Annotated in this window: 62 protein-coding genes, 1 tRNA gene and 3 pseudogenes (1 of these 66 cut by a window edge); 42 read left to right on the top strand and 24 right to left on the bottom strand. The window is 39.1% G+C overall.

The features are described from left to right. Positions 1–352, top strand: a pseudogene (locus DYY67_RS10150) (hypothetical protein); the annotation flags it as partial. 641 nt (positions 353–993) lie between these two features. Beyond that, complete coding sequence (locus DYY67_RS07980; RefSeq protein WP_218584709.1) at positions 994–1332, top strand: hypothetical protein; 339 nt, start codon at positions 994–996, stop codon at positions 1330–1332. Here DYY67_RS07980 and DYY67_RS07975 read toward each other — a convergent pair. Then, positions 1329–1907, bottom strand: coding sequence for a transcriptional regulator (locus tag DYY67_RS07975; protein WP_166392284.1), 579 nt, complete (start codon positions 1905–1907; stop codon positions 1329–1331). The two genes, DYY67_RS07980 and DYY67_RS07975, sit on opposite strands and share 4 nt — an antisense overlap. Positions 1908–2139: 232 nt before the next feature. On the opposite strand from DYY67_RS07975, the gene DYY67_RS07970 reads away from it, so the two are divergent. Next, positions 2140–2457 (top strand): DUF6659 family protein, encoded by a 318-nt coding sequence (locus tag DYY67_RS07970; RefSeq protein ID WP_166392313.1) that lies wholly within the window; start codon positions 2140–2142, stop codon positions 2455–2457. A 30-nt stretch (positions 2458–2487) separates the two neighbouring features. On the opposite strand, the gene DYY67_RS11660 is transcribed toward DYY67_RS07970, so the two are convergent. Next, entirely contained in the window at positions 2488–2631 is a 144-nt protein-coding gene (locus DYY67_RS11660) for a TRAM domain-containing protein (RefSeq protein WP_320416016.1), read from the bottom strand. Positions 2632–2687: 56 nt separating this feature from the next. After that, the gene (locus tag DYY67_RS07960; protein WP_166392282.1) at positions 2688–2888 is read right to left on the bottom strand and encodes a hypothetical protein; all 201 of its coding nucleotides are present in this window, start codon (positions 2886–2888) and stop codon (positions 2688–2690) included. A gap of 153 nt (positions 2889–3041) precedes the next feature. Between DYY67_RS07960 and DYY67_RS07955 the strand changes: the two genes are divergently transcribed. The 4 genes from DYY67_RS07955 (at position 3042) to DYY67_RS07940 (ending at position 6103) form a co-directional block, all read left to right on the top strand. Then, complete coding sequence (locus DYY67_RS07955; protein ID WP_178084801.1) at positions 3042–3329, top strand: winged helix-turn-helix domain-containing protein; 288 nt, start codon at positions 3042–3044, stop codon at positions 3327–3329. Between the two features lie 52 nt (positions 3330–3381). Continuing rightward, positions 3382–4554: a helix-turn-helix transcriptional regulator gene (locus DYY67_RS07950; protein ID WP_218584708.1), complete on the top strand. Its 1173-nt coding sequence runs from the start codon at positions 3382–3384 to the stop codon at positions 4552–4554. Continuing rightward, a complete protein-coding gene (locus DYY67_RS07945; protein ID WP_166392278.1) occupies positions 4551–5744 on the top strand; it encodes a hypothetical protein in 1194 nt (397 codons plus the stop codon). The genes DYY67_RS07950 and DYY67_RS07945 overlap by 4 nt, the downstream gene beginning before the upstream one ends. A 161-nt stretch (positions 5745–5905) precedes the next feature. Then, a complete protein-coding gene (locus DYY67_RS07940) occupies positions 5906–6103 on the top strand; it encodes a hypothetical protein (protein WP_166392276.1) in 198 nt (65 codons plus the stop codon). On the opposite strand, the gene DYY67_RS07935 is transcribed toward DYY67_RS07940, so the two are convergent. Next, positions 6100–8460, bottom strand: a complete 2361-nt coding sequence (locus DYY67_RS07935) for an SMP-30/gluconolactonase/LRE family protein (RefSeq protein WP_166392274.1) — start codon at positions 8458–8460, stop codon at positions 6100–6102. The two genes, DYY67_RS07940 and DYY67_RS07935, sit on opposite strands and share 4 nt — an antisense overlap. A 98-nt stretch (positions 8461–8558) precedes the next feature. On the opposite strand from DYY67_RS07935, the gene DYY67_RS07930 reads away from it, so the two are divergent. From DYY67_RS07930 to DYY67_RS07920, 3 genes are read left to right on the top strand one after another with little or no spacing between them, the layout of a single operon-like run. Then, positions 8559–9272: a 7-carboxy-7-deazaguanine synthase QueE gene (locus DYY67_RS07930; RefSeq protein WP_166392272.1), complete on the top strand. Its 714-nt coding sequence runs from the start codon at positions 8559–8561 to the stop codon at positions 9270–9272. Next, positions 9272–9832: a GTP cyclohydrolase I FolE gene (gene folE / locus DYY67_RS07925; protein ID WP_166392270.1), complete on the top strand. Its 561-nt coding sequence runs from the start codon at positions 9272–9274 to the stop codon at positions 9830–9832. Before DYY67_RS07930 ends, folE begins: the two co-directional genes overlap by 1 nt. A gap of 41 nt (positions 9833–9873) precedes the next feature. Continuing rightward, positions 9874–10125, top strand: coding sequence for a hypothetical protein (locus tag DYY67_RS07920; protein ID WP_166392268.1), 252 nt, complete (start codon positions 9874–9876; stop codon positions 10123–10125). A gap of 1 nt (position 10126) precedes the next feature. Here the strand turns inward: DYY67_RS07920 and DYY67_RS07915 are convergent, their stop codons facing one another. Both DYY67_RS07915 and DYY67_RS07910 read right to left on the bottom strand, forming a co-directional pair. After that, positions 10127–10801 carry a 7-cyano-7-deazaguanine synthase gene (locus DYY67_RS07915; protein WP_166392266.1) on the bottom strand — a complete coding sequence of 225 codons (675 nt, stop codon included), beginning with the start codon at positions 10799–10801 and terminating at the stop codon, positions 10127–10129. Positions 10802–10839: 38 nt separating this feature from the next. Beyond that, positions 10840–11667 carry a GRP family sugar transporter gene (locus DYY67_RS07910; protein ID WP_166392264.1) on the bottom strand — a complete coding sequence of 276 codons (828 nt, stop codon included), beginning with the start codon at positions 11665–11667 and terminating at the stop codon, positions 10840–10842. 183 nt (positions 11668–11850) lie between these two features. On the opposite strand from DYY67_RS07910, the gene DYY67_RS07905 reads away from it, so the two are divergent. After that, positions 11851–12525 (top strand): enoyl-CoA hydratase/isomerase family protein, encoded by a 675-nt coding sequence (locus DYY67_RS07905; protein ID WP_255493019.1) that lies wholly within the window; start codon positions 11851–11853, stop codon positions 12523–12525. On the opposite strand, the gene DYY67_RS07900 is transcribed toward DYY67_RS07905, so the two are convergent. Both DYY67_RS07900 and DYY67_RS07895 read right to left on the bottom strand, forming a co-directional pair. Next, positions 12512–13429 (bottom strand): homoserine kinase, encoded by a 918-nt coding sequence (locus DYY67_RS07900; protein WP_166392262.1) that lies wholly within the window; start codon positions 13427–13429, stop codon positions 12512–12514. The genes DYY67_RS07905 and DYY67_RS07900 overlap by 14 nt on opposite strands. Continuing rightward, positions 13422–14186 carry an ATP/GTP-binding protein gene (locus tag DYY67_RS07895; protein WP_166392260.1) on the bottom strand — a complete coding sequence of 255 codons (765 nt, stop codon included), beginning with the start codon at positions 14184–14186 and terminating at the stop codon, positions 13422–13424. The genes DYY67_RS07900 and DYY67_RS07895 overlap by 8 nt, the downstream gene beginning before the upstream one ends. 56 nt (positions 14187–14242) lie before the next feature. Between DYY67_RS07895 and DYY67_RS07890 the strand changes: the two genes are divergently transcribed. Together DYY67_RS07890 and DYY67_RS07885 are read left to right on the top strand one after the other, a co-directional pair. Next, positions 14243–15259: a lysylphosphatidylglycerol synthase transmembrane domain-containing protein gene (locus DYY67_RS07890; protein WP_166392258.1), complete on the top strand. Its 1017-nt coding sequence runs from the start codon at positions 14243–14245 to the stop codon at positions 15257–15259. A gap of 36 nt (positions 15260–15295) precedes the next feature. Next, a complete protein-coding gene (locus tag DYY67_RS07885) occupies positions 15296–16081 on the top strand; it encodes an SDR family oxidoreductase (RefSeq protein WP_166392256.1) in 786 nt (261 codons plus the stop codon). A gap of 13 nt (positions 16082–16094) precedes the next feature. Here the strand turns inward: DYY67_RS07885 and DYY67_RS07880 are convergent, their stop codons facing one another. From DYY67_RS07880 to DYY67_RS07865, 5 genes are all read right to left on the bottom strand, one after another. Further along, positions 16095–16490, bottom strand: a complete 396-nt coding sequence (locus DYY67_RS07880) for a hypothetical protein (protein ID WP_166392254.1) — start codon at positions 16488–16490, stop codon at positions 16095–16097. 18 nt (positions 16491–16508) lie between these two features. Beyond that, the gene (locus tag DYY67_RS07875) at positions 16509–16730 is read right to left on the bottom strand and encodes a hypothetical protein (protein ID WP_168711855.1); all 222 of its coding nucleotides are present in this window, start codon (positions 16728–16730) and stop codon (positions 16509–16511) included. 148 nt (positions 16731–16878) lie between these two features. Beyond that, on the bottom strand, positions 16879–17163 hold the full coding sequence (locus DYY67_RS11655; RefSeq protein ID WP_320416014.1) for a hypothetical protein: 285 nt from the start codon (positions 17161–17163) through the stop codon (positions 16879–16881). A 17-nt stretch (positions 17164–17180) separates the two neighbouring features. Further along, complete coding sequence (locus tag DYY67_RS07870; RefSeq protein WP_320416013.1) at positions 17181–18110, bottom strand: glycosyltransferase; 930 nt, start codon at positions 18108–18110, stop codon at positions 17181–17183. 31 nt (positions 18111–18141) lie between these two features. Continuing rightward, positions 18142–19212: a thiamine biosynthesis protein gene (locus DYY67_RS07865; RefSeq protein ID WP_166392252.1), complete on the bottom strand. Its 1071-nt coding sequence runs from the start codon at positions 19210–19212 to the stop codon at positions 18142–18144. A gap of 141 nt (positions 19213–19353) precedes the next feature. Between DYY67_RS07865 and DYY67_RS07860 the strand changes: the two genes are divergently transcribed. The 3 genes from DYY67_RS07860 (at position 19354) to DYY67_RS07850 (ending at position 22082) form a co-directional block, all read left to right on the top strand. Then, the gene (locus tag DYY67_RS07860; protein WP_166392250.1) at positions 19354–20073 is read left to right on the top strand and encodes a phosphoadenylyl-sulfate reductase; all 720 of its coding nucleotides are present in this window, start codon (positions 19354–19356) and stop codon (positions 20071–20073) included. Between the two features lie 18 nt (positions 20074–20091). Then, positions 20092–21222: a sulfate adenylyltransferase gene (gene sat / locus DYY67_RS07855; RefSeq protein ID WP_166392248.1), complete on the top strand. Its 1131-nt coding sequence runs from the start codon at positions 20092–20094 to the stop codon at positions 21220–21222. Positions 21223–21413: 191 nt separating this feature from the next. Further along, on the top strand, positions 21414–22082 hold the full coding sequence (locus DYY67_RS07850) for a hypothetical protein (protein WP_166392246.1): 669 nt from the start codon (positions 21414–21416) through the stop codon (positions 22080–22082). Here the strand turns inward: DYY67_RS07850 and DYY67_RS07845 are convergent. Beyond that, a complete protein-coding gene (locus DYY67_RS07845) occupies positions 22069–22686 on the bottom strand; it encodes an endonuclease III domain-containing protein (RefSeq protein WP_166392305.1) in 618 nt (205 codons plus the stop codon). The genes DYY67_RS07850 and DYY67_RS07845 overlap by 14 nt on opposite strands. A 95-nt stretch (positions 22687–22781) precedes the next feature. Here DYY67_RS07845 and DYY67_RS07840 point away from each other — a divergent pair, with 95 nt between their 5' ends. Both DYY67_RS07840 and DYY67_RS07835 read left to right on the top strand, forming a co-directional pair. Then, complete coding sequence (locus DYY67_RS07840; protein WP_166392244.1) at positions 22782–23939, top strand: aconitase X catalytic domain-containing protein; 1158 nt, start codon at positions 22782–22784, stop codon at positions 23937–23939. Beyond that, positions 23936–24319 carry an aconitase X swivel domain-containing protein gene (locus DYY67_RS07835; RefSeq protein WP_166392242.1) on the top strand — a complete coding sequence of 128 codons (384 nt, stop codon included), beginning with the start codon at positions 23936–23938 and terminating at the stop codon, positions 24317–24319. Before DYY67_RS07840 ends, DYY67_RS07835 begins: the two co-directional genes overlap by 4 nt. Here DYY67_RS07835 and DYY67_RS07830 read toward each other — a convergent pair. The 4 genes from DYY67_RS07830 to rqcH are packed head-to-tail and all read right to left on the bottom strand — an operon-like array spanning position 24314 to position 27330. After that, positions 24314–24916 carry a TIGR00296 family protein gene (locus DYY67_RS07830; protein WP_166392240.1) on the bottom strand — a complete coding sequence of 201 codons (603 nt, stop codon included), beginning with the start codon at positions 24914–24916 and terminating at the stop codon, positions 24314–24316. The two genes, DYY67_RS07835 and DYY67_RS07830, sit on opposite strands and share 6 nt — an antisense overlap. Next, positions 24913–25227 carry a Mut7-C RNAse domain-containing protein gene (locus DYY67_RS07825; protein WP_218584707.1) on the bottom strand — a complete coding sequence of 105 codons (315 nt, stop codon included), beginning with the start codon at positions 25225–25227 and terminating at the stop codon, positions 24913–24915. Before DYY67_RS07825 ends, DYY67_RS07830 begins: the two co-directional genes overlap by 4 nt. Further along, on the bottom strand, positions 25187–25405 hold the full coding sequence (locus DYY67_RS07820) for a Mut7-C RNAse domain-containing protein (RefSeq protein ID WP_166392236.1): 219 nt from the start codon (positions 25403–25405) through the stop codon (positions 25187–25189). The genes DYY67_RS07825 and DYY67_RS07820 overlap by 41 nt, the downstream gene beginning before the upstream one ends. Further along, a complete protein-coding gene (gene rqcH, locus DYY67_RS07815) occupies positions 25402–27330 on the bottom strand; it encodes a ribosome rescue protein RqcH (protein ID WP_166392234.1) in 1929 nt (642 codons plus the stop codon). The genes DYY67_RS07820 and rqcH overlap by 4 nt, the downstream gene beginning before the upstream one ends. 191 nt (positions 27331–27521) lie before the next feature. On the opposite strand from rqcH, the gene DYY67_RS07810 reads away from it, so the two are divergent. From DYY67_RS07810 to cobM, 4 genes and pseudogenes are all read left to right on the top strand, one after another. After that, entirely contained in the window at positions 27522–27854 is a 333-nt protein-coding gene (locus tag DYY67_RS07810) for a hypothetical protein (RefSeq protein WP_166392232.1), read from the top strand. A gap of 41 nt (positions 27855–27895) precedes the next feature. After that, positions 27896–28487: pseudogene (gene cbiT / locus DYY67_RS07805) on the top strand (precorrin-6Y C5,15-methyltransferase (decarboxylating) subunit CbiT). Positions 28488–28523: 36 nt separating this feature from the next. Then, positions 28524–29246 (top strand): precorrin-2 C(20)-methyltransferase, encoded by a 723-nt coding sequence (gene cobI / locus DYY67_RS07800; RefSeq protein WP_166392231.1) that lies wholly within the window; start codon positions 28524–28526, stop codon positions 29244–29246. Next, positions 29239–30007: pseudogene (cobM, locus tag DYY67_RS07795) on the top strand (precorrin-4 C(11)-methyltransferase). Before cobI ends, cobM begins: the two are co-directional and overlap by 8 nt. Here cobM and DYY67_RS07790 read toward each other — a convergent pair. Continuing rightward, positions 30002–30757: a glutamate racemase gene (locus tag DYY67_RS07790; RefSeq protein ID WP_166392230.1), complete on the bottom strand. Its 756-nt coding sequence runs from the start codon at positions 30755–30757 to the stop codon at positions 30002–30004. The pseudogene cobM and the gene DYY67_RS07790 overlap by 6 nt on opposite strands. Positions 30758–30861: 104 nt before the next feature. Between DYY67_RS07790 and DYY67_RS07785 the strand changes: the two genes are divergently transcribed. Further along, complete coding sequence (locus tag DYY67_RS07785; RefSeq protein WP_166392229.1) at positions 30862–31503, top strand: Snf7 family protein; 642 nt, start codon at positions 30862–30864, stop codon at positions 31501–31503. Positions 31504–31585: 82 nt separating this feature from the next. On the opposite strand, the gene DYY67_RS07780 is transcribed toward DYY67_RS07785, so the two are convergent. Further along, positions 31586–32206, bottom strand: a complete 621-nt coding sequence (locus DYY67_RS07780) for a uracil-DNA glycosylase (protein ID WP_320416012.1) — start codon at positions 32204–32206, stop codon at positions 31586–31588. Between the two features lie 61 nt (positions 32207–32267). On the opposite strand from DYY67_RS07780, the gene DYY67_RS07775 reads away from it, so the two are divergent. Continuing rightward, the gene (locus DYY67_RS07775) at positions 32268–32450 is read left to right on the top strand and encodes a hypothetical protein (protein WP_166392227.1); all 183 of its coding nucleotides are present in this window, start codon (positions 32268–32270) and stop codon (positions 32448–32450) included. Here the strand turns inward: DYY67_RS07775 and DYY67_RS07770 are convergent. Further along, positions 32401–33075: a hypothetical protein gene (locus DYY67_RS07770; RefSeq protein WP_218584706.1), complete on the bottom strand. Its 675-nt coding sequence runs from the start codon at positions 33073–33075 to the stop codon at positions 32401–32403. The genes DYY67_RS07775 and DYY67_RS07770 overlap by 50 nt on opposite strands. Before the next feature lie 104 nt (positions 33076–33179). Here DYY67_RS07770 and DYY67_RS07765 point away from each other — a divergent pair, with 104 nt between their 5' ends. The 3 genes from DYY67_RS07765 (at position 33180) to DYY67_RS07755 (ending at position 34366) form a co-directional block, all read left to right on the top strand. Next, complete coding sequence (locus tag DYY67_RS07765; RefSeq protein ID WP_166392222.1) at positions 33180–33410, top strand: hypothetical protein; 231 nt, start codon at positions 33180–33182, stop codon at positions 33408–33410. A 72-nt stretch (positions 33411–33482) separates the two neighbouring features. Beyond that, positions 33483–34112: a hypothetical protein gene (locus tag DYY67_RS07760; protein WP_166392220.1), complete on the top strand. Its 630-nt coding sequence runs from the start codon at positions 33483–33485 to the stop codon at positions 34110–34112. Then, a complete protein-coding gene (locus tag DYY67_RS07755; protein WP_166392218.1) occupies positions 34088–34366 on the top strand; it encodes a hypothetical protein in 279 nt (92 codons plus the stop codon). Before DYY67_RS07760 ends, DYY67_RS07755 begins: the two co-directional genes overlap by 25 nt. A gap of 27 nt (positions 34367–34393) precedes the next feature. On the opposite strand, the gene glyS is transcribed toward DYY67_RS07755, so the two are convergent. Next, positions 34394–35854, bottom strand: a complete 1461-nt coding sequence (glyS, locus tag DYY67_RS07750; RefSeq protein WP_166392216.1) for a glycine--tRNA ligase — start codon at positions 35852–35854, stop codon at positions 34394–34396. 24 nt (positions 35855–35878) lie between these two features. After that, entirely contained in the window at positions 35879–36721 is an 843-nt protein-coding gene (locus DYY67_RS07745; RefSeq protein ID WP_166392214.1) for a deoxyribonuclease IV, read from the bottom strand. 116 nt (positions 36722–36837) lie between these two features. On the opposite strand from DYY67_RS07745, the gene DYY67_RS07740 reads away from it, so the two are divergent. From DYY67_RS07740 to DYY67_RS07715, 8 genes are all read left to right on the top strand, one after another. Then, positions 36838–37848 (top strand): DNA primase, encoded by a 1011-nt coding sequence (locus DYY67_RS07740; protein WP_320416011.1) that lies wholly within the window; start codon positions 36838–36840, stop codon positions 37846–37848. After that, positions 37848–38963: a DNA primase small subunit domain-containing protein gene (locus DYY67_RS07735; protein ID WP_320416010.1), complete on the top strand. Its 1116-nt coding sequence runs from the start codon at positions 37848–37850 to the stop codon at positions 38961–38963. Before DYY67_RS07740 ends, DYY67_RS07735 begins: the two co-directional genes overlap by 1 nt. 96 nt (positions 38964–39059) lie before the next feature. Continuing rightward, on the top strand, positions 39060–39686 hold the full coding sequence (locus tag DYY67_RS11650) for a hypothetical protein (protein WP_320416009.1): 627 nt from the start codon (positions 39060–39062) through the stop codon (positions 39684–39686). Further along, positions 39661–40989: a UPF0182 family protein gene (locus DYY67_RS11645; RefSeq protein ID WP_320416008.1), complete on the top strand. Its 1329-nt coding sequence runs from the start codon at positions 39661–39663 to the stop codon at positions 40987–40989. The genes DYY67_RS11650 and DYY67_RS11645 overlap by 26 nt, the downstream gene beginning before the upstream one ends. Then, positions 40961–41899: a UPF0182 family protein gene (locus tag DYY67_RS11640; RefSeq protein ID WP_320416007.1), complete on the top strand. Its 939-nt coding sequence runs from the start codon at positions 40961–40963 to the stop codon at positions 41897–41899. Before DYY67_RS11645 ends, DYY67_RS11640 begins: the two co-directional genes overlap by 29 nt. Then, positions 41900–42445 carry a type 1 glutamine amidotransferase gene (locus tag DYY67_RS07725; RefSeq protein WP_166392210.1) on the top strand — a complete coding sequence of 182 codons (546 nt, stop codon included), beginning with the start codon at positions 41900–41902 and terminating at the stop codon, positions 42443–42445. It abuts the gene before it with no gap. A 31-nt stretch (positions 42446–42476) separates the two neighbouring features. Then, positions 42477–43424: a tetratricopeptide repeat protein gene (locus DYY67_RS07720; RefSeq protein ID WP_166392208.1), complete on the top strand. Its 948-nt coding sequence runs from the start codon at positions 42477–42479 to the stop codon at positions 43422–43424. 46 nt (positions 43425–43470) lie between these two features. After that, entirely contained in the window at positions 43471–43878 is a 408-nt protein-coding gene (locus tag DYY67_RS07715; RefSeq protein ID WP_166392206.1) for an HIT family protein, read from the top strand. Positions 43879–43893: 15 nt separating this feature from the next. Here DYY67_RS07715 and DYY67_RS07710 read toward each other — a convergent pair. Continuing rightward, a tRNA-Gly gene (locus DYY67_RS07710) sits at positions 43894–43967 on the bottom strand. A 55-nt stretch (positions 43968–44022) separates the two neighbouring features. On the opposite strand from DYY67_RS07710, the gene DYY67_RS07705 reads away from it, so the two are divergent. The 7 genes from DYY67_RS07705 to DYY67_RS07675 form a co-directional block, all read left to right on the top strand. Continuing rightward, the gene (locus DYY67_RS07705; protein ID WP_166392204.1) at positions 44023–44199 is read left to right on the top strand and encodes a zinc-domain-containing protein; all 177 of its coding nucleotides are present in this window, start codon (positions 44023–44025) and stop codon (positions 44197–44199) included. A 248-nt stretch (positions 44200–44447) separates the two neighbouring features. Further along, positions 44448–44858: a S6e family ribosomal protein gene (locus DYY67_RS07700; RefSeq protein WP_166392202.1), complete on the top strand. Its 411-nt coding sequence runs from the start codon at positions 44448–44450 to the stop codon at positions 44856–44858. Between the two features lie 31 nt (positions 44859–44889). Then, positions 44890–46155: a translation initiation factor IF-2 subunit gamma gene (locus DYY67_RS07695; RefSeq protein WP_166392200.1), complete on the top strand. Its 1266-nt coding sequence runs from the start codon at positions 44890–44892 to the stop codon at positions 46153–46155. Further along, positions 46148–46333, top strand: a complete 186-nt coding sequence (locus tag DYY67_RS07690) for a hypothetical protein (RefSeq protein WP_166392198.1) — start codon at positions 46148–46150, stop codon at positions 46331–46333. Before DYY67_RS07695 ends, DYY67_RS07690 begins: the two co-directional genes overlap by 8 nt. Beyond that, positions 46330–46527 (top strand): hypothetical protein, encoded by a 198-nt coding sequence (locus DYY67_RS07685; protein ID WP_166392196.1) that lies wholly within the window; start codon positions 46330–46332, stop codon positions 46525–46527. Before DYY67_RS07690 ends, DYY67_RS07685 begins: the two co-directional genes overlap by 4 nt. Before the next feature lie 25 nt (positions 46528–46552). Next, a complete protein-coding gene (locus tag DYY67_RS07680) occupies positions 46553–47212 on the top strand; it encodes an MBL fold metallo-hydrolase (protein ID WP_166392194.1) in 660 nt (219 codons plus the stop codon). Positions 47213–47261: 49 nt separating this feature from the next. Continuing rightward, a protein-coding gene (locus DYY67_RS07675; protein ID WP_255493014.1) for a peptidylprolyl isomerase crosses the window boundary here: on the top strand, positions 47262–49707 show its 5' portion. 344 nt of this gene lie beyond the right edge of the window; only the first 2446 of its 2790 coding nucleotides appear in the window; the start codon lies at positions 47262–47264; its stop codon lies off the right edge, out of view.

The following is a 49707-nucleotide window of genomic DNA, read 5'->3' as shown; positions in this document are numbered from 1 at the left end:
AAACGCTAGAATTGCACTTGAACAAATCGAGCTTAGACTAAGTACCTTCCACGATCTAGGTGATACGGTCAGTACAATCATGCCAACAATTGGCTTGATGAAGAGCTTAAGATCATCCCTGGTACAGTTCATGCCAGAAGCAGATCGCGAGCTATCTGGAATGACTGAGATGCTCGGAGGATTAATGACGGATACATTCCATGGTGGAGACTTTGGAATTGATTCCGGAGTTTCAGACGAGGAATCAGAGAAGATTATTCAAGAAGCTGCAGCAGTTGCAGAAGCAGCTGTCAACGACAAGTTGCCTTCAATGCCTGCTGGCAGTGAATCATCTTCCGCACGATATATCTAGGCAGTCTGTAGTGGATAGTCTTCAATAATTGAAATAATCCCTACTGCAGTAGAATAGTATCGAATAATCCAGAGTTTGTCAGCTACAAGAGAATTGACAAAAATCATCCAATTACGATACTCAGTATTTTCCTTCAAAACCTTGTAGTATATTTTTTGAAAAAGACAAAATGATCCTGAATGCTAAAAATAGAAAATACAATGATTTGTGAGATGACAAAATAATTACTAGTTTACTTACCTGTAGATATTCAATCCTTATAGGAAATTGCATTTAGTCTATTTTGTTGTAATTGGAAAAAATTCTATCATGCAGACGTGTGTGATTCACACGTCATGTGAGAATGCATAGCATTCAAAGACATGACGACCATTGTCGTCACTTCCTTGGGATTTCTCCTTTGGTACTTCTACGGAGGGATTTGACCCTGGCCGTATCACATGTCTGCTGCATGATGCCTGTCTTGGGAGGATTTCCTTTGGCAGGGATAATTAATACGTGTGCAAATTATTTAAGTATTGTGACTAATTCATAATTGAAATCTTGGTTTTTTTGAGATAAATCAAGTTGTTACATACAAATAGCAGATTTTTTGAAAATTATTGATGAAAGCTTTTATGATACAGTCACGTAAACCGGTTGTGGCAAAAGACGGAGACATTTATCAACTAATTTACGAATCTAATCTGGACAGTAAGCTGGAACAAATTTTAATTGGATTGATGAAAGATAATCCCTCTTCTAAAATTGAGATGACCATCAGAAAGTTCTTACTTTATGTAGAACATTCCACGGAAAACTTTTGGACTATCTATTATAATGCAAAAACCTACCAAGAAAAACTTGATTGTTATTATCAGTTCTCAAAAAATCAATGTCTTGCAACAGAGGTACTAATCCGAGACCTTGATTCGTTGTCATCTGAAGAAGAAATAAAAGAAAACCTGAACAGCATCATGAAAGAAGGTTTTACTTTCTAGCTAAAAGAAGATTCTGACTTGGGTCTGGCACCTTTAAATTTCTCTATCTTACTGCCTTCCTCGTTTACTACTCTATCTATACTCAATAATTTTTCGCGCAGGTTGTTGATGATTGTGGCAACATCATCTGCCTCTCTTTCTACATTGCTCCTCTTTTGTTGTAGGGTCTTTATTCCCTGTTTCTCTTCTTCTATATACTGACCTACCTTGACCAATTTCTCCTTGAGATTCTTAATATCTACAGATTCATCTTCTATACTCTTTTCCAAATTTGTCCTCTTGTCTTTCAAATTCTTGATCATTAGACCGACATAATCGATTGTCTCTTCAAGCTTGTTCCGCTTGTCCATGAGAGCTCCAATTCCTATGTCTTCTCCAGTACTCATTGTTCTTTGCTGCGCAGGTTCTGGCATTTTTGTCTGTTCAGAAGGTTTGGGGCTGGGCTGTTCTATAACATTAGAGGTTTTTTCTGGTTCTGTTTCTTGGGGTTGATATTGTGCAGTTTCAGCAGTACCTCCTTCTTCCTCTTTAGCGGAACCTAATTCATCTTTATTCTTTCGAAACTTTTCAAACATATTGCTTATAACTACTGTAATGTGTAATATATAAAAAGTTAATAGATGACCAAATTGTTCAGATTATTTACTAAAGTGGAAAGAGAACCTCTTTTAGGCATGATTTAGCGATCAGATGGTTTAAACTAAGATATATTTAGAATCAAGTTCTCTTGCTTTTCGTTAATTGAAAAAGAATAATCACAAAATAAGCCTACTTCCCATCGTAGAGTATATCTTAGAACTAGACCCAATGATGCGATTTGCTGCAATTATAGATCTTAAAGGGAACATATCAGAAGCCATAATGAAAGAAGGTAAAACATCCCTCAAATCACAAAAAGAGGAAGAACACTTTTGTAAACAAGTAGCAATAAGAAGAAAGATCCGAAAACAGTTTGACAAAAGTTTGGGTTCTGTCAACTATGTGCATATAGAACGCCAAAAGGTTACACAGATTGTTGTCTATCCAAAACACAAAACAGTCTATGTTACTATGGAACCAAACATGGACATCACAAGAAAATTGGAAATTATAGAAAATATAAAAAAGAAAACTAGTAATTTGTAAGAAATCCGAAATACCGTACAGGCAACCGGTTTATTCCGTTTCTGTCTGTGCGGTTCCTTCTCCTACTAAATCAGCAGTAGCAAAGCGTTCGCCAACCTGCGTAATCTTTACTTTTGCGTTCTGGCCTACTTGCCCACCTTTGACGAATATGACAAAACCTTCTACTCTTGCAATACCGTCTCCTTTTCTACTGATTTCTGTTATGGATACGTCATATTCTTTGCCAGTTTCTACTGGTTTAGGTCTGTTGTCATCAAAACGTCGTCCGCCGCCAAAGCGTTGGCCACCGCCTCCGAATCTTCGACCTCCACCGTATCCTCTATTACCGCCATGTCTTGTCTTGGGCTCTCGCCAAAACCAGAGTCGTTAAAGCTCACTGTTGCACCTCCTTTTGTTATCAAGTCTACAAATACCATATAAAATCTGTTCAAATAATTGCCAAAACGTATTGTTGATGTATCCTCCCCCGCTTCGTAAATGTCCAATTTTAGCCCATTTCAGAGTGTGAAACACCTGTTCCGCTAGGTGTTCCGCTATGACATTTCATGCTGTCCCTGATAAAACATCCATACTATAAGATGTCCATGTCAAAACAACAATACAGGTCAGAAATGGGTATCATTGCTGATATCTTGGGCGTAACCATGGATGGTGGGATACAAGGAGTAATTGTCTCTGCTATTTCCAGAAGAGCAAACCTTTCTCACTATGCAGTCTTGGAGAAATGCCAGAAGCTGATAGATGCAGGCTTGGTAGAATCAATAAAAGATGACAGAAATAGGCTATTTAAGATCACAGAGAAAGGCATCAGATTCTTTCAGGAATTTCAGAGATTTCAGGGCGTAGTTCAGGGACTAAACCTAAGGTACTAGTAGAATGTACCAGAAAACTTTGGTGATCCCAATAAAAGTACAAGCGGAAGCAATGCTTTTTGTAAGGATCACCTATATCTTGACAGCAATGGTAAAGGCTCCGATAATTGCTATCTGCCTTTTTTTACTTGCTTTTTCTTCTTGTATTCAGTATGCACTAAGCTCTACCAAGGCGCTTGAATTTACTATTTACACGGATGGCACCACTCATGTCTTTTATCAAACTGATGTTGATCCGCAATCACCTGATTTCATACTTGGCTTGTATGGTAACACAACCGATAACTTTGTTGTCCAAGACCAGAATGGAACATTACTTTCAAGCAAAATGAACACAAATAATGTAGATGTTGAAACTCTGGGAGCCTCAACAATTAAAGTGGATTATGACACTCCCGATCTTGTATCCAAGAATGGAAAGACCTGGACATTTCATGTAAATTCTCCTACTGATTATTCCATACTCTTACCTGCAAATACTGTAATCGTAGGCATGAGCACAACTCCATCAGACTTGCAGGTTGTGAATGGTCAGTCACTTATTTCATTTCCAAGTGGTTCTGTAAATATCAGCTACATATTTGGTGTATTAGGGACAAGCCAAACTGCAACTCTAGCAATTCAGAAAGCTAAAGATTTTGTAAGTACAATAAATTCTAATGGAATAGAGACTCCTCTTGCCTCAGAAAAACTTGCTGAAGCAAATACTGCTTTTAATGAAGGAAGATATTCTGACGCAGAAGCATTGGCCAATGATGCCAAAAACTCAGCCATTCAGGAACAACAAACAGCCCTTTCTACAAAACAAGCTGGAAACAACACAGGCTCAATTTCAACTGGAAATGATAATGATATTATTCCAATTTTAGCTGTGGGGGGAGCAGCTGTAGCAGTAGTTGTCATGTTAATCATATTGAAAAGATCTAGGACGACAAAGGAAGTACCTGTACCTACTATTCCACAGAGTAACTATGTGCCTCCAGATAAAGAAACAATATTTAGACTCAAACCTGAACTACGTCAGGAAGATAAAGACATTGTAGTGTTTATCTCTGAAAAGGGAGGAAGAGTTTTTGAAAGTGAACTTCGCAAGAAATTTCTTCTACCGCGTACTACTACATGGAGAGCAGTAAAACGATTAGAACGAGAAGGAATTGTTGAAATAGAAAAAGTAGACCAACAGAACCTCATAAAACTGCGAAAAGTTGAGGAGGATAAAGAATGAAAAAACTATTATCATTTCTTTTGATACTGGTTGGAGCCATGATATTTGCCATTCCAGGTCAATCCTATGCCGATCCACAATTAGATACTTTGCTCAATATTGCTACTCAAGCAAGAGATAACCTCGGCACAACAATATCACAAATTAATGATGTGCCAGATGAGATTAATCAGCTCTACAGTCAAGGATCCAATGAAACTGATGCACTAGCAGAAGCAATAAATCAACAAGACGCTAATTCAGCAAAACAACATTTTCTTGCTGCCATGAAATTCTTCAAAGAAACAAATGATCAAATAAACTCGCTTAATGCAACATCATCAAATAATCAGCAAAAAGCGGAGATAGTACAGCTGAGAGGGGAGGTAGCTAGACTAACAAACATGGGAATTCTTCTAAAGTCCATTGCATCAGAAAATAACATATCTATTAATTTCACAAATTTTGATAAAATGATTCAGAGTGCAAACCAAGATCTTGATTCAGGAAACTCTGATGATGCATCAAAACAATTAGAAAATGCTAACAACTTTGTTGTTGCCACGCATGATTCTCTAACTAACATTGCACAAGAGAGAATTTCTGAAAGGGAGAAAAGTTTTGCTGAAAATCAAATTGTGCGACTCAATCATACTAATCAACTCAATGTCACACAAAACATCATGCCTGTGAACTCCTCTCATGCTGTATCTATTACAAACAATTCTAGCGTCACAATACCTGCCACAAACAGCTATAGCATAACTGTAGGAAGCAACCCCAAAGATATGGTTGCAGAACTCAAACAACTAGTATCGGAGGGTAAAGTAGACCAGGCAATAAATCTGATAAAAATAATTCAAGCTTATCAAAAAGCCCAATCAGCTGAGAAACCTATGGAGGCATCTTCACCTACAAATTCAACTACACCAATTCCAATTCCACCACCAGTACCATCTTCACCTACAAATTCAACTGCACCAATTCCAATTCCACCACCAGTACCATCTTCACCTACAAATTCAACTACACCAATTCCAATTCCACCACCAGTACCATCTTCACCTACAAATTCAACTGCACCAATTCCAATTCCACCACCAGTACCATCTTCACACTACAGTACCATCTTCACCTACAAATTCAAATGCACCAAATACTACATCTCCGCCTACGAACGTGACAACGTCAGAAGATATGGGACACTATGATCATAAAAAAACACCAAATGAGCATAAAAGACACGAAATCCAAAACCACCATCAAAATTAGTAGGAAATCACCCATGTGTGGTCTCTATTTGAATTGAAACTATTGTTTTCTACATCCACTTTCATAAAATTCATATAGATTTTTGATTAGAGCATAACGAATGGTTTCAAAACAAATCTCGATAGGTATTGGGATCCCCATGATCATAGTGGGGGCGGTACTTGCTGTATTTCTTGCTCCAATGCAATTAGATCTTAGTGATACCATACAGTTTATCGGAAGTCTTATCGGAATTCTTGGTGTTCTAATATTCATTGCAGGGTTGTTTGCCAGAAAGATTCAGAAAATTGCATCTTAAACTTTCAAAATTCCAATAGAAATGAGATACTGAAGACTGTTGGCAAAAGTTCCATCATCGATCTGACCTGATCCCCACCAATTGGCTGTTTGTTTCATCCAATTTGGAATTTTTACTAAAGTTTCATTGATTTCATTTGTACTTGGTAAACCATGATTTGTCATATATCTCACAGCTAGGGCAAAATCTCTTTTACTCAAAGCACCTTCGGACCACCATAATGCTCTATCTCTTACCCAACTAGGTATTGTTTGTGAAACCATTCCATGTAACGAAAACTTCTGTATGTTGTTATTTTTCTCGTCTACAACATAGATATTATCTGATTGATCTATTGCAAGTCCAACCGGTTCCTCAAATTGACCTACTGAAGTTCCCACTGATCCCCAACTCAAAATAAAATTTCCATAAGGATCAAATTTCTGAATGCGATGGTTCAAAGTGTCTGCAACGTAAAAGTCACCGTTCGAGTCTAATGCTATTGCCGTAGGGTTACTAAATCTCCCTTCTTCTGAACCTTGAGAACCAAAGAAGTTTATGAAATTACCAATACTTGAAAATTCTAGAATTTTATCATCTGGTGATGATACATAGATGTCGCCTTTTGAGTCAAGTGCTATTCCATTAGTTGCTGTAAAATTATTATTGCCTGTAAGTAAAGATTTGAACTCATTCATGAAAGTAAAATGTGTATCAAATTCTTGAATTGTGTTTCTTCCAGAATCTGCAACAAGAATGTCTTCTTGATTGTCTGCAACAAGTCCTACTGGAGTATGAAACATTCCTTTACTGTCGCCATAACCTCCCAAAGAATAAATGAATTGTCCATTATCTTTGTCAAATATATCTATTCTTGCATTTCCTGTATCAGCAACAAAGACATATTTTTTTCCAACAAAAATTCCATTTGGATGTAATAGTTGACCATTCCCTGATCCCAGATTTCCCCACGATGACAGCAATTTTCCATTGGAATCAAACTTTTTTATTTGCGAGTTTCCAGAATCTACGACATAAAAGTCACCACTAGAATCAATAGCTATTCCAGTTGGAGCAGTAAAGTTTGTTGCAAAATTTGATACAAAGGTAGGCATACTAAACTGATTTGCATTGAGCATTTCCATGTCATCCACTGGAGGGCCGCCAACAAAATAAGGAACAGATCTAACTATTCCATCATAATCTATGTAAAGTTCCCATTGACCGGAAGTGTCATTCTTACCTATCTTATGCGGTAATATTGTATCAACTGCAGTTATTGGCAAAGACAATCTTGGGTATTCTACGGCATTTGGATCTACAACCCAGATGCTTGTCGAATTTGCTATAATTTGAGAGGTGTGAATCTTTACGTGAATAATTTCTCCTGGTCTGTAGTTTAGCTTGTTAGGAAACACATTCAATTCTATATTTGGCAGTGGTGCTGGATTTGTAATCACACTAAACGAACCTGATTGACTGACGCCCCCGTACTGGATTACATAATTGTAAGTACCGACCTCCTTTGTTACATCATTTAAAACTAGAGGAGTGTGCACAGAATATACGCGAAACTGATGAGTAGTGACATTTCCAGAAGGACCCGTTATTGTCAATGTGCCTCCTGACTGTGTAACCCTAGTGAATAATAGTTCCATATTGACGGCATTACCTATTTGGTAAGTACTCTTGTCTGTCTGTGCAGATACTGTCATGAGATCAGAATATTTACCTAAAAGAAATGGTACTTGGACCACTGTGTTATAGTATTGAATACCTAGTTTGTACAACCCGGGTGGGTCATAATCTGCGAGTCCCGTCATGTGAAAATTATAAACTATGCTAGGCTGATATGCCCTTATGTCAATCTGAGGTATGTCTTTTACAGGATTTCCTTTTTGGTCATAAAAATTTAGATGGAAAAATTCTGCTTGTGCTGCAATCGGTATGTAATATGAAGTAGTGATGTTGATGTTCATCATATCTGGTTCGTAATAGAGATCTTTCCCAGTGAAAACAGTTAACACGATTGGATTTACCTTGAAACTAGCTGTTTGGTTTACGCCATCATATGTATAATAGATAGACCAATTTCCAAAATAATTATCAAAAGCATTTCTTACTATCTCATGTACAGCAGATCCATCTCCTTTCACTTGGGTAAGATTACCTGATATTGTAGAATTATTTGGCCTATGTGCTATCCAAGATATTGGTCCGCCATTATATCCTTGAATTTTAAGATTCACAAGTATATCGTCATTTGGACCAAAAGTAGAAGTCTGAGGAGTTGCAGTGATAATTATGGCATTTGCCTGCTGATAGGTGATAAAAATTACTGAAATTGTAAAGACGAGCAAAAGAATTATTTTTTTCATTAGGTGATTCCTCTCTTTAATCAGATAAATCGTTTTGGTAAAAATTGTTCATCATGAAATCCAATTAAATAAATACTGACTAAACAGAGATCGAACACTTGAAGGTAAGACTGTACGAAATATTCACATCGGTAGAAGGAGAAGGAATCCTCTATGGAACCAAGACACTTTTTGTTAGGCTAGCAGGATGTCCTTTCAAATGTTTCTATTGTGATACAAAAGAGGCATTACCTATGACATCAGGAAAAGAATATTCGTTGGATGAAGCAACGAAGCTAATTGAAAACAATCTGGCAAAAAATACATACAAAGTAAATTTTACTGGAGGAGATCCACTTGTCCAATCTGAAGCGGTATCTGAATTAGCAAAATTTGTGCAACAAAAGAAAATTCCAACCTACTTGGAATCTTCTTGTTATGATTCTGCGAGATTTGCCCAAGTTTTGCCTTACTTTGATTACATCAAAATTGAATTCAAAACTGTTGACTCTGAATTTGTAGACGAAAATCATTATTCCAAACTTTTAGAAAATGAGTTACAATGTTTGAAACTTGCTGTGAATTCTGGTAAAGTGACTTACATCAAAATAGTTGTGAGTTCAAGGACCAAGATCGAACACTTTCAACATCTTCTCAAGAACATTTTTGATGTAATATCAAAGTCCAAAGTTGCAGGATTTATAATACAGCCCACTTATGGTATGGAAGAGCCAGATTTGAAGCAACTTCTAGACTTCTATGATGCAGTTCATGCTTATTATGAAGAAGTACGTATCATACCTCAGTTGCACAAATTCATAGGAGCGCCATAATGAACAAAGAAAGAGTAAAAAAATTAATTCGAGAATTGATTGCCGAGATAGGAGAAGATCCGACAAGAGAGGGTCTAGTGGATACTCCAAGCAGAATCGCAGACATGTATGAAGAGATCTTCAAAGGATATGATGCAGAGTCAGAACTCTCAGTTAAATTCTCTGAAGATTCTGATGTGGTTATAGCAAAAGATATCCAATTTTACTCCATGTGCGAACATCACATGTTACCATTCTTTGGCAAGATTACAGTGGCATATGCTCCAAATGGTAAGGTATTTGGCATATCAAAGCTAGTTCGCCTCGTAGAAAAATACTCAGCTAGACTACAAATCCAAGAGAGAATTACAAAAAATATCGCAGATGAATTGCATTCTGAAGGAGTAAAAGGAGTATTGGTGATAGCAGAAGGAGAACATCTCTGTATGAAGATGCGTGGCGTAAGAAATGACTCTACAGTGACAACTATTGCCTCAAGAGGCGCTTATGATACAAAAGAAGCACGAACTGATGTTCTAAGTTTAATTTATAGCGGCAGATCCAGACCAAATGTCGTATAAAATCTGAAAAACTAAATAATAACGTCCAATTCACGACAAACATGGGTGTACATAATAACGTCCACGTTCCAAAGGATTCTTGGCCGGCCTTTGCATGGTATGCAATAGAATTCTTCATTATAATGGCAGTTGGAATGCTACTTGCAGCAAGCTCAATGGATTACTTTAAAAAATTAGGCTTTGACGAATCTATGACTAACTGGATCTTCTGGGGCCTTGTTGGCGTACCATATCCGTTATACTATTTTATTGTGCGTCCGCTTCTTTTAAAAAGACCGGCACTGAAAATCTAGACTAGCTAAATTTGTATCTAGTTCTATCTATTATGCCTGCTTGACGAAAAGCTAATTTTCTATTATTACAGGATTCGCATTTTCCACAGTGTATTTTTGATTGAGAGTAACAACTCCAGGTCTTGAATATATCATCTCCTAGCAAACCATGGCCAATCTTGAGAAGATTACTCTTAGAAAGGCCTCCAACAAACGGACTCCATATTCCAATCTTCTTTCTCAAACCTTTTCTTATACCATCAATCTCTCCCTCGTTAAGCGCGTCTGCCAGTAGTTTAGAAAATTTGGGTCTACAATCAGGATATGACTGATCATCTTTATGAGCTCCATATGCTACTAGATTGGCATTTTTTGAAAATGCCCAAGCAGATGCTATAGAAAGAAAAACGGCATTTCTTATTGGAACAACTATGGAATAGTCAAACTTGGATGGTATGTTCATTTTTGAATATGTCAAGGCATTTGTCTTTTCATACAATTCTTTCATGAATTCCATATCGATTATCTTGTGTTCACGAAATTTTAGTATTTTAGAAAAATGCTTTGCTGCATTTAGCTCTTGATCAGCCTTTTGACCATAAGAAAAAGTGATTCCGTAAATATCATAACGTTTACGCAAATAGATGGCAGTACATACAGAGTCTATTCCGCCGCTAAATACTACAATTGCTTTCAATCCAAATACGGTAATTTTCAACCAAATAAAATGCTTGACTAGGCAATTGTGATCAGTGCTGCTCCGCACAATATCAGACCAGCACCCGTAATGATTTTGAATATGCTCTCTCTGTGCACAATTTCTCTGAAATACAAAACTCCCCAAGATATTGCAAATAGTGTAGCTGTCTGTGATATGGGATAAGCAACAGTAATCCCAATCAATCCAACGGCTACTAGAACTGATAAACTTCCCATGTTAAACAAGCCTCCGGAAAGAATTCCTGCCATCATTTCTCTTTTTGCAAATTTTCTTGAAAGTAATAACAATGGTATGCCAATTACAAAGATAGAAAGGCTAGATGAAAAGAATCCGGCTTGAAGCGAATGAGTAGCTTGGAGTGGAATAACGTAAGAGCCTCCTACTAATCCTGAAGCCACTGCAATGAGGTATCCCTTCTTCTGTACTGGTTGATTCTTTGAGGTATTTGAGATAAAAGTTAATCCGCCAAGCAACAATCCTACTGCGATAATGGCAAGAACCATGTAATTGAATTTCTCATCAAAATACAGAATCCCCCACAAAAATGATACAAGAATACTAAAACCTGCAAGAAATGGAGATGTCCTAGAAAGACCAATCAATCTAACAGAATAAAGAGCAAGTAAATTTCCAGCTGTCCATATTGCTCCGCCTAGTAGTCCTGCTGGCAAAATCTGGAATCCCCAAAAAAAGCCAATTGGAATAGCAAATAAGATGACACCTATTCCAGTAGCGCCTTGTAATTGCCAGATGTCTGTAACTCTAACCTTTCTAATTGGAACAAAAAAACTTCCCCAACATATGGCTGCACCAACAGCAGAAAGTAAACCCAACGAATTCAAAGCAGCTCAATTGTACGAAGTGTGGTATAACTCAGTTTCTATTTCCTTTTGATTCTAAAGTTTAATTTGGAGATTCATGATGTTTTGATATGCAATACCTCAAGGTAGAAAAAGAAAACGACATTGCCCAAATTACAATAGATAGAGCAGATAAGCTAAATGCAATGAGCCTTGAAGTCATGAATGAGTTTATCTCGGATTTTAGACGAATTGGAGAAAGACTCATCAAAAGTGATCATAATTACAGGAGCTGGACAAAAAGCATTCTCTGCAGGTGCAGACATTGAATACATGAGCAAGATTGGGCCTACAGAAGCAGAAAAATATGCACTAAGGGGACACGAGGTTCTAAACAAGATAGAAAAATTGGAAAAACCAGTAATAGCTGCAATAAACGGCTATGCACTTGGCGGCGGCTGTGAACTTGCGCTCTCTTGTGATCTTAGGTTTGCATCACCAAATGCACAACTTGGTCAACCAGAAGTAACATTAGGTATTTGCCCAGGATGGGGTGGTACGCAAAGGTTGCTGCGAATTGTGGGTCCTGCAAGAGCAAAAGATCTGATTTTCTCAGGTAGACGAATTAACGCAGAGGAAGCTATGTCAATGGGTCTGGTCAACAAAGTTTTTTCATCTGAAACGCTGCTTTCCGAAACCAAATCTTACGCTGAAAGCGTTGCAAAGAACAGTAATTTTGCAGTTGGCATATCTAAAATGCTTGTCAATAAGGGAATGGATGCAAGTTTAGATACTGGACTCAAGCTCGAAATTTATTCATGGTCTCTTTGTTTTTCAACCAAGGAAAGAGAAGATAGGATGAATTCTTTTCTACATAAAAAAATAACTAGACAACAGTAGCGCCTCTGCTTGGTTTGCATATAACTGCTGTACATTCTATCTTGGCTGAAGCAAAGCCTTTCTTCATGGAATTCAATATTTTTCTAGGATTATCAGATATTGATGTGAAAGCAATTATTGACGGTCCAGCCCCACTAATTGTTACTCCCATGGCACCTGCGTCTAGTGCATTTTTCTTTACTTTATCAAAACCTGGAATCAGGTGTTTTCTTGCCGGCTCTACTATTATGTCATTTATGGAATTGCCTATCAACCTAACATCTTTTCTCATAAATCCTGCAGTTAATGTAGATGCGTTTGAAAGATTCTTGACATGATCTGAGAGTTTTACTTGTTTTGGAAGAACTTTCCTTGATACTTCTGTCTTTTTCTGGGGCACGTTAATTTTTGGAATGGCCACACAAAGAATCAAGTCTTTGGGAGGATCGATCTTTATTACATTAAACGGATCTGTTCTTACTATGACAAATCCTCCTAGAACTGACGCGGCAACATTATCATAATGAACTGATCCTGCACTGGCCATCTCACCCAGTCCTGCATATTTAACCAAGTTATTTCCATCAAGTTTCAATTTGAACAAGGCATCAAAGGCAACCGCTGCTGCAGCTGCTGAGGCTGCACTGCTGCCCATGCCAAAGCCTGTTGGTACTCCTTTCTTAATTTTCAGAACTAGGCCAGTTTTTATTTTAAATTTCCTAGCCATCTCTTTTATCACAATTCCTGCAGAATTTTTTTCCAGCTCAATGGGGACAGCGTCAAGACTTTGAATTCTGATTCCTTTGCCTTCTTTTTTTAACTGGATTTGATCATAATATGCATCCAATGCCAATCCAAAAACATCAAATCCTGGACCTAGATTGGCAGTAGAACATGGAGCTTTTACAGTCACACTCTCAACCATAATCTTCCATCTCTTCTCCCATGTTAAGAATTCTACTCAGTGCAGCATGAAGGTTAATCATACCATCTCCTGTAGAATTTGAAATTGGAATCAATCCTTGAGCAAATCCTCCCAAATTCATACTTCTCAAAAGATTTGAGGCAAGAGTGTAGCTCTCACCGTCTGATTCTTTTGCAATGGCTTCTTCAAGACTTGCCATGTTTGAAGACCATTTTAGTATGTCTTTAATTTTATCTTCTATAAGATCTACTTTTGTTATTACATTTACTTGAGGTAAACCCAATCTTAGTTTAACAGATGTTGCAAGTAATGCTATTGATACAAAATTAACTGCTGTTGTAATGAGGGAGCCGTCATGAAGAAATACTGACGTCTTTTGTTCCGCATTTAGATTTTGCACAAAAAAAAGTCCACTAGCTCTGTACGCAAATAACTCAATTTGACCCGGCGTGTCCACTATCAAATAATCTGGATTCACATTATCAAGCTCGCGCTGTAATTCATCAATCTTTGAAGCAATGAGATCATTTGCCATGATCATGGCTCCGTTTGGACCTAGGTCATACTGTTTCATTATTGATACCATATCCACATAATCTCTCACATCAACATCGCATGTATATGGAAGATTTTCTACCCCAGGGTCCAAATTTAACATTCCAACAAAATGACTATTTCTAGTATAATAATCAAGAATTTTTGAAGCTAGTAGAGATTTCCCAGATCCTGCAGTTCCTACAAGAAAAATTACTTTCATTTTTGATCAACTATTTTATGTTGAGCTTATATTTCCATCCATGAGTAGAGCATGCAATGAATTGGAAGCTACTGGCACTGCCTGTGAGTGTAATACCATTTCTGATTATTGCTGCTACGTTTAATGTTAGTCTTGCAAATTTGCTTGCGGTAGGCATGGTGCCATTTATCGGTGCAGCGGTTGCCATGGCCTGCAAGCTATTTACTCAAGGTTTAAAATTCAATTATCTAGTTAGAAAATTTTTAGGACCTATCGATGTAAACTGGAGAACAATTTCGGTAAGGATAGGAAGTGAGTTTGTTACGTCAACAACCCCGTCTTTTGTAGGGGGTGAATTAGTAAGAATTATGTGGTTAAGTAAGAAAGGCGTGCCGGTTGGAAAAGCATCCTATGTTACCATCGTGGAGATCGTAACAGAGGTTTTGGTATCAGGAATATTTGCTATTGCCGCTGCAGTCTTTTCCTTTGCCTATGGAGCATATGTGGTGGGTATAGCTATACTTGCAGTTAGTTTGCCCATAACTGGGGTTTGGGCCTCGCTATTTTTCCTATCTTCTAAAAGAACGTTTCAGGTACCAGGATGGATTTCAAAAATTGCTGCAAGGGTGGGAAAAGGCCGTTCTGTGCAATATATTGAAAAAACAAATCTTTGGATGAAAGAAATCTGTGATATGAGCAGGGAAACACGACACAATCAACAAATGAAAAAAGCCTTTGTAGTATCAATAATAATTTCTATATTCACTTGGTCATTTTATGGACTTTCATTTATGATTATTGCAAATGGTGCAGGGTTTGTCATAGACTTTTTCCATTCTTTAATGGCTACAATGGCTGCAAATGCAATAGGTAATCTTCCAGTAACTATTGGTGGTTCTGGTCTGACCGAGTTTGCCATTTGGGCCTACCTTGGACACTTGAATACGTTAACGTATGAAGCTGCAAGGAATAGCCTTCAATGGAATATCATCATAGCTTGGAGGATAGCAACTTATCATGTAGGTCTAGTCATAAGTTGGCTATTTCTCATGAAGGTAGTTTATCCCAGCATCAAAAATCAAAAGACATCATAGAAAGCACTTTATCTTCTGCATCTTTACTTTTTCATTGTGAATTATTCGGGAAAAACAGTCGTAATCACTGGAGCATCAAGTGGTATTGGAAAAGAATCTGCATTGAAATTTGCTAAATTACATGCTTCTATTGTGCTTGTTTCAAGGGACAAGGACAAGCTTGAGGAGGTTGCAAAAGAACTATCCAAGTATCAAGCTCAAATTCTTGTGTGCGCTTGTGATATATCTCAAAAAGACCAAGTAAATCAAATGGGTAAGAAAGTCTTAGAAAAGTTTGGCACTGTTGATATACTTGTAAACAATGCAGGTTTTGGAATTTATGGTACGTTCGACGACCTAAAAGTAGAAGAAATAGAGTCGCAGATGGGAACAAATTATCTCGGTATGATATATTGCACCAAGACCTTTTTGCCAAAAATGCTAGAACAGAAATCTGGTCATATAGTAAACGTGGCCTCGGTCGCTGCAAGTTTTGGTATTCCAGGGATGACAGGTTATTGTGCATCCAAGTTTGCAATGTTGGGTTTTTCAGAATCACTATATCATGAGCTAAAAGGAACTGGTGTAGGAATAACTGTTGTAAGCCCAATAATGGTAAAAACTAGCTTTTTCGATCATAATTCATTTAACAAAATGCCAAGATATACAATTGCTCTTAGTGCAAGTACTGTAGCAAAAGCCGTTGTCCAAGCTGCCTCTTCACCTAGGCTTGAAATTGTGGTTCCTCAATTTGTAAGGATAGCAATATGGTTCAAACAGACGTTTCCATATCTAGTAAATCTAATTGTTGGTGCAATTTTTAGAAAATCAAAATCTAACTAGAAATTCTAATGTCTTATTCATCTTCAGATTCATCAGAACCTGCAGAATCAGAATCAACATCCATCATTTCAAGGCCTACAAGATCGAATTGATATATCGCATCCATGTCTATTTCCATCTCTTTTTTGAGGAATTCTATGAGTTTTTTGCCTAAAGGAGCCTTGTGAGCATTGATTGTGAACTCGTAGACAACACCTTTCATAAGATCTGATGGCTTGGTCTTTTTTGGCAAACTCATACCTTCTATGATTTTTCTGCCATCTTCTACAGCTTCGTAAACCTGAGCGTCTATTTTCATATCCTTGTCGTATATCTCAAGTATGTAACCTGTTCTTGTAATGGATTCTGGCTTTCCAAATTTGGCATTTTTTATCTCGTCTTGTGCCCACTTTGGAATTTCTTTAGTCATCTCTGCTCACCTTTGTAATTAGCCCTGTTTTTCTTTCTTACTTGATTGCCACCAGTCACGATATTCATCATGTTTGTCTTCTCGTGTCTTCTCGCGTCTATTTAATTTGTATTTGATATCGCTTATCTGTTCTCTGGTTGCAAACAATCCGCATTTTTTACAAATGAAATGCTTCGTGTTAGGATCAAATTTCATTTCTATCTGAACCTGCTTGGATGCACACTCAGGACACTCGGTCAATGACGCGATCACTAGAGTTATCCATAAAAGCTTTTGCTAGTTTCTGGTACGCGGTCTATGTCTTCATCCCTATCGGTCAGTTCGCCCATCGAAAAATGCCGCGTACCAGAATTTGAAATTATATTTTAAAAATTATAATCCTTTCTAGCTAGTCTTCGAGCATCTCTGAAATGATCTTTGCAGTTTTCCTAGTTCCACTTCTGTCATAATTTTTGGCAAATTCTATCACATTCTCCTGATACTTGTTGTAGTTGTTACGTATTTCAGAAACTGCGCTAACTGTTTGTTTGGTGCTAATAGCAAGAATGCCAAGTTTTCTCTCTTCTGCCCATTTTATCTGGTTTGTATGTTCGTCATAGACCGGAATTCCTATGATTGGCTTTGCCTTTGCACCTAGTATCTCCCCCATGGCAGTATGTGAACCATTTATCACAGCATATTTACACAAATTCAGACAGTGTCTTTTTCTTGTTCAGAGAGAAATCCTACATCCATTTGAATCCAATCAATATTCTTCTCAAAAGCTTCAGAAATTGAGTATGTCTTACCGTTCTTACCAAGCACTTTATCTAAAGAAGGGTCATTTTTTGCATGTGAAACAATTCTTCTCTCATTATTCATTTCAGTGTCATGAAAGACCTTTTCATATTTAGTGAAAGTTGCCTTGTTCGTTGACTTGTTACCAGTTATCATCCAGTATCCGAAATTATCCGCATTTTTAATCAGTTTCTCCAAATCTGACTTTGGACCATGATTAACTGTAATGTTGTTTGAAAAATGACCTGCATATACTATTTTTTTCTTTAATCTTTCAGGAAAGTTCAGGTTATATTCGCATATGGTATAAGGTGGAGGCGAATCTGCAACAACTATCTTTGTTGCCTTTGCAATTTTCTTTGATATGTACATTACTGCTGGATAAAAAAATGATCGTGATACCCAAAGCTTAGGCCTGAATTGATTTGTAATAAAAATGGATTTTACATTTCTCTTTTCTGCTATGATGTTTGAACCTACATCCCCATCATTAACAACAAGATCAAATTTCTGCTTGTCATACAATTTTCCTTCAGCGATTAGGTATTTCGCCATCACTGAAACAAGAGGTTTCCTGCCTGCAACAGGGAGAAGAATATTGAATAGAGACAAAGTAATACTTGGGCCACATTTACCATCGATAGGTGTAGGAATTGTTATGTTGTGAAGATTTTCCTTTTTGGTAGGAAATTTCTTGAGAAGCTTTTGGTAAATCTCTCCACTACTTGAATAATGAATATCTAGATCATCCCCTGCATTTTGACGAATTACCTCATCAAGGGCCATCATTCTGGTGAAATGCCCATTTCCCCATGGATTAATGAACCCGCCTATCTTTTTCATGCATGCAACTAAATTAGTCCTACTTAAATTCTCAATGATTCATTCTCAGAGAATCAATTATATCATGCACATTTTTTGGTCCCACTGTAAGCGATATTGATTTAAGACTTTTCAATGCGTCGCTAACGTTTTTTTGAATTTTCCTTTTTGGAATGTTTCTCTTGGTAAATTTTGATTTACACAAATTCTCTAGATTCACAATATATTTCTCTAGTCCTATTTGTCTGGAATTTTCAAGAATACTAGAGTCCATGCCAGCAAGTGGAATCCATGGCATCAAATTCTTCTGAAAAACAGCTCTAGTACTGTCTTCCATGAGCCATACCGGTAATGTAAAGGGTAAGATTGGTAATGCAATATGTTTGATTTTTCTGGAAGAGGCAATGGATATCATAAGATAAATCATTACTAGAATTTTCATCAATGGATCTTGAGTCTTGGGCATTTTACAGAATTGGAGTGTAATTTTTTCTTGAACAATTGACGGTAGTATCCTGTTTATCATTTTAGATATCTTGAGAAGATCTGAGTCACTTGAATAACTTATGAGCATCTTTGCATCAAAACCCATTTTGATGCTTTGTAGACATGTTATTGCAGATAATTCATCATATATGCAACAAAGCATGGTTTCCTTTTGAGAATTATATGGAATTCCTCCAAGTCCCTTATCCACAAAAATACAAACATAAGCGTACGATTCTGTAAGATATGTGTAAAGCAATCTGCTATGATCTGATTCCAAACCAGGTTTTACTTGCAAATCAATGGACTTTTCAATTAAAGAAGAAGTTGCGGCAATTTCCAAATCTTTTGCCAAATAATCTGAAGATCTTCCTTCAACCTTGATGTAAAATTTCTCACCTTTCAATAACAAATTCATGCTTGTACTAGTAATTGTCGAAAGTACTGTATCAAACTGATTCTTAACTTCTTTTGCAATAGCTATTCGATCAACACCAAAAAGTGATCCAATTGTAGAAGAAGCAAAAACAGGATCATTTGTTTCTACCACTATGACCGAACCGTTCTTTCGTACACAGGAGAAACTCTGTTTTTTGATCTTGAGAATACTTGAGATGCTTGTTTCTAAATCCTCCATCTTATTTAATGAGAAAACGGATGGAAAAACAACTAGTACTGTCTTCTCATTCATTCTGTTTCCAGTGTTTTGACTCACTTATAATTCTAGGATAGAAAATCAACCTAAATAATTATATGACCAAAATGAACGCATTTTCTTATGCATAATTTTACTGCTGAACAGATACAGCAGTTAAATGAAAAACTAAAGACACCACAAGATGTTCTCAAATGGGCATTAGACAATCTTCATCCAAAAATAGCTATGGCATCAAGTTTTGGAGCAGAAGATGTTGTGGTAATTGATATGATGATGAAATTAAATCCAAAATCTAGAATCTTTACGCTTGATACTGGCAGATTAAATCAAGAGACATACGATGTTATGGATGAGATAAGAAACAAGTACAACATGAACATAGAAGTAATGTTTCCAGATTCTAATGAAGTTGAAGAAATGGTTCGTGTTAATGGCATGAACTTATTTTATCAAAGTATGGGAAATCGTAAACTATGTTGTGGCATCAGAAAAGTTCATCCACTCAAGAAAATGCTTTCAACTGTAGATGGATGGATCACTGGGCTAAGAGCTGACCAAACTGAAGTCAGGTCTAACGTACAAAGAATAGAGATTGATCCACAACACAATGGTATCATAAAAGTAAATCCAATAATTGAATGGACATGGGAGCAAACTTGGGACTACATTAAGAATAATAAAGTACCTTACAACAAACTTCACGACAAGGGTTATCCTAGTATAGGATGTGAACCTTGCACACGTGCAATCAAATCAGGAGAACCATTACGAGCAGGACGCTGGTGGTGGGAAACAGATCCTCAGAAAGAATGTGGATTGCATGCGGAACACGGAAAATAACATTTTAGGTGATATGATATGGGTATTGCACAACCACATGGCGGTAAACTAGTAAACAGATCTACAAACAAAAACTACGATAATCTGTTTTCTGTACAGGTAACTGCTGATCTGGCAAGCGATATTGAAAACATATCTGATGGCATTTTTAGTCCACTTGAGGGATTTCTTCTACGCGAAGATTTTGAGAAGGTGATCACAAAGGGAAGATTGGCAAATGATCTTCCCTGGACAATTCCAATAGTACTTGATGTTGATAAAGAAACTGCAACAAAGATGAAAGATGCAAAAGATGTTGCTCTAAGTGTTAACGGTACAAATTTTGCAGTCTTGCATGTGGAAGAGATCTATGCCTTTGATAAAAATGCGACAGCAAAGGGAGTTTATGGCACAACTGATGAAAAACATCCAGGAGTAGCAAAAACCATGTCCATGAAAGAATTTCTGGTTGGAGGCAAAATTGATTATATTGAAAGACAGGCAGAAACTCCAATTCGCAGATACAGAAAGACTCCACGAGAAACAAGAGAACTATTCGAGAAGGCAGGGTGGAAGACAATAGTTGGATTTCAAACTAGGAATGTACCTCATGTTGCGCATGAGATGCTCCAAAAGGCATCACTGAATACGCATGATGGACTTTTTGTTAATCCTCTGATAGGGAAGAAAAAGTCAGGCGATTACAAAGATGAGGTAATAGTTGCAGCCTATGAGACACTAATCAAGTACTATTATCCACAGAATAGATGCTATCTTGCTACACTACACACCGAGATGCGATATGCAGGTCCCAAAGAAGCTATTCATCATGCCATAATGAGAAAGAATTTCGGATGTACTAATATCATAATAGGCAGAGATCATGCTGGTGTAGGCACTTATTATGATCCATTTGCTTCACAGAGAATATTTGACGATTATCCTGACATTGGAATTGGGCCCATCTTTTATCCTGCCTTCTTCTATTGCAAAAAATGTTTGTCCTTTGCGAGTGAAAGAAATTGCCCACACGGACAGGAATTCAAGGAGCAGCTTAGTGGCACCAAGCTTAGGACAATGATTCTACAAAAACAAAGTCCATCAGAATACATGATGCGACCCGAGGTATCGAAGATACTTGTGAACTGGGATAATCCATTTGTCGACTAGATTTTTACACTGGATAGTTAGAGGTTGAAATCGTTGCTTTATTACTTTGTATACTAACAAGGTGCAGGCTCTACCTAAACCATATAATAAATCAGATGGTTATTTTGCAATAACTGCGATCTACTTGATAGTTCATGAACCAATAACTTGACAGAACTTAGATTTTTATTGAAATGAACCCAGCTCATCTTATGCGTAGCGTAATACTTGCTATCCTTCTATTAGTAACGCCGCTTTTACCAGTATATGCTCAAGAATCTACAATGAATCCCTCTGTTCATTATGATTCAATTGAGATACCAGCTGGTGCATTTAATGTTGTAAGAGACAATGCTACTTTCTTCAAACTGCCTCATGAGCATGTTACTAATTGGCAACTTACAATAGAAAATAAGCTCACATATGCAAATCCAAATGGCACTGCCATAATCAGACTCTACGAAGATCCAAAAGAACAGAAATTCATAGAAGTTGGCATGGGCAGTCCTCCAGACCATAGATTATGGGTAGCTGTCAATACTCCAGATGATGGATACTTTGTGATTCTAGATGAAAAGACAGGCGGATGGACCCCGGGACAGATTGTAACAGTGCAGCACACAAATAATGGCGGGTTATCTGCATCAATAGGTCAACAGGTACTTGTTGACAATTTAGATGTAGCAGGATTTACAGTAAGGGATATTGCTGCCGCAGGACTGATCTCAACTTCTGATCCTCCAACTGCGTCCTCAGGAAGTGTTTCCATAAATATTGTTTCAGGAGATCCTGCACAAAACCCAATCTTCTATATGCCATTTATTGTAGTTGGAGTAACTGGAGCCCTTATTGGTATTCTAATAAAAACTAAGAAGAGATAGTCTTGTAATAATTACATTCTTTTTTTATTTGACAGACTGTACACATTGGAGATATTGGCTTGCAGATATTCTGGCCATACATGACAAATGTGTCATTTATTCGAATCCAATGTTTTTTTGAAATTTTTTTCATGAGCTCAATCTCTGTATCCTCAGGGGTCTTTGTTTGAACAAGTCCAATCCTATTTGAAATTCTGTGCACATGTGTATCTACAGGTATGGCTGGCTTGTCAAAAGCATAAACCAGCACACAATTTGCAGTTTTTCGCCCCACACCTGGAAGCTCAACTAGCTTGTCTAATGTTTGTGGTACTTTGCCGGAATACTTTGAATCTATTATGGAAGCTACTTCTATTATGCGCTTTGCCTTTACGTGATAAAATCCAGTTGATTTGATAATTTTTTCGACATCTGAAATCTTTGCACTTGCAAGGGCATGAGCTGTTTTGTATTGTGAAAATAATTTTCTGACCACTGCAGATGTATTTTCATCTCTTGTTCGTGCTGAAAGTATTGTTCCAATAAGAATACTCAACGGGCTTCCATTTTCAGCTTCGCGTAATTGCCGTAATGCAGTCATTCGGGGTGGCTTGACTGCATCCATCGTCTTTATCATTCCATCTAGAATTTTTCCTATCTTATCCAACTGATCACATTTGATCACACAAGTATTATATCTGTTATAACAAGATCATCGTATTGGAGCTAACAAAAGAAGAGGAATCTGCACTTGCTGGAAAACACGGAGAAACTCTTGCTCTTGCATACCGCGTTCTAGTAGCAATAGGAGAGGCTACAGGGGCAGACAAACTGATTCCAGTAGAATGGGCTCATCTATCTGGAGTAAATTACAATACAATAGGTGATGCAGGGGAGAAATTCCTTTCACATCTTAGCGAAGATGCAAAATTTAAGATAAAAACAACTGTAAACCCAATGGGATTTGATTCTGATAGTGTTTCAAAGTTTGAACTTGATGAAGAATTTATCAAAAAACAACAGAGCATAAGGCAATCATATGAGAAGATGGGGGCTATACCGTCTTTTTCCTGCATTCCGTATGAAATCTTTGAGCTCCCAAAAAAAGGAACCCAAGTATCTTTTGCAGAAAGTAATGCTGCAATTTATGCAAATTCAATCTCTACTCTCAAAACCAACAAGGAAAGTGCATTCAGTGCACTAGCTAGTGCACTCACTGGAAAGAGTATCTATTCTGATTTACGAGATGACGAAAGTAGAAAACCAAATCTTACCATAAGAATGAAGACAAAACAGAAAGACGAGCTGGCATACGGTTTGCTGGGGTATTTTGCGGGAAAGAAAGCAGGAAGCTCAGTTTCCATATCTGGTGTAAAAGAACTAGATAGGCGTAGCTGCAAGTCATTATGCGCAGGAATGGGAACATCTGGAAGTTGTGGTATGTTTACTTTTGGAGAAGAAGAAAAGGGAGAAAAAATAGACTTTGATGATAAAGAAATGAAAAATGTCAAAGATGAACTCAATACCGCAGAATCAGGTGATGTTATTACACTAGGAAGTCCGCAACTTGGATTGGAGGAAATATCGGATCTGACAACCAAACTAAAAGGACGATCATTTAGAAAACGTTGCATGATTTTCTGTCCACGTGCTATCCAAGGGCAGGTCAGAAATCTAGGTTATGACAAAGAGCTAAGCAGAGCTGGTGCAGAAGTGCTCTATGACTGCTGTATATGCTTGACTCCGCTCATAGACAAAGAAAATGTTGACTCTGTTATTACAAACAGTGTCAAGGGAGCATATTATTTGAGGACATCAAACGGTGTAGATGTCAATTTAAAAAATCTTGATCAAATTATTCAAGAGGAAACAAAATGAATGTCAAAATAATAGTTAGGGGAAAAGCAAAAGGTACTGTGCTCTGTGCAGAAAACCCGGTGAATTTCCTTGGGGGCATAGACAAGACGACAGGAAGGATAAGAGATGAGCATCACGATCTCTTTGACAAATTTGTAGGAGACAAAATTCTTGTCTTTCCAAAAGGTATAGGCAGTAGTGTAGGCGCATACACAATTTATTCACTAAAATACAACAAATGTGCTCCACTTGCAATGGTATGCCTCAATGCAGATATTACAACAGCATCGGGTTGTGCAATTTCAAATATTCCGTTGGTTGTGGCACAAAAGAAAGACTATGAATCCCTGAAAGATGGTCAAGAGATCACAGTTGATGCAATAGAAGGTAAGATACTATAGATTTACTCGTATTGCTGAACCATCTGGTTCTGTTTCTTTGAATACAATCCCTTCGAATCGCAAAATCACTGTACCTTTTTGTTTCCAATGACCAGATGGTGCTCCTGCCTTCTCGCATGTATGATCTAGAAATTCCTCTTCATTCCATCCGTATTCTACAGGGACCTGAGGAAGTAAAAGACCGGAACCAAATTCCCATTTTACAATTAATCCATCCCTGCCAACCCTTATCTTGGATGGATACTCTGATGGATCTTGCACCTTCACCACTTCTGGGGGAGTCAAAACTGTCACTTCAAAAATAATCTTGTTTAATTCATCATATTTTACAGGTAAAAATCGCGGATCTTCTGTTGCTGATGATATGGATGCATCTACAAGAGATTGGTATAGCTTCCTATCTGGTGTTGGAAATCCTATGCATCCTCTGAGATTTTCTCCTTTGTTTAGAGTGACAAACACTCCAGAATTAAAAGAAAATCTAGATTTTATTTCATCAGAAAGCGCCATCCTCTTCCCTGTTTCTATATATTCCCTGACAACTGATCTTGCTGTCCTGACAAGTAACTCTCCATCGTGATCAGATATTACATTCATTTCAATCTCTGGTTTAGTTTTTCCACAAACTCTTGAATCTTGACCAAATGAGTTCCTTCCCAGTAAAGTTTCTTGCAACCCTTACAGCTCCAAAATTTTTCTTGTCTTTCATAAATTCTAGGAGGGACTTTTTCCATGATCCTTATTTTATCAATTGCTTCAATTTTTCCATTACAATCTACACATCTTGAAGAGTTGGTATCAAGCACAAAATTTGAAAGACCAATCTTTTTTGCAATCTGGATGATCTGCTCAATCTCATCATTTCCTCTAATGAGGACTGTCGTAATACCGCCTATCTTTTTCAGCACTTTTGGAAAGATTTTCATCTTTTGTAACTATCACACGCCTCTGGTTCTCTGCAAATTTAATCAATTCTGAATCCTCAATTGAAGACTCGTATTTGGAATCATAACCAAGAATACGTAACTTTCTTGCCAAGTTACCAAGCATTGCATCTACAACAAAACTGGGTTTATGTGCGCTCAATATCCTTGACCAATACCTGATTCTACTATGTGGCTATCGCCAGCAGGAAGCGCACGTATAAAATCATCAATATTAAATGCCTTGACAACATCTTGGTTTTCTGCAAGTTTTAAAAATTCTAGTCTTACCTTTTTTGCAAGATCTGTCATATCAGTTCCCGACGGTTCTATAATTACATAAAATAAGCATCTGGTTTTCACTGCTGATAGTGGACCACTCATGATAGTATAGCTGTCATTTTTTTGATGCAACCCTATAGCTAGCTGCAAGTTTGAAACTTGAACAAAGTTTCTAGTACCCTCTATTGGGAATGCACCCTTTGCAAGAAATTGTCCAGTCGGTGCTCCCATCTTGATCTGATCTGGTTTTACCCAATAGGCATTTAATCCATACAATCCTTCCCTCCAAGCTCTGCTAAAACAGACTGTAGCTTGTGCCACCTCTGTTATGCTTGATGCAATTTCATCCTCGCTATCCTTTAGGATAAAAAAAGGTGATCCTACTATCTCGGCGTGAAATACTCTATCATTCTTACCCAGATGTTTTCTTATTACTGAAGAATTGGAAGATGAATCTCGTCCTCCAATTGCCAAAAGTCCGTCTGAAGTATAAAACCATCTATATCTCTCATACCATTCTTTCTTTTTCTGTATTGAAAAAACAATGGAATCCTGTGTGATGGTGGCTTGTTTTCTAAATGCCGCCAAATTCTTTTCAGTCTTGATTTTTTCTGACTCTATTGTCTCAATTGCTTTTAATTGTCGTTTTGATTCGTTAAACAAGATAGAAGCTATGGCTTGAATTGACGATTGTGGATTAATCTTTACTTTATCTTCTTCGACATTTATCATTAGTATGCCATTTTCTCTTATCAGAGAGGAATTGCGCTCTTGCAATAATGGCGGAACTCTTGTATCCTCAATTGATGTAACTCCAAATGACGCCAAGCCAAAGAGAGCTTTTGCAACGTTGGATATTGCCTCAGCTCTTAGCTTAACCAATGAAATTGCCTTGTTTTGCTCCTCAAGTTTATGCTCAGTCTCGATTATCTTTTGGCTTACAGTGTCCGTTTTTGATGTCTTTCCCTGTTCTAGAAGATTTTCAGAAAATAGTGCATCCAGTCCTTCCATAAAACTAGATACCTTGCTGACGTTTTTTTGTGAAATATCTCCAAGCGGTATGGGGTATACATCTGCTCCCTTGTCGTCACGAACAATATATGGGTCATGTTTTCCATTGACAACTTTTTCAATCATTTCTCTAGTTGCCTGATATATGCTTGTAACTTCTTCACTAGTCAATGTATTTCCTAATCTCTGTCCATCTATGTTGGATCTCTTCATTATTTCCTCGGCATATTTGGTGGGCAATCCCAGAGTTCTACCAATCCACCTAACAGTTACAGTAGATGCTGATTTTATCTCCTCTAGATCTTTTTGTGTCACTTTAAAAATATCTGATCCACTTGATGGTGGAGTAGCATACGTTAGACCGACCCCCAATTTTCTATGTCTTACATCAATTGAATGAAGAAGTGATAAAATCTTCATCTCTTTATTGCACAAAAGTATGTTGCCATCTCCAAAAAATTCTCCAATCAGAATAAATTCTTGATTGAAACCACTGAATGTAACTTGTACAATTCGCTCACTACCAATTTGCTCGACGTTAATAATTCTGGAGCGAAGAAGATCATTTCTAAGTCTCTTTATCAGCCTGTTTTCCTCCATCTGGCTTATCTTTACATTTGTAATCCAAAATCCAAATGTGGAAAACATGAGCAAAAGATCTGGTTTTTCTGGATGATGCAATTTGAAGAGAAGGCTATTGCGAGTTATGCCGTAAATGTTGCTGACATAGTAGTCCTTTGTCTTGCTGGATATTTCGTTTACCAGATAAGATAGTTCAATTCCTGAAAGCGTCATAATGGAGACGTTACCGCTCCAAAATTATACTCTTTGCTATTGGTTAGCCAACCAAACATTTTAAACAGGATTTAACAGAGTGAACTTGAAAATTTACTTGGTAAGACATCCAAAGGGCAAAGATAATCGATAAGAAACCCGAGCCAAATGACAACCCGACAAAGGACGCGCCTCCTGAGGAACCTCGTGCCATGGAGACTGACGAATCTAGGATAAAGAGTGGTCTTGACAAGGTGTTTTGGCTGCGCGTCGGTCTTGGTATACTAGCTGGGACTATTTCTGCCATAATTGGAAGTACCATGTTGCATGCTCACGAAAGAGCATATACAGGATTAGGAATTGTAATCGTGTTATTCATTATATCCTACGGGATAGCAAAGTCACTAAGAGTTCCATTGCCCTCATCTGATAAGAGAAAACTTATCATGACAGGTATTGGAAGTTATTTTCTGATGTTTTTGGTTAGCTGGATTTTGGTATATACAATAATCAATCCATACATTAGCGTTGGAACAGTGCACTAGACAAGTGCTAAATATCTAAAATATCTTTTCACTTAGACTATATGTGGAAATATAGAACACCTGGCATTCCAGACGAACTATTTGAGCGAGCAGAAGAGGTTCCAATTACAAAAGAAGAGGTACGCGTAATCCAAATTAGTAAAGGCAGGCTTGAACAAGGCCAAGTCAGTATATGACATTGGGTGTGGAAGCGGATCTGTATCAGTAGAAGTAGCCTATCAGATAGGTACATCAGGAAAAGTTTTTGCAATAGACTTTGATCCAAAGGCAGTAGAACTTACCAAGAAAAATTTGTCCAAGTTTGGGATCTCAAACGTTGAAGTCATTTTAGGAAATGCAATGGAAAAAATTTCAGAGCTCCCTATGGCTGATGCCATATTTATCGGGGGGACAGGAGGCGAAACATCTGAAATTCTAAAACTATGTGAAGGTAAGATCAAGCAAGGAGGTAGAATAGTGATAGGTACCATTTTGATTGAGACCCTTTATTCCGTGCTTTCAACTATGGAAAAACTCAAGTTTTCATCTGTTGATATTACACAAGTTACAATATCCAAGAGCCGCAAGACATCTACTGGCACAATGATGCTTGCTAGAAATCCAGTCACTATAATCTCTGCAACAAGGATCTAACCTTTAATTAGGTAACAATGGCGATTTTTTTTATAAATGGCTGAATTGACATGCGTTGGCTGTGGCCCTGGAGATCCAGATCTTCTTACCGTAAAGGCAGTGAGGGCCATTCAAAGTGCTGACGTAATAATGTGTCCCACTTCAAAGGAAGGCAAAGAAAGCATTGCATATTCAATAATATCATCATTGGTTAACAATTCCAAAAAACCTGACGTTTTGAATCTTGTATTTCCTATGGTAAAGGACAGAGAGACTTTGGAAAATACTTGGGAAACCAATGCACGCATAATAGCTGATAAAGTAAAAGATGGAAAAAATGTCGTATATCTTACGGTGGGAGATCCGTCGTTATACAGTACATGGATTTACCTGCAACGTGAACTCAAGTCAAAATACCCTGAGATCAAGATAACAGTAATTCCTGGAATAGTATCCATGTTTGCTTTTGCATCCAAGGTGGGAATCAGCATAGCAGAAGGAGACGAAACAGTTGCCGTAATACCTGCATGCTATGACCTTTCCAGAGTAAAAGAGACTGCAAAGAACTGTGATACTATGATATTTCTAAAAGATGGCAGGTACTTTGATCAGGTTATCGTACTACTTCGAGAAGCTGGCTTTCCTGACAGCTCACTTTTTGCCATAGCACAAGACGTGGGCACAAACGAGGAGATTGTAAAGAAATTAACACTTGGCGAAGTTACAAAGGACACATTGACCAGCAAATATTTTTCAATCATGGTGGTAAAGCGTGCATAAAGTTTACTTTGTTGGCTGTGGCCCAGGTGATCCAGAACTCATCACTGTAAAGGCCAAAAAATTAATCCAGAAAGCCGATGTGGTAGTATATTCTGGTTCGCTAATCCCGCCTGAGATAGTCAAGCTCTGTAAAAGAGCAGAGTTACATGATGCTGCAAAACTAGTCAGAGAAGACATCTTCAAGATTCTACGGGATAACGCGGTGAAAGGAAAATTAGTTGTCAGACTACATGATGGTGATCCTTCAATTTATGGAGCAATACGAGAACAGACCGACAATCTCAAAAAGGAGGGAATAGAGTTTGAGGTTGTACCTGGGATAACCTCATTTCTTGCATCTGCTGCAGCATTGGGCTGCGAACTAACATTGCCCGGTGTTACGCAAACTATCATTGTAACTAGGGCAGAATCACGAACCAAAGTTCCAACAAGGGAGAAAATCTCAGAGCTTGCAAAGCATAAAGCTACCATGATATTCTATCTGAGTGTTCATCTCATATCAGACATTGTTAAGCAAGCCATCAAAGGGGGATATTCCAAGTCAACTCCTGTGGCAGCCTGTATATCGAGCAAGCTGGAGCGATGAAAAAATAATAAAAGGTACACTAGAAAACATTACAAAAAAAATCAGAGACGAAAAAATCACAAAAACTGCAATCATAATCATCGGAGATATCGTAAACCCCACACATTATGAATATTCTAAACTTTATGACAAAACTTTCAGTCATGGATATCGAAAAGCCAAAGTCATTTCATAGCGGAAATACTTTGTTTTTGATTCCAAATTTTTGTAATTTTTTTTGAAAAATAGCAGTATTGCCAGAGGCAAAGATCTTTAATTTGTGCGTACTCGATCTTTTATGATTTAGTAATGTTGCAACTTTATCTGCTACAGTATATGCCGGGTCAAGAAATGTTACATTGGGAAAGATCTCCTTTAACATTGGCAGAAGAAATGGGAGATGCGTACTAGATAAGGTGGCCACATCCACTCCTTCCTTTTGAATTGATTGCAGGCTTGTCCTAATCTTTTTTTTACAAAATTCTTTTTTTGAAGCAAACTTTCCTGATTCTACAAGCTCCACAAGTGGTGATGCGTTAATTTTAATCGCTTTGATTCCTTGGGGGATCCGTTTTTTAATGTAATTTTGTAATTCTTTACTTTCAACAACTGATTTGGTAGCAAGAATTGCTATTGAATTTGTATTTGTTTTTTTTACTGCATCTTCTAATGGTGGATAAATTCCAATAATTTTTGATTGTTTTTTTGGATTTAGTAAAAGTGAAGGAGTGTTTGAAGCAATAACTATCAGATCAGGTTCGAATTTTTCTTCCAATTTTTTAATGGTTGACTTGATAATTTTTCTTAATTTGCCAGTAGATTTTGTACCATATGGAAAACTATCCTGATCAGCAAAATAGATAATCTCAGTTCTGATCTTTTTTTGAATTGGTTTTATTATGGAAAGGGAACCAAGACCTGAATCAAATACTGCTATCCTTGACACAATTTCAAACAGGCTTTGCCAGATTTATTTTGTGAGCTTAATTTAGCCTAGAGTTGATGATAATATACACCGGCAATTAAGAACTAACTTTCAAACTAGCCACCATGACCGGCTTCGATAAGACCTGGACTCGTCCCGAGTCTGTAGGTTTAAGCGAAAAATTACGTGAAACTGTAAAACCACAGGGAGCACTCAAGCCTAGAATTGAGGGCGCTGTGAACAAATTACAGGGTCAAATATCGAAGATGGATTCTATGCTGACAAAGCTGAGACAAAGAGACGAACAGCTTTTCAAGCGAATCGTAACCGCCATGCAGCAGCATGATGCAAGCACAAGCAGAGTTCTATCAAATGAACTAGCTGAGATACGAAAGGTCACAAAGATGCTAGGAAACGCCAGAATGGCACTAGAGCAAGTACAATTACGTCTAACAACAATACACGACCTAGGAGACGCAATGGTAGCAATAGCTCCTGCAATGTCAACCATGAAGGGACTCAAATCATCCCTTGGAAGATTTATGCCAGAGGCAGATTCCGAACTGAACTCTATGACCCAGACACTCAATGGACTAATGATGGACTCACTAGCAGGAGGAGACTTTAACGTGGACTCCGATGTATCAAGCGAAGAAACAGACAAGATACTGCAAGAAGCATCAGCAGTTGCAGAACAACAGATTGGCGACAGATTCCCATCAGTTCCATCACCCTCCGGCGTATCGTCACAATCAACATACGAGTAGGGGAAACTCGGATGGGGAAATGGGCGAGAACGTCTTCTTTTTATCTTACAAAGAAATTTGGATTTTCTTTAACGTTTACGATTCATTTAGCGTGATCTAGAAATTTTCTAGCCTTTGCAAATACCATTGACCACTGTTTCCATGTCAAGCGTCCTGTCTGCGTGTTTTGCCTACTTGGATGATATGAGCATATTATTGTCAAATGTTGATGTGTAAATGATTTGCCATGGGAAAAATTAATGCCCTTTATCTGTAATAGCTTACAGCATGTATCAAATGCTATTCTCCCAAGACATACTATTACCTTGATCTCCTTTAGCAAGGAAAACTCTTCAATCAAATAGGGAAAACAGTTCTCAAATTCTTCTCTTGTAGGCTTGTTTTTTGGTGGTGCACACCTAACTGATGCCGTGATATACGCATCAACTAGTCTGAAATTATCATCTGCTCTAACACTTGTTGGTTGAGAAGCAAAGCCATTTTCATAAAGAACTTTGGCAACCCAATCGCCAGAACTGTCTCCAGTAAACATCCTTCCCGTCCTGTTGCCACCATGGGCAGCCGGGGCAAGGCCAATGATGAATAATCGTGCCTGAAAATCGCCAAAACCTGTAAGAGGCCTTCCCCAATATCTCTCATTACTGAACCGTTTTACCTTTTCATCCGCAACTTTTCTGATATAAGATGCAAGTCCTAGGGACACTTTCTACATTTTATTATACTAGAATTCATGCTTTGAAGTGATCTCATAAAAAACTCAGCTCATGGCAAATCTAGATCTTGTAAAGTATAGGACAATTGATAGTGCAACTGGAAGTATAATTGCAGGCAATGGAAATTCTGGAAGCGATTTATCTGGTGAGATCATCGTTCCCCACTGGCTTGGGCTTGGAATATCTAGAGGACCAACTGAGCCAATATCCGTGGATATGAATAAACCATGTTAGAATGGGAATCATAAACTCCGACATAAATGCCGTAAATATCTGATCTTCCAACAAAATCAATGGGAATTCTAAATTCATATGTTGAATGTGGAGTAGGAGTGTATCTATCGTTTTGATCTGAAATGCCACCAATTGCAATAAAACCATCAGGATTTGGAATTATCTTGTAATGACTTGTTATCTCCAAAGGAGATCCGCCTTGCAACACAAAAGAGTTTTTACCATTTAGGACTGAAATGAAACAATAATAGCTAGAGTCAGGTACCTGCATTTTGGTATCATTTGCATCAAGACAGATAACTGCTCTATCCGAGTTTTTAACAAAATTAGTTTGAGTCAATGCATCTATCATAAAATATAGATAATTGTCTTGATGGGCTGATCTTAGTTCTATTCTTGTAGTGTCATTGTATACAAGGTCGTTAAGACTTGATTCCTTCCATTCTGTATAAAATGTCCATTTGCCGTCAAAGATTACCTGATTTAGGGTGCCAGTCTTTGTAATCAGTACCTGATCGTCTGCAAACGCATTTGGTAAATTCTCAAAAAAAATAAAAACTACGACAAAAGAGAGACTCAAAATAATGTAAAAACTATTGTAACCTTTTCTAAAACATTCTATCATAAAGTCATTTTCAATAATAATGATAAAAGTATTCGTTCAATTGCTACTGGCTTTCAATTAATGTTTATATCAAAAAAGAGAGACTAGAGGAGGGATCTTAAAATTTGAACAAGAAATCTATTATAGGACTTGGGATTGGAATTGCAGTAGCTCTTGCGATATTAGCAGTTCTTTCTAGTTCCACTTTGGCACCAAATACTGGTACAGCGCCATCCAATTCAACCTCGGGAGTACCATCACCCATTCCTACAAATCCGTCCCTTTCCACTCCTACTACCATAAAGAAGAGCTATACCGTTGAATTGAATGAAAGTGTTGGCATAGCTGCAAAGTAATGCCAAATTGGTCATTGTTGTCAATGATATTTTCCATGACGTTTAATACTATCAGACCAACATTGGAAACAAATGCAGCGCTATACAACCATAGCACTATTCAGCGCTATTGTGCTTTCAGTGAGTATTCTAGGGGTCTACGGATTCACTTCAGTACCTTCCACACTGAAAGTACAATCAGACACACAAAACATAGGTGCTGTTCCCTTACTGGGACATGTAACCTTGACCGTAACGGATCCACAAGGAAATATACTGACATATCACCAAGGAGATAACATCGTGGTAAACCAAGCAGAAGACTGTTTGTCCAAGAAAATATTTGGAATTGCTAGCAACATATGCCCAACTGGTGGTGCAGTATATAGTGTGATTGGACTTGGTAATCAAACCAGTCCTCCTGCTGTAGCAAAGACAGACACAGCTCTAGATCATGAAATCACAAACCAAGCTGGCCTGACAAGACTGGCAGCTTCAACACTGACTGAGACTGATGCAACAAGCGGAGCACCTGTATCCGATGTGTTACAGGCACAATTCACAGACAGCTCATCCAGTGCAGCTACTATAACTGAAGCAGGTCTGTTCAACAGTACAGCAATTAGTGCTGTAGGGATGTTTGCTCATCAGACATTTTCTGGTGTGACTCTCAATTCCGGAGATTCGTTGACAGTAAAGTGGACAGTAACAATGGGAACATAGACCATGTCCATTTTTTTGAAAGGGGACAGCTAAAGAGCATAACTGTAGGAGACCAAATTTACAGAGTAAGATATTCTGGTCCTGATGATTCCATTGAAAGATTCTCCATAACATCAGTAGATCCAATAGTTGGCCAGTGGAAGGTAGAGATTGACTCGACTCAGGGATTCATTCCACAAGTAAGTGCGATGAATGATGTTGTCATGAAGGTAACATACAGGCCAATTGAAACGCCATTTTTGACTCAACAATAGTTGGGCAAAATTTGATTATTGTACAATTCAAGGAAATCCAGTTTCTCTGGCAAGATGCGAATCTAGATCCGAGATCTTTATTCTTTCCTGGGCCATCGAGTCTCGCATCCTAATTGTTACGGTATCGTCCTGCAAGGTCTGGTGATCAATTGTTACTGCAAAGGGTGCGCCCACTTCGTCAAGCCTTCTGTATCGTCTTCCTATTGCGCCTGAATGATCCAAGAACGCGTCATATTTTGTTTTAATCTTTGAGAAGACTTCTTCTGTTTTTTCTGCAAGGCCATCTTTTTTCATAAGAGAAAGTACTCCTACATGTATTGGAGCAAGATATGGTTTTAGGGAAAGTACGACCCTGTCATTTTCCTTGTCTTCTCTCAAGCTGTGCTCCAAAATAGTATACAGGCTGCGGTCTATTCCCATGGATAACTCAAAAACATGAGGCAAAACCTTGACTTCATTGTCTAGCACCTCAAACTTTTCCTTGCTTACGTTTCCATGGCTCTTAAGATCATAATCAGACCTATAGTTACATGCAACAAGCTCAAGCCAGCCAATGGTAGTCTCTACTTCAAAGTCAAAGGCAACTGATGCATAAAATGCCTTTTCCTTGTCACCTAGTTTTCGAAACCTGCTTTTGCCAACATCAATTCCTGTCTTTTGATAAAATTCTACCAAGAGCGCCAAGTAATATGCAACAAGCTTGTTGGGCACCATGCCAGACTCTAGTGCCTCCTTGCATGTTACTGGTTTGATAGTATTATCATCAACCATTAATCTGATTACGGTATTTTCTATCTCTGAGAATCCATCCATCTCGTTTAGCTTGTTGGGATTGCAAAAGACCTCGATCTCTGCCTGGTAGAACTCTCTTAACCGAAGCAAGCTTTGTCGCGGCGAGATCTCGTTTCTAAAACTCTTTCCAATCTGTGCAACTCCAATAGGAAGTCTTCCTCGCATTGTCTTGTAAAGCCTTGGAAAGTCAACGAAAATAGATTGGCATGTCTCTGGCCTAAGATATGCCGGCTCGCTTTGCGGACCTATTCCCACCTTGAACATCATGTTGAATTTTTTTGCGTTATCAAAACTTCCCTTGCATTTGGGACACTTTACATTTTTTTCTAATATTGTCTTGTCAAACTGTTCCAAGTCTGCACTCTCTGGAACAACTATGGAAGTAATCTCTGCAATTAGCTTGTCTGCCCTGAAAATGGATTTGCATTTTTGGCAAGTTATTACTGGATCGGCAAAACTGGATAAATGGCCTGATGCAGTAAATACCGACTGGGACATTATCTGTGAGCCGTCAATCTCCCACATCCTGTCACGCCTGACAAGCTCGCGCCTCCACAAATCCATGAACTTGTTCTTTAGGCTGACACCTGATGGGCCATACTCCCAAAATCCTGCCGGGGCATCTGCATAAATCTCACAGCTTGGAAAGTAAAATCCTCTTTCAAGTGCAAGTTGTATTATTTGCTCATAATTCATGATATCGCCCACGGCACCTAGATCTCAGGCCAGTTCCTTAACTTTTTTAAGGTTACCAACATCGTCCCGCCTCTCATCTATGGGAGTCTCCAAAATCATAGGAATTTTTTTTAAATTTATTGTTTTTATAACATATGAAAGTCCCTTCTCGCCAATCTGGCCCAGGCCAATGTGTTCATGCCTGTCTAGGTTTGACCCAAGTTCGCCCTTTGAGTCATTTAGGTGCAGTATCTTTAGGTGCTCAAACCCTATTGTCTTGTGAAACCTGGCAAATGTATCTGCTGCGCTTTTTTCTGTTCTAAGATCATGGCCTGCCGCAAATGCATGACACGTATCAATGCACACTCCAAAACGCTTGGCAGGCTTTAGCTGTTCCAGTATGGTGCCAAGCTGCTCAAAATCAGAACCCACACTATTTTTCTGTCCAGCAGTATTTTCAAGTAGAATGGTAACGTCGTCTTTAGTGTCATCAGCTGCTTTTGTAAATGCCTTGATCAATTTTTCAATCCCTTTCTTATCTCCTGCACCTTTGTGGCTTCCAAGATGTGCCACAATATATGGAATGCCAAGTTTGCTGCATCTTTTTATCTCATCTATTAGGGAGCCAAGCGACCTTGCAAATGGATCGTCCTCTGGTGATGAAAGGTTTGGCAGATACGGCATGTGGGCAACAGTGGCCAATCTGTCTATCTTGCTTGCAGCAAGTTTTTCCTTAAAATTGGTAACGTCTCCAGACTCCAAGGGCTTTGCTGCCCAGCCTCGTGGATTGCGAGTAAATATCTGAAATGCTGTACAGCCCATTGCTACTGCATTGTCTACAGCGCGGTCAATGGAACCAGAGATGGACACGTGCATCCCGACTTGCATGTCAGTGGTTCATTTGAGCATAATTTAAGTTGCTGTGTATTTTGTTGCGACCCATCTCTTCTGAAATTATACCAAAACACAATCAAATTTTTAAGTCGTGCAAAATCAAGATAGATGTGTTACAGCCAGGAATAATGGATCTTGCCAAGTATCCCTTTCTTGCAGAAGCAGGAGAATATCTGCGCGACAAGGGATTCAATCTGGAACAGCTGGGCCATCCAGACTGGGAACCGCTGGTGGAAAAAGCATATGGCAGAATTGTAGTTGCCTCATCAGGACAGGTCTATGGTTCCGATATGGAAAGGCTTGAAAATCCAGACATGGAAATACTTTCTTTTATTGTGGCAGTCATACTGCTAAAGGCTGCAGGAATTCATACTCTGACAAGAAGGTTTTCTCTTGCAGAAGCAAGAAGAGCAGAGCGATATCTGCAACAGGATCTCTGGTCAAACAAGGACAAGAAGAACCTTGAACTTCCCTTGAAAATTATTCAAGAGTTGTTTGCAGTTCAGGTCGCTGTGGAAAATGAGGAGTTTGTGATTAAAGTTGGCGATTACCTGCAAAGGGCAGTACATTTTCACGAAAAGGAATGGAAACTGGTAAACAGAAGAGTAACACGAGGGCTTGTTTATCTTACAGCACATGAGACTGTCAGGCTTATTCGTACAGAACTTGGCCAATATATCAATGCAAAAATTCAATCAATAACGCTACCGTCAATTCCTGACACATTCAAGGCTCGCGTGCAAGATCTGGTTCAGCTTGCAACCAAATTTTCTGATGCTGTGGTGGTGTCATCCGACTATCCTCCATGTGTCAAACATGCAATCGAGGTGCTCGAAAAGGGGGAAAACCTACCGCACTCGGGAAGATTCTTGCTTGCCACATATCTTCTTGCAAGGGGTCAGACAACTGATCAGATAGCTCCACTTTTTAAAAATGCGCCAGACTATAATGAACGCGTAACTAGATACCAACTCGAACACATATCTGGAGCTTCAGGCAAAGGCACAAAATACCAGTGTCCCTCTTGTGATAAACTCCGAAGCGAGAACCTGTGTTTTGCAATTCCTGATTGTGATGGAATAATAAATCCAATCCAATTTGGCAAAAAGAGGAAGAACTAATGCTTGAAAAAGATGTTATCCTTGTAGAAAATGCAATCAAGGAATATTATTTTAATCACTTTGATCTGGTAAACATTCCGCCAAAACTTACCCAAAGGGAATTTGGTTATCAAAAAATAAACGGCGGCATGATACGACACATTGCAATAAGGGACAGCAAGGACTTGCATCTTCTCATGATGAAAGAGACTCCGTCTGACGTATACTGCTCAAATGCATACTATTCTTTTCCAAGCATGCCAATGTCAGAAAAGGACTGGAAGGGAGCTGACCTCATCTTTGATATTGACGCAAAGGACCTGGCGCTGTCCTGCAGAAATGATCACTCTGTCTTCAAGTGCAGCTCATGCCATGGTACCACACTAGGAAAACAATCTGCCTGTCCCCAGTGTGGGTCGACCAAGTTTGAGATTGTGTCAGTTGCCTGCAAGAACTGTATTGGAGAATCAAAAAAGGAAGTTAAAAAACTGCTGAAAATGCTTGACCAAGATCTTGATATCAAAAATGAGGAAACTGAAGTATATTTTTCAGGAAACGAGGGGTTTCACATCAAAGCCATAAACAATAATTATGAAATGTTGGGCTCGCAAGAAAGATCTGATCTTGTGGACTATTTGATGTTCAATGGTGCAATGCCTGAAACATTTGGGATGAAAAAACAGTACAACTCCAAGTCCACCTTGCCAGAGATGGGTGAGGCAGGATGGAAAGGAAGGGTAGCTACCAGTCTATTTGGTTCAAAATCAAAGGTGCCCAAAGTCACAAGACAAATAATATCAGATGGGTATCTTGCATTTCAGGCAAAACTTGACGAGGTGCGTCAAACAATGGGAGTAAAGGTGGATCCCAAAGTAACTATGGATATACACAGAATTTTCAGGCTTGAAGGCTCGATGAACAGCAAGAGCGGCCTGTCAAAAATCCAGTGCAAAAATCTAGATGACTTTGATCCCTTTTTGGATGCATGTCTACTTGGAGAAGAGCAGGTAGACATTGTCGCCAACTGTCCTGTAGTGATAAAGTTGAAGAACAAAAAATATGGTCCATATGCAAATGAGAGAGACTCTGTGCCAAAATACGCTGCCTGTGTATATGATATGCAAGGGATTAGCTAGTGCGGTCTGAGAAAATTGTGACTTGACTTATTAATAGTTGCCAGGGAACTGAAAATAGGTAGAAATTAATTTGATAGACAGGAAGGTAGCATAATTTTGTATAGCTCATCGACTCAATCCAACCCACCTCCGCGTGATGCCAGTAGGTACATCAGGCTTGGAATTGTAGCCATAATTGCAATTGTAATTTTTGTGATGGGCAGCAACCAAGCTGTCATCCTGTACATGAATTTCCAGGAGTTTGGCACGCTCTTTACAAAGCCTCTGTACTTTTCACTTGTCTCTGCACTTGTTTTATCATCAATAGCACTTATCAGGGTAAACATCAAGAACCGATCTTCTATTTCCTGGTACTCTCTTAACGTTGCCCTAACATTTCTCAAAAGGGGAAATTATTCTGGGGTAGAAAACATTCCAAGTTTTAAGGAATACAAGCTGAGCATTCCAAACTTTGTAATCTGGCAGATAACAAAGGTCCTGCTCTTTGGGGCATTCTTTACAAATCTTATTTTTGGTTTTGCCTTGATCTATCTTTTGCAAGGAAATGATCTTGGAATACAAAATGTCTGGAATATCTTTTCTCTTCCCTTTAACACTCCTGCACTAGATCCTACTTATTCAGTAACCCAGGTAGTGCCGATGATTCCTGCACTGACAGTACTGGTACCGTCGCTGCTAGCTGTTGTTGGCCTGCGACTTGTGCTGTATCGTCGGACTTCATAATATTGTAAGAATAATCACAAGCTACATTCAGGATGCAGCAAAAGGCAAGCCAAAGTTTCTTGATTATGTATCCACCATTGAGGGAATAATCGGAGTTGGAGTAATATGGGCTGCAATCAACATGTTCTTCACAGACCAGATAGACTATAACACAAAATACCAGATTGCCGGAACCTTTGCTGCAGGCTTTGCACTCATTGCATTTTATTTCATTGACAAGTTCAAGTCAAAGGTAATCATTCATCCGTCAAAACGCGACATCTACATCCGCATACTTACCTTGGTAATAATAGCAATAATTGCAGGCTCGATAATGGTTATAAACAACAGCATAGCTGATGCAAAAAAGATAGAGTATCTTGGGCCATACAAGGCACAACAGATTGGAATAAACAGGTATCTGGGCCAGCTAGACCAAATATCTATTATTCCCCATACCGTGAGTCTCACGCCTGTTCCTCCGGATCAGATAGGGGACTATGTAGCTGCCAACAATGACGTGTTAAGCAAGGTTAGGGTATGGGACTGGGATGCAGCATTTGCAAAATTAAAGCCAGAAATTGGACTGATACCATATGTTGACTTTGAAGACAACGACATACTGAGATTCAATGATACGCTATACTGGACTGCATCGATGAAGCCAATATTGCCGTCATCGGTTAGTGCAGAAAACGTTTGGTACAACCAACACTTTGTCTACACCCATGTGGACAATGGATTTCTAACACTTGACGCACATAATGGAACAATAGTTGACAGCAGCCATTTTTTCAAGCAGAGAGTAATCTACTATGGAGAAGGTGGACTCTTTACTGATACCTGGGCTGCATATCCTGTAGGAAGAACTACAACGGCTGAGCTAAACAACGCCTCTTATTCAGGAACTGGAGGACTAAATGTCGCCCCTCCTGCAAGCCAGCTCTTTGAGCCAAACTTTTTCCTGTCATATCCAACGCAGCCAATTCACATCATGCGATACAGAGACATTCATGACAGAATGCAGTTACTATACCCATATTTCCAGTATGACTTGTTTGGAAAACAGGTAAGCTCGCTACCTGTTGTTGACGGAAACAAGACCTACTGGCTTATGCCATTGATAGTAGGATTTGACACGAAGAATGTACCGTGGTCTGTCAGCAATCCATATCTAAGACTGGTAGGCTATGCACTAATTGATACATACAATGGAAATGTTACTCTGATAAAAACTGGAGATGATTTCTTTACAAACATGTTCTACAGTCCAATACAAGGACAAGTTCATTACCATGCCATCGTGGCTCAACAAGCAACTTAGGTATCCAGAGGAGCTCTTTGACTGGAAAGTGGACATGTTCAACATTTACCACGTTACAGATACTTCGACATTCATCCAGGCAAACAACTTTTACGAGGTGCCAGATGGTGTTTCAACTTATTATGTAGAGGCAAAACCGCCGGGATTTGACAAGCCGACATATCTTGGATTGCTATCGCTAGAACTTCAAGGGTCTGCAGGCAGAAACTTGGCAGGATTTATGACAGTTCAGAATGATATGCCAAACCTTGGAAAGATGCAATTTAACCAAGTTCCACTCAATTCTAGTACCAAACTACTTGGGCCATCCTCTGTAAGCGAGGCACTTGACAAGGACTCGGATTTCAGGCAGCTTAGGACATTGCTTCAAAGCCCTAGGCTAGGGGACAATATTTTGTACAGGGTGGGAAGCCACGACGTCTACTTTATCCCTGTATATACTGCAGGCTCTGGCGGAGTAGTATCACAAATTGCAACAATTGCAGCAGTCGGAGCTGCATTTGACGGAGAATACTTTGTGGGATTAGGAAATACTCCACAAGAGGCATTTGCCGCATATCTTGCAAAGCTTAGCGGTGTTACATCATCAAATGTAACAGCCACACTGACACTTGACGAGTCATCAAGAGTATCTGCAATAAAATCAATACTTTCAGATGACAAGATTACAGTAGTAACTCCTACAACAGTACAGCTACCGCTTACTTTTGAGGAGGGCCAAACTTCATTCCAGCAACCAACCGATCTTGATAACGCAAAGACTCTGATCTCAGGGTTTGTCAAGAACTTTGTATCGCAGGGAGGCAACAGAATTATTCTGTGGCAAGCAAACAACACGATAAACCTGGGCACCATCATAGTTGTCAATAACGTGCCAGAGCTGCACTATATCTCAATAGGGGTAGGATAGTTGCTACTGGTTGTAGACAACGGCTCTGTCTACACAAACTCCATCATAGAGTGTCTCAAAGAAATAAAAGCAAACTACAGACATGTCTTGTTTGATAAAATAACAGAGTCAGACATTGAGGGCTCGCGCTCAATTGTACTGTCTGGAAGGAGGCAAAATGATCCCATGATGAATGCCACCAACTCTAAATTGATACGATACTGCCTTGCAAAGAAAAAATCTCTTCTTGGAATATGTTATGGTGCGGAAATTCTTGCAATCACGCTGGGGGGGACAATAAAAAAGATGGCAGAGCCGCGACATGGTATACATGAAATCAGTGTAACACAAGACAATCCCTTGTGCAAAGGAAAAATGCAGGCATTTGAAAGCCACTCGTACAAGATTGCTACACTTGATCCGTCATTTATCGTGCTGGCAAGCTCAGACGCTTGCAGATTTGAAATTTTTCGATATGGCAGTGAAAATATCTTTGGAACCCAATTTCATCCCGAGATGAGTGATGACGGAAAGAATCTGCTGAAAAATTTTGTATCTATAAAATAGGGTTAATAACACACGTGCAAGGTTTCATTTCATGGAATCTAGCCACTCCCTTGACGTGCCAATAGTACAAGAGGAGAACATCTGCCTGCCCCTTGTTATCAGCGCCGTATCAAAATACTGGGGAGTAGACCTTCCATTGGCAGAAGCAAAAGAGATTGCAAAAAGGTATCCTGGAGTAAAGGGAACCATACTAATTGAGGGCGTTGAGCTGGCAGAAAGGCACGGGCTTGCAAGCATAATTTTGAATTCTTCGCTAAAAGAACTTCGAAGGTTCATTGACATGGGAATACCACCAATTGTTATCTTGCCTGGACTAAAAGACGTGGTACAGCATGCATCCTTGGTTATTGGATATGATGAAGTGGAAAAAACAATTTTTCATTACATCCCAGAGCCTGACAAGATTGGAGCAATTCCTGACGAAAAATTTGACACACAATGGAAAGAAGATGATAGACTGATACTTTTGCTTGTTCCACCTGATATAATATCTGAGGCAAAGATAGCGCATGACAACAAGACCAAATCAAACAGGCTGTGCTTTGATGCAGAAAAGTTACGGCTCCAAGGAAACACTGACGAAGCTGTCAAGCTGTTAAAAAAAGCACTTGAGATGAATCCGTCAAACTCTACTGCCTCATGTCTTTATGCTGGAATACTAAATGACCTGAATTTGCAGGAAGCAGTGGAATACTATAACAAAAGCATCAAGCTAAACAACAGGTGCTATCTTGCATATAGGGGACTTGGCAACTATTACCTGAAGACAAAGGACTACAAAAATGCGGAAATCCACTATACTTTTGCAATTAAGATAAATCCGTACAGGTTTGTGCCAATATACAAAAACAGGGGAATAGCAAGGCTAGAGCAGAATAAAACAGCCGAGGCAAAAGAAGATCTAAAAAAATATCTGGAACAGATGCCAGATGCACAAGATCATGCATCCATTGCACAAGCAATAACAGAACTGAATTAATACCTGCAAAAAGATTTAACAGTCTTTCTGGCAAATAAAAAATTAGATGGATTGCATATTTTGCAGTATCATATCTGGAAAGATTCCTGCAAGAAAGATACACGAGAGTTCCAAGTCGGTTGCATTTCTTGATGCGTTTCCATTGGTAAAGGGTCATACACTTGTAATCCCAAAGACTCACTATTCCAAGATACAGGAAATGACAGAGTCAGACAATGCTGATCTGTTTGAGGCTGTAAGGATAGTGACAGGCAAGATTGAGCGCCTGGCGCAGTCTTCACTTGTGGCAGTCCATAACGGAAAAGAAAGCGGACAGGAGATACCGCATGTTCATGTCCATGTAATTCCAAGAAAGCCAGAGGATGGTGCAGGGCCTGTACACAGCATGTTTACAAAAAGGCCCAAGCTTGGAAATGACGAATTTGCCGAGATTGAAAATATTTTAAAAAAATAAACAAATTTTGTAAAGTGCGGAGTGCGGGAGTTGAACCCGCGACCTTCAGCTTGGGAAGCTGACGTCCTGCCGGGCTGGACTAACTCCGCTTGGTTGAGGTTCTGGTGTTTAACATTATATAGTTTGACCACGCAATTAGATCCGATGGATGCAAAATGTGCAGAATGCGACAAAGTTGCAGTCCTAGATGATGATGTAACCACTGTCAAATGCCCTCACTGTGGATTTGAGGCAAAATATGAAGACTATCTAAATCTCATGAAACAAAGAGTCGGGGCAATGGTGGATAAATTTCAATTTGACAAACCTGGTGGATTCTAGTTACCAGAACGAGCCCTTGTCGGAGCAATCAAGGTGTGCGCCGCAATTTGTGCATATCATGTGGCATGCTTGCATTGAGGTCATCGTAGTTTCACATCGTGGACATTTAATCTGCTCTTTCAATAGACTAGAATGGAATTGCAAATTTTAAAAGATTTATGGGTTCTGCATTGGCAGTGATAATTACACCGACTACAGAACAGATTCAAGTAAACGTTAATTAATAGTCAGAAAACTTTTTTCACTACTTGGCTACATTCAAGCTGAACATCTCAGACAAGAAAGGAAAAACAATCTCAAAAGAGGTTAAGGAAAAGGACGCAAATCCATTTCTAGGACTGCAAGTGGGGTCTGAGCTTGATGCTGCATTGGTGGGCGAGGCAGGCAAACTAAAGGTCACTGGAGGCAGTGACAAGTCGGGAGTTCCTCTGCGACCTGACATACATGGCGGTGCACGCAAGTACATACTTTTGTCGCAGGGAGTTGGTCTGAGAAATGCAGAGATTGGCCAGAGAATACGCAAACTGATACGCGGCAATACGATAACCGAAGAAGTCTACCAGATAAACTGTTTTCTTGACGGCGAGCTTAAGGTAGAAGAAAAACCGCAAGAAGAAGCAGAGAAAAAAGAAAGCACTGAGAAATCAAAAAAGGCATAAGATTAAGATAGGTAATGTTTTTAGCTTCGTTGTGCACTGGAGAGAAACTCTTCCTGATTGGTACATAAAAAAATATGGACATCAACCATGTGTCAATATTGGTACAGCTGGACATGTTGATCACGGAAAGACTACTCTGATACAGGCATTAACGGGTGTTTGGACCAGCGCCCACAGCGAGGAATTAAAACGAGGAATTACCATTCGAGTGGGATATGCAGACGCTGCATTCTATAAATGCAAAAGCTGTGAAGTGCCGCTCGGATATTCAGTCACACCAAAATGCAACAACTGCGGCAAGGAAAGCGAACTTTCTCGAGTTGTAAGTTTTGTTGACAGCCCTGGCCACGAAAGCCTCATGGCAAACATGCTTTCTGGGTCTGCACTCATAGATGGTGCCATGCTCATAGTTGCTGCAAACGAAAAGGTGCCGCAGCCACAGACAAAAGAACACTTGCTTGCCTTGCAAACACTTGGCATAAAGCAAATAGTTCTGGTGCAAAACAAAGTAGATCTCATATCGTATGAGGAAGCCATGGAAAATTATTCTGATATAGTAAAATTTGTCAAGGGAACTAATGCTGCAAAATCCCCAGTCATTCCAATCTCTGCCCAATCAAAATTAAACATTGATGCGCTAATAGGTGCAATAGAAACTACAATCCCAACTCCGGACAGAAAAGAGTCTGGAAGCACAGTAATGCATGTGTTAAGATCATTTGATGTAAACAAGCCAGGTACAAAGATAAAAGACATGAGGGGAGGAGTGATAGGGGGAAGCCTCACTCAGGGCACATTCAATGTTGGAGATGAAATTGAGATAAAGCCGGGATTACAAAATGAAAAATCAGGAAAATATGAGCCAATCACAACCCAGATATCTTCTCTTGGAACAGGAGCAGGAATTGTTGATCAAGTAAAACCTGGAGGCCTTGTTGCAATAGGGACAAAGCTTGATCCATCAATGACACGAAGTGATTCATTGATTGGCTCCATCATAGGAAAACCGGGAACGCTGCCTGAAAATTCCTACACTGCCAAGCTTGAAGTCAACCTTTTTGATACGGCAGTAGGTTCTGGCGACGAAATTAAAGTAGCATCGGTGCAGACCGGAGAATCCCTTAGGCTAAGCATAGGAACAGCTCCATTGCTATCCAAAGTAACAAGTGCAAGAGGAAAGACAGTTGAGATCCAGTTCAAGAGGCCTGTATGCCTGTTTGAGAGCAGCAAGGTTGCGATAAGCAGAAGAATAGGGGAGAGATGGAGATTGATAGGTGCAGGTGTATCAATTGGTTAAGGTAATTTGTGATACTAGCTTTCTAATGGTTCTTGGCTCAAAAAAGATAAAAAATATCTCAAGCCTTGACACTGAAATTGGAAATCTGGAGTTTGTTGTGCCAGACTTGGTAATTGACGAGCTTGCAAGAATTTCAAAGGCAAATAATAAAAAAAAAGTTCAGTACTTGATGCATTGAAGATCTCAGAAGGCCTTGCTAGGATAAAAATTTCTGGAAAAAACGTTGACGATGCATTGGTGTATCATGTACAGCAAAACGGCGGCATGGTGGCCACAATTGACATTGAGCTCAAAAGGAAGATAAAGAAAAGTGGCGGAACGGTACTTTCATTGGCAAATGACAGAATAATTTTAGAGCCAAGCAAGACTTAATTTTATCAAAAATGATATTCATGGTATGCTAGAGTACAAGGGCGTCAAAATAACGTGGCTTGGCCATGATGCCTTTTTGATTGAAAAAGATTTCAAGATAATAATAGATCCGTACAGGATTTCAAAACCGCTTGAGGCAAACTTGGTACTTGTCTCTCATGAGCACTTTGATCACATGAGTGTAGAAGACTTGGGCAAAGTCTCATCTAGCAGGACAACAATTGTTGCTGCAAAAGAATGCATCAGCAAGTTGGCTGGTATTCCATTCAAGGAAAAGATAACCCTTGCCCCAGGAGAAGAAAAAGCCATACATGGAATAAAGATAAAGGGAATTGCGGCATACAATATAGACAAGATTAATCCCGATACGAAAAAGCCATTCCATCCAAAAGAAGACGGCAAGATTGGATTTTTAATTAATATTCATGGCACCACCATATACCACACTGGAGATTCTGATTTGGTACCAGAGATGAGTAATTTGCAACCAGATGTGTTGCTGGTCCCGGTGAGCGGAACATATGTCATGGGTCCGCGCGAAGCTGCAAGAGCTGTAGATGCGATAAAGCCAAAGATTGCAATACCAATGCACTATGGTGCCATTGTAGGAAGCCCGCAGGATGCTCAGGAATTCAAAAACGCGGTAACGTCCTGCGAAGTACACATACTAACAAAAGAACCTTAGGGAGCAAGCCCAAAAGAGTAATAAACAGAGCGAATTTCATCAAGCTAGGTTGATTCAGGATAGAAAGCTGTTCACGGTAGGAAACCGTGCTTTTAATTTGCGACACTTGCTTGTGATTGGAATACTTGCAGCTTCGTTTTCAATCTCGGCCATGGTACGATCACAGGCAGCAGACTATGGTTTTCAGCTAAACGAGTTTGATCCATACTTTAATTTCAGGGCAACAGAATACCTGCTAAATCACGGCGTTGATGCATATGTTCACTGGCATGACACCCTGAGTTGGTATCCAGAAGGCCGAGATGTCTTTACCAATGCACAGGTGCCGCTTCACTTCACCGATGCCATACTGTACAAAATCTTTGGCGGTGGAATGAGTCTTTATGATTTCACAATAATATTTCCTGTAGTATTTGGTTCCCTGACAACTGTCATAGTATTTGCACTTGTAAGAGTAATTGGAGGCACAACATCTGGCCTTTTTGCATCGCTTTTCTTTGCAATCTCTCCGCCAATCATAGTTAGGGGAACAATAGGATGGTTCAAATCAGAACCGCTTGGCCTCTTTTATGGGCTATTGGGCGTATACCTGTTTCTTAGTGGAATAAGGACTCAAAACCGAAAAATTGCAATTGCCAAACTCTTTGGAGGTGCAGGATTCTTGAGCATTGGTTTTGCCTCATGGGGAGGAGTAGAATTCTTCTTGATACCTCTGGGAATTTTCGTGATTGCACTACCATTTGTGAGAAAAGATCACAACTTCTTGTTGTGGGCAATTCCGTTTTTTGTGGCAATAACAATGGCAGTATCTGGCGGCGTGTTTGCAAGACCTGGCCCCACATTTGTATTTGGAGAGCGAGGCTTTGTTCTAATCGGATCTACCATACTGATGGTCGTAATAATTTTTGTTCAGAAATTTAGCAAGGACCAGGTCAAGTTGCGTAACAGCTTGTTGGTTCTTGCAGCATGTATTGTAATTGGCGGTGCAATCTTTGCATCAGGTGCACTTCACTCAGCAAGTTTCCGTTATCTCAATGCAGTGGATCCATTCCTGACATCCGAAGATCCATTGGTGGACTCTGTTGCAGAGCATGCTACTCCAACTCTTGCACAAAACTTTACCTACTTTTCAATCCTGATGTTGTTTGCAGGCTTTGGAATATGGCTTACCTTTAGAAAGAAAAGTGAAGGCAGCAACTCTTTACCATTTAATATTAAAAATGAGATGATTATCTTTGCACTCATTTTAGGAATAGTGGGTGCATATGCCGGCTCAACATTTTCCAGATTAGAATTATTGACTGCAAGCTCTGTCATTGTACTGGCGTCAGTTGGACTTGCTGCCATGACATCTGAGATACTTAAAAAGGAAAACAAACCTGCAGTAACAGAATCAAAAGACTCGAAAAAGAAGGTTCTGACAAAAAAGAGCCTCATCTACATGGGCCCAATTCCAAAGATTGCCTTTGTAGTTGTAGTTGTGGCCCTGTTGCTTGTGCCAACAATGTTTCCTGTTGACGCAAACTGGATATCGATGGTGAAAGCGCCTCCGACAATACTTAACGGTGGTTCTAATTTTGCAATTGCTACAACTGACTGGCCTGATGCATTGAATTGGCTCAAGACTAACACCCCGCCAAACTCAGTCATAGCTTCGTGGTGGGATTATGGTTACTGGATACAAACTTTAGGACACAGAACTACCTTTGTTGATAACGCTACGGTGGATACAAACAAGATAGCAGGTATTGCAAAAATGTTTTTGGCTTCACCTGATGATGCCTGGAAGATGCTTCGAGACATGCACGCAGACTATGTTGTTGTGTATGTGGTTGGGCAAAAATTTGTCTCAAACGGACAAGAGCTCTATGTTCTTGGCGGCGGTGGAGATGAAAGCAAAAAACAGTGGTTCATCAAGATTGCAGGAGAGGACGAGACGCAGTTCCTCCAGTCAGACGAGTTTACACCAACTGACTATTTCTGGCAAAATACATTGCTTGGACACATGTTTCCGTTTACTACAGTAACATACTATGATCCAACTACCCATTCAGAGTCTCAGACATATCAGTCTGGATTTACTGCAATTTATGCTAAAAATATCAAGTACCCTGAAAATGGAAACGGTCCGCTAAAACTCGTATACCAATCATCAAGCCTTAACAGAACTGACTCTGGCGTCTTCTCTGGTGTCTTGATTTACCAAGTCAATGCAGACTACTCACAAGCTGCCTACCAGCAACAGCAGGCAAACAGCACCCAGTCACAGGCAAACAATACGCTGGCGCAAGTTCCACCTGTACCAAAGGTTACCACAACAAACAGCTCGTCTACAACAACTGGTGACACTGCAGTAATTACCACAAAATACGGAGACATTACACTAAGACTCTTCAACAATGTAGCCCCCAAGACAGTTGCAAACTTTGAGAAACTGGCCAAGTCTGGTTTCTATGACCAAACTGTATTCCATAGAATAGTTCCTGGATTTGTCA

Origin of the sequence: Candidatus Nitrosotalea sp. TS (assembly GCF_011319465.1) — an archaeon.
Classification (GTDB): Archaea; Thermoproteota; Nitrososphaeria; order Nitrososphaerales; family Nitrosopumilaceae; genus Nitrosotalea.
The sequence above is the reverse complement of the archived record's forward strand: the minus strand, read 5'-3'. Positions and strand labels throughout refer to the sequence as shown.

What these genes read in the sequence shown, in the direction of transcription:
- DYY67_RS07975 (WP_166392284.1), bottom strand. Translation starts at nt 1,907, where the DNA reads ATGTTTGAAAAGTTTCGAAAGAATAAAGATGAATTAGGTTCCGCTAAA.
- DYY67_RS07970 (WP_166392313.1), top strand. Translation starts at nt 2,140, where the DNA reads ATGATGCGATTTGCTGCAATTATAGATCTTAAAGGGAACATATCAGAA.
- DYY67_RS07955 (WP_178084801.1), top strand. Translation starts at nt 3,042, where the DNA reads ATGTCAAAACAACAATACAGGTCAGAAATGGGTATCATTGCTGATATC.
- DYY67_RS07950 (WP_218584708.1), top strand. Translation starts at nt 3,382, where the DNA reads ATGCTTTTTGTAAGGATCACCTATATCTTGACAGCAATGGTAAAGGCT.
- DYY67_RS07945 (WP_166392278.1), top strand. Translation starts at nt 4,551, where the DNA reads ATGAAAAAACTATTATCATTTCTTTTGATACTGGTTGGAGCCATGATA.
- DYY67_RS07940 (WP_166392276.1), top strand. Translation starts at nt 5,906, where the DNA reads ATGGTTTCAAAACAAATCTCGATAGGTATTGGGATCCCCATGATCATA.
- DYY67_RS07935 (WP_166392274.1), bottom strand. Translation starts at nt 8,460, where the DNA reads ATGAAAAAAATAATTCTTTTGCTCGTCTTTACAATTTCAGTAATTTTT.
- folE (WP_166392270.1), top strand. Translation starts at nt 9,272, where the DNA reads ATGAACAAAGAAAGAGTAAAAAAATTAATTCGAGAATTGATTGCCGAG.
- DYY67_RS07920 (WP_166392268.1), top strand. Translation starts at nt 9,874, where the DNA reads ATGGGTGTACATAATAACGTCCACGTTCCAAAGGATTCTTGGCCGGCC.
- DYY67_RS07905 (WP_255493019.1), top strand. Translation starts at nt 11,851, where the DNA reads ATGAGTTTATCTCGGATTTTAGACGAATTGGAGAAAGACTCATCAAAA.
- DYY67_RS07900 (WP_166392262.1), bottom strand. Translation starts at nt 13,429, where the DNA reads ATGGTTGAGAGTGTGACTGTAAAAGCTCCATGTTCTACTGCCAATCTA.
- DYY67_RS07895 (WP_166392260.1), bottom strand. Translation starts at nt 14,186, where the DNA reads ATGAAAGTAATTTTTCTTGTAGGAACTGCAGGATCTGGGAAATCTCTA.
- DYY67_RS07890 (WP_166392258.1), top strand. Translation starts at nt 14,243, where the DNA reads ATGAATTGGAAGCTACTGGCACTGCCTGTGAGTGTAATACCATTTCTG.
- DYY67_RS07880 (WP_166392254.1), bottom strand. Translation starts at nt 16,490, where the DNA reads ATGACTAAAGAAATTCCAAAGTGGGCACAAGACGAGATAAAAAATGCC.
- DYY67_RS07870 (WP_320416013.1), bottom strand. Translation starts at nt 18,110, where the DNA reads ATGAAAAAGATAGGCGGGTTCATTAATCCATGGGGAAATGGGCATTTC.
- DYY67_RS07865 (WP_166392252.1), bottom strand. Translation starts at nt 19,212, where the DNA reads ATGGAGGATTTAGAAACAAGCATCTCAAGTATTCTCAAGATCAAAAAA.
- DYY67_RS07860 (WP_166392250.1), top strand. Translation starts at nt 19,354, where the DNA reads ATGCATAATTTTACTGCTGAACAGATACAGCAGTTAAATGAAAAACTA.
- sat (WP_166392248.1), top strand. Translation starts at nt 20,092, where the DNA reads ATGGGTATTGCACAACCACATGGCGGTAAACTAGTAAACAGATCTACA.
- DYY67_RS07850 (WP_166392246.1), top strand. Translation starts at nt 21,414, where the DNA reads ATGCGTAGCGTAATACTTGCTATCCTTCTATTAGTAACGCCGCTTTTA.
- DYY67_RS07845 (WP_166392305.1), bottom strand. Translation starts at nt 22,686, where the DNA reads ATGGATGCAGTCAAGCCACCCCGAATGACTGCATTACGGCAATTACGC.
- DYY67_RS07835 (WP_166392242.1), top strand. Translation starts at nt 23,936, where the DNA reads ATGAATGTCAAAATAATAGTTAGGGGAAAAGCAAAAGGTACTGTGCTC.
- DYY67_RS07830 (WP_166392240.1), bottom strand. Translation starts at nt 24,916, where the DNA reads ATGAATGTAATATCTGATCACGATGGAGAGTTACTTGTCAGGACAGCA.
- rqcH (WP_166392234.1), bottom strand. Translation starts at nt 27,330, where the DNA reads ATGACGCTTTCAGGAATTGAACTATCTTATCTGGTAAACGAAATATCC.
- DYY67_RS07810 (WP_166392232.1), top strand. Translation starts at nt 27,522, where the DNA reads ATGGAGACTGACGAATCTAGGATAAAGAGTGGTCTTGACAAGGTGTTT.
- cobI (WP_166392231.1), top strand. Translation starts at nt 28,524, where the DNA reads ATGGCTGAATTGACATGCGTTGGCTGTGGCCCTGGAGATCCAGATCTT.
- DYY67_RS07785 (WP_166392229.1), top strand. Translation starts at nt 30,862, where the DNA reads ATGACCGGCTTCGATAAGACCTGGACTCGTCCCGAGTCTGTAGGTTTA.
- DYY67_RS07775 (WP_166392227.1), top strand. Translation starts at nt 32,268, where the DNA reads ATGGCAAATCTAGATCTTGTAAAGTATAGGACAATTGATAGTGCAACT.
- DYY67_RS07770 (WP_218584706.1), bottom strand. Translation starts at nt 33,075, where the DNA reads ATGATAGAATGTTTTAGAAAAGGTTACAATAGTTTTTACATTATTTTG.
- DYY67_RS07760 (WP_166392220.1), top strand. Translation starts at nt 33,483, where the DNA reads ATGCAGCGCTATACAACCATAGCACTATTCAGCGCTATTGTGCTTTCA.
- glyS (WP_166392216.1), bottom strand. Translation starts at nt 35,854, where the DNA reads ATGAATTATGAGCAAATAATACAACTTGCACTTGAAAGAGGATTTTAC.
- DYY67_RS07745 (WP_166392214.1), bottom strand. Translation starts at nt 36,721, where the DNA reads ATGCAAGTCGGGATGCACGTGTCCATCTCTGGTTCCATTGACCGCGCT.
- DYY67_RS07735 (WP_320416010.1), top strand. Translation starts at nt 37,848, where the DNA reads ATGCTTGAAAAAGATGTTATCCTTGTAGAAAATGCAATCAAGGAATAT.
- DYY67_RS11640 (WP_320416007.1), top strand. Translation starts at nt 40,961, where the DNA reads ATGCCATCGTGGCTCAACAAGCAACTTAGGTATCCAGAGGAGCTCTTT.
- DYY67_RS07720 (WP_166392208.1), top strand. Translation starts at nt 42,477, where the DNA reads ATGGAATCTAGCCACTCCCTTGACGTGCCAATAGTACAAGAGGAGAAC.
- DYY67_RS07715 (WP_166392206.1), top strand. Translation starts at nt 43,471, where the DNA reads ATGGATTGCATATTTTGCAGTATCATATCTGGAAAGATTCCTGCAAGA.
- DYY67_RS07705 (WP_166392204.1), top strand. Translation starts at nt 44,023, where the DNA reads ATGGATGCAAAATGTGCAGAATGCGACAAAGTTGCAGTCCTAGATGAT.
- DYY67_RS07680 (WP_166392194.1), top strand. Translation starts at nt 46,553, where the DNA reads ATGCTAGAGTACAAGGGCGTCAAAATAACGTGGCTTGGCCATGATGCC.